The following is a 52,896-nucleotide window of genomic DNA, read 5'->3' on the forward strand; positions in this document are numbered from 1 at the left end:
AGTGCTCGGACCGAACGCGATACATTCGGAGGGGGACAAGGGAACTCAGTCGCCGGAGAATCCGGCCGATCACACGTCGCATGAGCAACACCACGCCGACCACGAGGACTACGCCTATACCGGCGGCGCGATTCGGCCGCGGGACGAGGGCATGGCGTTCGAATGGGCCGAGGACGCGTACGACGCGTTCCGCGGTAGTGATCGCGATGTCGATGACATCGCGGGCGTCCTCGCCGAGCATCCGCGCGAGGATGGGACGTACTTCTCCCGCGATGACATCGAGCAGATCAAGAACCATCTGTTCCGTGAGGAACATCCGATCCGCGACTACGACGGTGAGATCGTCCAGAGACGTTACGACGCCGACCCCGATATCGCGGAGGCATGGATCCGGATGCGGTCCGGTGAGCCGCGTCCCGCCGACCTCGTACTGCTCGAGCACGAGTTGGCAGAATCGAACTTCTACCGCGACAATCCTGGAGCGATCTACCAGGATGCGCACGCCCACGCCAACGAGAGTCACAATTGGGCGAAAGTCGCGGAGCCACGCACGGGCGAACGTTACGACACTCTTTGGGGACGAGACGATGGCGCTACTGATCTACTACAACCAGACCCGCAACGACCCGAACGAAGTGGAGTACCAGTTCGGGGAGACGAGGGAGAATCTCGATCGGGTGCTGACGATCGACAAGGCGAGCAACAGCGTCCGCACGGACCAACCGGAGGACGTGATCTTCCGGTCCGCAGCGGGTCGGATCAGGCTCCGGGCCAAGCGCGAGAAGGAGTGGCCTCAGAACGGGGTGATCGCCTCGTAGACGATCCGGACGGCACCTCGCGCGAGCCCCGCACCGGCGATCACGACGACCCCGCGTCTCGACCCGCTGATCGGAAACAGGAAGAGCCGCAACGTGATCCGGCGGAGAACGAACATCACGAAGACGGGCCGACCGACCCGCACGAGCCCGGGACCACCGAGCGTCCGAGCGTCGAGGAAGCGTTCCACGATCACGCCGAGACCACCGACGCCGGCGTCTCACTGCACGCCCAGGATCCGGAACTGAGCAGGCTCGCCGCCCGCGTCCCCGCCGACGACCGCTACTTCACCGTCGATGCTCACGTCACCGCCGACGGCCACGTCCGCATCGGCGAACACCGCTACACCCCCGAAGAATTCGGCGACATGCTGCGCGAACACGGCTGGGACGGCGAGAAACCCATCCGCATGATCGGCTGCGACGCCGCCGAGAACGGCTTCGCAGGCCGCCTGGCCAACCACCTCGACACCGACGTCCTGGCCCCCACCGCGAAAGCCTGGACCGACGAACACGGCCGCGTCTACAGCAGCACCTCCGAAAAGGACGCCAACGGCAACCCCCGCCCCCACATCCCGCCGGACGGCGAATGGCACACCACCCATCCGGACGGAACCGTCGTCATCGCGGGCGACGACGGCTTCGTCCCGGGGACACCCGCGGAAGCCAAACACGGGCTCGACCACGACCCGGGCGCCATGCGCGACGCGCCGGGGCAGAACCGCAGGACCATCGACCCGTCGGACGAGCGGCTACTCGAACCGCTCACGGAACAGACGATCGACGATCGGCCGGTCATCGTCGACGAGAACGGGGTGCCGCACAAGATCGATGGCGAGCCCGACAGCGCCGCGGTCGCCACCTCGCGGGACTTCCTCAACGACCAGTTGCGGCGCTCCGGTGAGCTGTACGACGAGAAGACCGGGAACGGCTCCCGGTTCTACGTGCAGGACGACTCGAATCCGGCTGTGCCCAAGGCGATCATCGATGGCACCGATTCCATCACCGGCACCACCGCCGACCTGGTCAAGGTCACCTGGCGCGACGGTCGGGTGGCCGGGGTCGAGACGTTCGACGCGACGACCTCGACGCGTGTGGTGGACGATCCGGCGTCGGCGCTGGGCACCCTGCGGAACAAATTGCCGGACGGCACCAAGTATCAGGCCGACAACAGCGTCTTCGTCGCGCCGACGGAGGCGTCGGCGCGGGCTGTCACCGAGGCGGTCGGCGGGGATTCCAGGATTCGGGTGATCCATCCGGAGTCCGGGTTCGATTCGGCGGCGAGTGCGGGTGAATCGGGTGCGCGTTCGCGGTCGGGTTCGGAGGACGAGGGTGCTGGTTCGGCGCACGAGGGGCATCCGACGCGCACCGGTGAGGATTCGACCGACGGGCGGCCGATGGCTCGTGGCGATGATGATCCCGGTGTGCCCGACGGGGAGAAAAAGACGCAGCAGGAGGCGATGCGGGAGCAGGTCGAGCGGGCGAACAAAGATCCAGAATATTTCAAGCGATATTATCAGGATCGCGGCAATTACACGGTCCGGCACAGTAAAGGGGTGGCGGACGAAACCGGATACGTGCCCCCGCACCTGGTCAAGGACCCGGCAACCAGTAAATGGATCGCCGAGAACGACGCGCCCGCTCCATTGCAGCCGGATTATGCGACGGTGCATGATCCGGTCGGACCCGAAGGGCTCGCCGAAGAAAAGCTCGAGACGCTCAATTCCAGCGCTGCCGAAAGACATGATGCGATTTCGGAGGACATTCAGGCGGAGCGTGATCTTAAGAGCGCTCGGGAGGCGCTGAAAAGCGAGGATACGCCCGAAAATCGTACGGCTGTTCAAAAGGCCGAAGAAGAGCATTCTCCGTTGCATCGGGAGATGTCGGAGAAGTCCGAGAAATTCGGTGAGACGGTAGCCGCCGAGCACGCCATTCCGGATCATTACGAGGGCGCGGTGCCGGAGCGGTTGGAGGGGCCGGCCAACGGTAACGACCAGTTCGATCAGGTCTACAAGCTGCCGGACGGCAAGTACGTGGTCGTTGAGTGCAAGAGTTCGGTGGACACCGATCTCGGCGCTCGGTGGACCCGTGACGGCCTGCGGGTCTCGCAGGGGCGTCGCGAATACTTCCTCGATATTCTCGAAGAAATGCGGGAGCGTGGTGAGGAGTATCCGCACGAACTCGAGTTGGCCGACGCGCTGGAAGATGCCTTGAACGACGGCGATGTCGACTATATCCTGGTGCAGGGTCAGAAGAACAACGGTGAGTATGCTGGGTATGTCATGAAAATATTCGATATCAGTGGTCGGAGGACTACGTGACACGTACTGTTGAAACGCATTGGACTGCTGGTCCGAACGCTGAGCAGTATGCTGTCTCGATGGGGGCGAGTGTTGCCAAGTCGATCAATAGACTGGAGACCTCGCCGGAAATGATCGATTCCGCGTTCTCCAAAACAATGCAGTACATGCAAGCGCAGTGCACTGTCGACCCGGCTGCGGTACTGGGTAAGACCTGGGAATCGGTGGTTACCGCCATGCAGGTCGGATCGGCGATGTTCGCCATCACCAGTCGCACCGAGGGCACCGTCGAATGCCGTATCGACCACGAGATTCGGCAGCTCCCAGCGATCGGACCGCGAACCTTCCCCAATGTCGGGCAGTGGCTCAACGCGTTCTGGTTGGCGATCGTCTGCCGCGATCAGGACCGGATGACCCAGCTCTGCAACTTTCCGGTGGAGCGGCTGCGCGAGGCCGAGGGTGAGACCGATGAGTTCGTCTATCTCTGGGCGGACACCCTGCAGACGTACTGGCTTCGTCGTCCCGGGGTGGTGGAGAAGCTGACCGCCACGATCAACGCGTCCTATCCCGATGTCGCGACGCTCATGCCGAAGGATCGCCTGGAGAAACTCGTCTATCAGCCGATCAATCTCTTCCACCGATTTCTCACCGAGGATCGCGCCGGTTTCGACGACGCCCTGGTGGAGGCGTTGGAGCTGCACAAGATGTACTGGACCGCCGACGAGGATCGGGCGAAGAAGACCGCCGGGCGTATTGCCTTGGGCCCGTTGGCGATCACCTGCTTCGCCTACGACGGAGAATTCCCGATCGACGTCGAATCCGGTTATATTCCGAAGGAGCTCGTACAGCGCGGCTGGCTCGGCGAATTCCCGGTGTGAGCATACGGTTTCCAGTGCAAGGGGCACTTTCATGTCGAACAAGGTGAGGCAACGGTGAGCAGGTTCGCGGAGGTGATCGTGCTGGCTCGGAATGCCGAGCAGGTGATGGCGCCGTTGACCCGGCCCGATCCGGCCCGCGAGTGGCAGCAGTGCTTCACTCCGGTCGATGATTCCGTGTTCTCGGGTTCCGGTACGGGAGCGGGCGAATGCTATACGTGGGTCGTGCAGTTCCACCGGCTGAACTGGGGCGGGCTGCTACCGCTTCTCGAGTCCCTGGCCTGGCCGAATCCCGAATCCGTCCAGGTGCTCGTGCGGGACGAGGAGGACGACTGCTTCGGCCTGTGGATGTTGTTCGACGGCAAGCTGGTCGAGGTTCAGCTGCCGCGAACCAGGCGTGATCCGCTGCCCGGCGACTCGGTGACCGGTGTCCTGACCAGAACCGATCGCGAATGACGCGGTAGCGACCGATTTCAAGAGCCGGTTATCACCGAGACCGCGCGATCCTTCGTGGTTTCGTCGACCGGACCGAGTTCGAAACCGCGCGCCTGGATATGCCGCACCAGCTTCGGTTCCGGGGCCAGCCCGTGTTTGCGGAGGTAGTGCGGGACCGAACCGGCCCAGATCCAGGTGCCATCGGTGCGGTAGTTCAGGGGGACGTCGCGGTCGGCGGGGGCGAATTCGTCGACGTCGAAACTGCGGGCGGCCAGCACGATGGGGGCGGACTCGAGGTAGGTCAGCAGGGCGTCGGTCAGTGTGGGATCGATGGGGTCGCGGTCGATGATGGGGCGACCGTCCAGGTCGCGGCCCTCGTAGACGCGGGCCAGGCGCGGCGGCGATGCGGGCGCGTCGTTGGTCGGCTCGCTCATCTGGATGCCATTCCTTCCGAAGGGTTTTCGAGTCTGCGGCCCGATCGTAACCGGGCGGGGCGGCGCGATCCGTCGATGGAGATCTGCCGCCCTGCCCAGGTGTGCGACCTCAGAGGCTGACGCGCTGGTCCTTGGCGAGGAAGAGTTTGTCGGTCTCCTTGATGCCGAAGGTCTGGTAGAACTCCGGCAGGTTGCGGACGACCTGGTTGCAGCGGAATTCGCTGGGGGAGTGGACGTCGTTGGCGAGGAGTTGTTCGGTGTACTGGGGGGTCTGTTTGGCGCGCCAGTTGCGGCCCCAGGACAGGAACATATCGGTGTAGTTGGGGGTGTCGGTCTTGAGATCGATGCGGAAGGCGGACAGCGAGATCATCAGGCCGCGCAGGTCGGCGAGGTTCTCCCCGACGGTGAGCGCGCCGTTGACGTGGTCGGTCGGTGGCAGGCCCTCGGGGACCAGTGCGTCGTACTGGGTGATGAGCTGCTTGGTCTTGGCTTCGAAGGCCGCGCGGTCCTGCGGGCTCCACCAGTCCTTGCGGTTGCCGTCGCCGTCGTATTTGGATCCCTGGTCGTCGAAGCCGTGGCCGATCTCGTGGCCGATGACCGCGCCGATCGCGCCGTAGTTCACCGCGGCCTCGGCATTCTTGTCGAAGAACGGGGCCTGCAGGATGGCGGCGGGGAAGTTGATCGAGTTGGAGGTCACGTCGTAGTAGGCATTGACGGTCTGCGGGGTCATACCCCATTCGGTCTTGTCGACCGGGGTGCCGAGCTTGTTCATCGCGCGATCGGACTCGAAAGCCGTGATGGCGAGCAGGGATTCGACGAGTTTGCCGCGGGTGACCTTCACCTTCGAGTAGTCGACCCACTTGTCGGGGTAGCCGATCTTGACGGTGATCTTGCCCAGTTTGGCGATGGCGGCATCGCGTGTGGGCGGTGACATCCAGCTCGAATTCTGGAAATTCTGCCGGTAGGCGGCGAGCAGATTGTCCACCAGTTGCTTCGCGCGGTCCTTGGCCTCGGCGGGGAAGTACTTGGCCACGTACAGCTTTCCGAGCATCTCGCCCAGGTTGGCGTCGACCACGCCGACCGCGGATTTCCACAGTTCGGGACGCTGCTGCACACCCGCGGTGACCTTCACGTACTCGAAATTGGCATCCGAGAGCGCCTTGGTCAGGTACTTGGCGTAGCTGCGCAGCAGGGCCAGCTTCAGATAGTCGCGCCAGATCGCGATATCGGTGGCCGCCCAGAGCTGCCCGGCCGCGGTGACATAGGACGGTTCGGCCACCACGATCTTCGCGAACAGCGTCTTCGGGCGGCTGGTGCTGCCGGAAAGCCAAGGCTCCCAATCGAATTCGGGAGCCAGCGCCTTGACCTCGTCCCAGGATTTCAGGTTGTAGGTGGCATCGCTGTCGCGGGTCTGCACGTTGTTCCAGAAGGCCGCGGCGATCTGCTTCTCCAGATCGACCACCCGCTGCGCCGCGCCGTTCGGATCGGCCAGACCGCCGCCGGTGGCCAGCTTCTGCATCAGCGTCGAATAGGCCGCGAGATACTGCGCGAACTGGGGCTTGCTGTAGTACTGCTCGCTCATGCCCAGGCCGGACTGGCCGATCGAGGGCAGGTAGGCGGTGGAATGCTTCTGATCGACCGAGATGCCGAGCCCGATCAGCCCGCCCAGCGGCAGCGCGCCCATCACCTTGGCCAGATCGGGTTTGGTCGCCGCGCCGTCGATCTTGGCGAACAAGCCGGCCAGCGGGGTCAGGCCCAGCTTGTCGAGGGTGGCCTCGTCCATCCGCGCGTCGTACAGATCGCGGATCTGCTGCTCGGGTGTGCCGTCCTTCGGATCCTTGATCCCGGCGATGACCTCTTTCAGCTGCCCCTCGACCCGGTCGGACACCTCGGTGAAGGTGCCGAACTCCGACTTGTCCGGCGGCAGCTGATAGGTGCGCAACCAGGTGCCGTTGACGTGCCGGAACAGATCGTCCTGCGGGCGCACGGCCTGATCCACGCCCGACAGATCCGGCCCGGCGGGCGGCTTCGAGACCGAATCGTCGGCATTGCACGAGGCCAGCGTCGCCGCGACCGGCACGGCTCCGAGCGCGACCAGGAACGAACGGCGATCCAGCTGAACTGGACGACGCGACGAACTCACAGGAAAATCCTTCCCCGACTGCTTGTGGTGTGGCGGACGTGGGTCGTAGCGCGACCGAGGCTACTGGAGCCTGCTGAGAACGGCTGAAGAACGACGACGCCCCTGATCAGTGGCCGCTTGACGGTTGCCCATCGAATCCCCCTTCGATCGTGATTACTGCCAGCGTACCCAGGGGTACCGACAAGTTCAGAGGTCGTATTTTCCAGCGGGCCCGGATTTGGGCTCTACCTGCGGCTTGGCTACACTGGTCCGGTTGCTTGCGGGACAGCTGTGCCCGCACTTCGGCCGCGAACCCACAGTGGTTGATCCTCGGATCCTCGATAACCGCTGGCAGGCGCTGCCCCGCGTAGCTTGCGGAGCGGGCCACAAGGCTCAGCTGAGGGGCAACTGACCATGCCCGTCGGGTCGGCAATCCGGCGTGCATTTCGTCCAGGTCTAGGAGGAGCTGAAGTGATTCAGCAGGAGTCGCGACTGCGCGTCGCCGACAACACGGGTGCCAAGGAGATCTTGTGCATCCGCGTGCTCGGCGGTTCGTCGCGTCGCTATGCCGGTATCGGCGACGTGATCGTCGCCACCGTGAAGGACGCCATCCCCGGCGGCAACGTCAAGAAGGGTGAGGTCGTCAAGGCCGTCATCGTGCGCACCGTCAAGGAGCGTCGTCGTCCGGATGGCTCGTACATCCGTTTCGACGAGAACGCCGCGGTGCTGATCAAGGCGGACAACGATCCGCGCGGCACCCGCATCTTCGGCCCCGTCGGCCGCGAGCTGCGTGAGAAGAAGTTCATGAAGATCGTCTCGTTGGCCCCGGAGGTGCTCTGACATGAAGGTGCACAAGGGCGACACCGTGATCGTCGTCTCGGGTAAGGACAAGGGCGCCAAGGGCAAGGTCATCCAGGCCTTCCCGGCGACCGAGAAGGTCCTGGTCGAGGGCGTGAACCGGATCAAGAAGCACGTCGCGAACTCCGCGAACCAGCGTGGCGCCAGCTCCGGCGGCATCGTTACCCAGGAAGCGCCCATCCACGTCTCGAACGTGATGGTCGTCGACTCCGACGGCAAGCCGACCCGCGTGGGCTACCGCACCGACGAGAACGGCAAGCGGGTGCGCATCTCCCGTCGCAACGGGAAGGACATCTGAAAATGACGACCACCACCGACACAGCATCTTCGGGGGGCTCCGCAAGCTCCGCCCCCAAGATTCAGCCCCGCCTCAAGGTCAGGTACCGCGAGGAGATCCGGGACGAGCTGAACAAGGAATTCGGCTACGCCAACGTCATGCAGATCCCCGGCGTGGTCAAGGTCGTGGTGAACATGGGTGTCGGTGACGCCGCCCGTGACGCGAAGCTGATCAACGGCGCGGTCGCCGACTTGACTCTGATCACCGGTCAGAAGCCCGAGATCCGCAAGGCCACCAAGTCGATCGCGCAGTTCAAGCTGCGTGAGGGCATGCCGATCGGCGCGAAGGTCACCCTGCGCGGCGACCGGATGTGGGAGTTCCTGGACCGGCTGGTCTCGATCGCGCTGCCCCGTATCCGGGACTTCCGCGGTCTGTCGCCGAAGCAGTTCGACGGCCACGGCAACTACACCTTCGGCCTCAGCGAGCAGTCGATGTTCCACGAGATCGACGTGGACAGCATCGATCGGCCCCGTGGTATGGACATCACCGTGGTGACCACCGCGACCAACAACGACGAGGGTCGCGCGCTGCTCAAGCACCTCGGCTTCCCGTTCAAGGAGAACTGAGCACATGGCTAAGAAAGCTCTGAAGATCAAGGCGGCCGCGAAGCCGAAGTTCGCCGTGCGTGCCTACACCCGCTGCCAGCGTTGCGGTCGTCCGCACGCGGTCTACCGCAAGTTCGGCCTGTGCCGCGTGTGCCTGCGCGAGATGGCGCACCGGGGTGAGCTGCCGGGCGTGCACAAGTCCAGCTGGTAAGTAGCTGCACCGCGAGAAGCCCGCGGGCGTCCTGAAAGATGGACTGCCCGCGGGCTTTTCGTGTCTGCGGTCGGATGGATCGGTGCGGGTCACACCGGGAAGCTCACTCCGGTCAGTTCCTCGGAGACGGTCCACAGGCGCTGCTGGGTTTCGAGGTCGTGGGATTGGGGGCTGGAGGCGACGAGGCGGGGGTGGCCCTGGTTTTGGAAGAGGCCCTCGGGGCCGTAGTACTGGCCGCCGAGTACTCCGGGGTCGGTGGCGGCGCGGAGGGTGGGGAGGGCGCCCATCGCGGCGCTCTGGGTGATCAGGGGGACCACGATGGGCGTGAGGAAGCGCAGGGGTGCGGGGAGGTTGCGCATGAGGTCGGTGTTGGCGCCGCCGGGATGTGCTGCGGCAGCGATGGTTTCGCCGTTTCGGGCGAGGCGGCGCTGGAGTTCGTAGGTGAACATCAGGTTGGCGAGTTTGGCCTGGCCGTACGCCTCGATGCGGCTGTAGGAACGCTCCCACTGCAGATCGTCGAAGTGGATCGCGGCACGGATGCGGTGGCCGTTGCTGCTGACCGTCACGACGCGCGAGCCGGGTGTCGGCAGCATCATGTCCAGGAGTCGGCCGGTCAGGGCGAAATGGCCGAGGTGGTTGGTGCCGAATTGCAGCTCGAATCCGTCCTTCGTGGTCTGGTGCGGTGTGTGCATGACGCCGGCGTTGTTGATCAGCAGATCGATCTTCGGATGCGTGGCGTGCAGTTCCTTCGCCGCGGTGCTGATGGATTCCAGCGATGTCAGGTCCAGTTGCTGCACGCTCACCCGCGCGCCGGGCGCGACGTCGGCGATGCGGGCGGCGGCCTGCTTGCCCTTCTCCACATCTCGCACGGCCAGCACCACGGACGCGCCGTGGGCGGCCAAGGCGCGCGCGGTCTCGAAACCCAGGCCGGTATTCGCGCCGGTGACGACCGCGATCCGGTCGTTCTGCGCGGGAATGTCGCTCTCGGACCACTTGTTCATGGGATCTCCATTCGTGATTCGTCCGGCATTACAGACCGCCGGTCTCTTGTTGTCTCGACCGTAAGAGACCGATGGTCTGTTGTCAATAGACCGTCGGTCTGTAATATGACGACGTGGTATTCCAGAGGGCACGCAGCGCCGAGCAGCGAGAGGTGCGCCGTCGCGCGATCCTGGACGGTGCCGCCGAGATGCTCGACCAGATGCCCGTCGCCGATCTGAGCCTGAACGAACTCAGTCGCCGTGTCTGTCTCGCGAAGTCGAATGTGTTGCGCTACTTCGAATCTCGTGAGGAGATCCTGCTGGAGCTGCTGGATCGCGGATTCCGCGAATGCGCGGACGAGATATCGGACCGGGTATCCGCGATTGATCCGCACCTGCCCGTCACCGAGCGGGGCGACCGGTTGGCCGCCGCCTTCGCGCACGCCTTACGGGACCGCCCGATCCTGTGCGACCTGATCGCGGCCCAACCGGGAGTGCTCGAACGCAACGTATCTCCCGAGGTCGTCCTGCACTACAAGCGCTCCGCTCACGCCATCCTCGGCCCCCTGGTCGCCACCGTCCGCACCGTGGTCCCCGAGCTCGGCGAAAACGCCTGGTCCGTATGCATGATGTCGGCCCTCATGGCCGCCGCCTTGAGTGTGCACTCCCGCCCTTCCCCCGTAGTCCTCGCCGCCCTCCAAGCCGACCCCGCCCTCGCCCCCCTGTTCCCCGACCCCGCCACCTACCTCGAAACAACCCTCGCCACCCTGGTCGCGGGCACCCTCGTCCGATCAGGCGCCCAGCTCTGATCCCTGACCTGAGTTGCCGGTGTCGCCATTACGGCCAATTCCGGAAGGTGAGTGTGGTGCGCCCGATTTCGAGCATGCGCGGCTGGAAATCCGGCGACTTTTCGGATATCGACCCGACCGTGTGAGCTGCCCGTACTCGGATCGAGATCAACGTCAGAAGGTTTTCGGTCCCTTCGAAGTCGTCCGGGTTGCGGGTGTGGAGCGGTAGATCGTTGACCGATGCTGCGATCATCAGATCGGCCTTGCCACGCTATGTGGATGAGAGATGCTGCCCAGCAATGGATTTCGGAGTCAGGGGCGTAGGCCGATCAGGTCTGCCATGGTTTCGATGGAGTAGTCGAAGAATGCTTCCGTGGGGTCCACGCTGCCGACGTATTGGCCGGTCAGTTCGAAGCTGAGGACGCCGAACAGTTGGGTCCAGGCGATGACCGCTCGCGCCAGGATCGGTGCGGGCACGCCGGGGGCGAGTTGTTCGGCGATCGCGGCGAGTTGTGTGCTCAGTTGCGGGGCGAGTTCGTCTCGGGGGGCTGCGAGAGTGTCGCTTTCCCAGGCTCTTTCGACGATGCCGAGTACTGCGACGGGAATTCGTGAACCGGGGGCGATGGTGGTCTGCGGGGCCTTGTAGCCGGGGACCGGTGAGCCGTAGAGCAGTGCGTACTCGTGTGGGTGTGCGATGGCCCAGTGCCGTATCGCCGTGGCCGCGGCGCGCCATTGCGCACGCGGGGTCGCGGCCGCCTCGACGGCCTGGTCGACTTTGTCGCCCAGTGCGGTGTATGCCTCGATGATCAGCGTGGTGAGCAGGTCGTCGCGGCTCGGGAAGTAGCGGTAGAGCGCCGAGGAGACCATGCCGAGTTCCCGGGCGATGGCGCGCAGGGACAAGGCCGCGGCGCCGGACTCGGCGAGTTGGCGGCGCGCGGCATCGGTGATCTCGCGGGTGATCTCGGCTCGGGCTCGCGCTCGGGCGGTTCTGGGCACACTCATTCGGACAGTGTGCCACGTTTCGGAGCGCTGGAATATTTCGAGAGCACTGCTCTTGACTCGTTGCGGTGAGGCGCGCACACTGTTCTCAGATCGAGAGCACCGCTCTCGAATTGAACTCTCGGAGGAACCCCCATGGACGCCACCACCCGCTACATCGGCCCGTCCGGTATGGACTCGATCATGAATCGCGTCGTCAACCTGCTGCCGAAGCTGGGCGTCAGCGTCGCCGGTTCCCGCCTGCTGGCCGTGCGCGGCCGCAAGAGCGGCGAATGGCGCACCACCCTGGTCAACGTCCTCACCACCGACGGCCGTCGCTACCTGGTGGCTCCGCGCGGCCACACCCAGTGGGTCCGCAACCTGCGAGTCTCCGGCGCCGGCGAACTCCGTCTGGGCCGCAAGTCCGAAGCCTTCACCGCCATCGAACTCTCCGACGCCGACAAGATTCCGGTACTGCGCGCATACCTCGATCGCTGGGGCTGGGAGGTCGGCCGCTTCTTCGAGGGCGTCACCAAACACGCCACCGACGCCGAATTGGCCGAGATCGCACCGGGTTTCCCCGTCTTCGCACTTTCCTGAGTCCGCAGCGGCCGCCCGGCGTGGCCGACATCGGGCGCTACGTGGGAACTTCCTTTCCCCGGCTCGAAGTGGATTGTCCGGAGTGGAAAGTTCCATCTGGCTTTGATCCAATCTGATGCGAATCAATATGTGTCCGTGAGGATTTCGGCTTTGGATCCGGTCGATGGGCTCAGGTAGTCTTCGGGCATGCCCTCCGTTCTGCACGAGGCGGTGGCCGACTTGTTTCGGCAACGTCCACGACTGGCGGCCGATCTCTTGGCGCTCTCCGATGCGTGCGTCGTACCCGAGTTCGACCATGCGCGACTGGAATCCGGCGATTTTCCGGATATCGACCCGACCGAGTATCGCGCCGATGCGGTCGTCGCGCTGACCAGCGGCAACAGTCCGGTATTGGCCGCGGTGATCGAGGTTCAACTACGGCCGGACCCGGAGAAGGAGTGGAGCTGGCCCGTCTACCTCACCACGCTGCGCGCCCGATTACGTTGTCCCACAGTGTTGTTGGTGTTGTGCGCCGACGATCGCACCGCCGCCCGCTGTCGTCGGCCGCTCCTGCTCGCCCCCGGCTGCACCCTCGTCCCCGTCGTATTCGGCCCTGCGGACGTGCCGGTGATCACCGACCCCGCCCAGGTCGGCGAGAACCCCGAACTGGCGGTGCTGTCGGCAGTCGCCCACCGCAATCATCCCGACCGAGAGCAGATCCTCACGGTCTTCGCCGCCGAGATGGTCGACGTCGCGAACGGTCAAATGTACATTGACCTGGTACTCGCGATACTGCCGCGGGCGGCCCGGAAACTCCTGGAGACTCTTATGGCAACCGGTACCTACCAGTACAAGAGTGAGTTCGCGCGGCGGTATTACGCCGAGGGGGAAGCCAAGGGTGAGGCCAAGGGTGAAGCCTCGGCTCTGCTGACGATCCTTCGCGCCCGGCAGTTGCCTGTTCCCGAGGAGGTCGAGCATGAGGTGCTGTCCTGCTCGGATGTCGACCTGTTGAACTCGTGGGTGAAGCGCGCCGCCACCGCCGCCACGATCGCGGAGGTCTTCGAGAAGTAGTTGCATGGGAGACGTGGGATCTCGGATGAGCTGTGTCGATCGGGCGGTTGTGGTGTCCGAGCTGCTGATCGGGGTTGATGAGGCGCTTGCCGTGGCGCGGCGGGTGCTTGGGATTGCTGTGAAGAAGGACACGGTCGACACGATCCTTGATCGAGGTCGTGCGGCGTTTCAGACGCGCCGAGGCGTTGACTGGTTTGGTTGGGATGGCCGAGCGCGGTGACTTCGATGATCTGCTCGACAAACGCCGATGCTGGCTGTGAATGCTCAACCTGCGTAATGGGTTTCGATATTCAACGGTGACGTAGGGCTGTCATCGCGCAACGGCGGTGGGCATGGGTGTAGGAACAATGTCTCGCACGGTAGGCGGGGGAGGTGGCGTCGGGATTCTGGGGTGTCGGTGATTATTTCGATTATCTCGCAATGGGTTCGCCGCCAGTCGGTGATGAAGTTGTGGGCGGCGGTTGCGGTGGTGCGGTAGTCCAGGAGTAGGTCGCCCAAGGGGATTCGCAGGTGGACGTCCGTGTCGGGTGGGTCCGGTTCGGGCATGTGTCACCGGCGGGTGAATCGGCGATGCCGGGCGTTGGCGTATTCGAGTAGTGCTGCGAAATCTGCTGCGGTGCAGGGGTGTTCGTTATCAATGATGGGCAATGGGTGTGTGTCGTACCGCGGAGTGTGGGGCAGTTCGCGGTACCAGGGTGTGCCGAGCTCGGAGGCGGGTGGCGCGGCGGGGAGTCGCCATCCGAGCAGCCCTGCCGAGAGTGTGCACAGTGCCGGGAATGTCAGTGCCGCAATCGAATAGATGACAATGCTGGTGCTGATCATCGTGGTTCGGTCTTTCGTCGTGCAGTTCTACTGCGTCATGGGATTGGTGTCGAATACGGGTGAGCGGCGGGCCGTGGCCAAGGTGGTTGCAGGACAACGAGTCCCACGGCTTCCAGTGCGGTGAGGCCGACATCCGGCGCCAGCCGTAAGGCAACCGCCGCGCTGTCCGCGATCAGAATCGCCGACAGCGCTTGAACTTTGGTCAGCGTGCGGCCGGGTAGGAACGACACCACCCAGCCCCTCTCGCCGACGAACCTGGCTTGATGAGCTGTCTGATCACTGCTGATCCACGCCTTGTCCACCTGTACGGACATCGGTCCTCGATCCCCCTTCGGATCGTCTGAAGCGCTCATGCTGCGATGGGCGAGCAGTCAGGACACTACGCTGGTTGTATCAACCAGACAAGTAATCAAATGCTTTCGATGTCGATATCCAGTGGCGTGTTGTGCGATACCGTATGGGCGGCCTCATCCGCACGAAAGGTTCGAGATGACAAGGACTTCGCCGACAGTTGCCGGCTGGGAACTGATGCTGCGTATCCTCAACCGCGCCACCGATCGGGGTGTGAAGGCGGGGGCAATCGCCAAGGCGTTGGATGTGAGCCAGCAGTACTGGTCGAAGGTCAGTCATGGTCGCGGCATGCTGAGCGAGGACAAGCTTGCGATCCTGCTGCGGCTACTCGAGTTCGAGCCCGCTGATCAGGGCGAGTTGCGAGCTCTTCGTGAGGTTGCCAAGGGGCAGAATCCGTATGCGGAGTACTCGGCGCTGTTCTACGAGTCCCTCATGCGTTTCTTCGGGCTCGAAGCCGGCGCACAGTGCATCCGGAGCTTCGAAAATGGTGTTGTCCCAGGGCTTTTGCAGACCGAGGACTACATGCGGGCACTGATGAAGGGGAGCGTCGCCACCGGGCGGCCGCACGAAGTCGAGCAGCGCGTCAAAGCGCGGCGGCAGCGGCAACAGTTGCTCGATGATCCCGAACCGCTTCAGTTGTCGGTGATCATGGGCGAGGCGGCATTGATGTACCAGGTCGGCGGTCCGGAGGTGCATCGCGAACAGCTACGCCATCTGCTCACCCTCATCGATGGGCGGCCGGAAACGCTCGACATCCGTCTCATTTCGTTCGAGGCGGGAGGGGCGATCGCAGCTTTGAACTCCGCAACCTTTCATCTCCTGGATTTCGAGAGTGGGCGACTGCCGACCTTGGGATGGGTCGAGGCCGCTGCCTATGGCGAGATCGCGGAGGATCGGAAGTGGGTGAACGAGATGGGCTACCTGTACAGCCAGGTGCAGTCGATCGCGCTCGGCCGGGAGGATTCGATCAACCTGATCGACCGGATTGCGAGTCGGAATATAGGCTAGCCAGTGTGAGTTCGCATTACTTCAAGTCGACATTCAGCGGTGCCGACAGGACCTGCGTGGAGGTCGCACTTGGGGTCGACCACGTTCGCATCCGCGACAGCAAGTACGACGGCGATCCGGCGGCCCAGCCGATCGTGTCGGTGGCTTCCGCCGATTGGCAGGCCGTGCTCGACCTGGTGTTGAGCGGCAATTCAGGTGAAGTCGACGGGGTGTGCATCACCCTCGCGTCGGCGGGCGGCGCGTCGATCACCGCGACAGGTGTTGCGCTGGAGTACAACGCGGCCGAGTGGGATGCGTTCGCGAAGGGTGTCGCCGACGGGCAGTTCGATCCTCACGGATAATTTACCGGCATGCCGTGAGTCACGGAAATTCCTGCTGGACTTGGGAATTCGTGATCCCGTGACACCTCAGCCGGTGGATCTTTGTTGCCGGTACGGAGCCTGTCGACGAGGCTCACCGGTCTGCTCGTCGGTCGCGGTGACCGTCCAGCTTCAGGCTCTGGGGCGCATTTGGTGGTCTCGGTACCCGTCGGCTCGGATGCGGCGTGAACGATCTTGTCGTAATGGGTATTTCGCGCAACGATCGTGATGCGCCGTCCGCGCGGACCCACCGGATCGGCGTGACCACCGAATGTGAACCAGAGCCCAGCTTCCTGCCTCGCTCGGCAGCTCGCCTCGGTAATCCGTCGCCCGCTGGGTTTGCCCCGGTCGAGGCCGGATTGTCCTGGTATTGGGCTCGTTTGCGCTGGGCAGTCGCCTGGGCGTGGTTGGGCCACGTTCGTACCGACGGAGTGGGTGGTGTTCCGTCCCGTGGCAGGCGGTGTTGTCCCTGGCGTCAGGCGGCGATGCCCCGGGGCAAGTGCTGATGCCCCGGGGGTAGGCGGCGACGTCCCGGGGGGTAGGCGGCGATGTCCCAGGGTAGGCGGTGTTGTCCCGGGGCAGGTGGTGATGTCCCGGGGGTCAGGCGGCGAGGTCGCCGGGTTTTCGTTCTCGTAGCCAGCGTTGGTGGGCCGCGTGTTCTCGTTCCCGGCGGGTGTGGATGTGGGTGACGATCTGCGCGAGGAGTTCTCCGGCGTGGTGCAGGCGGTGATGTCCTGGGGTAGTCGGTGATGTCCCCGGGGCAGGCGGTGATGTCTCCGGGGCAGGCGGCGATGCCTCGGGGCAAGTGGTGATGCCCCGGGGTCAGGCGGCGAGGTCGCCGGGTTTTCGTTCCCGTAGCCAACGCTGGTGGGCCGCGCGGTCTCGTTCCCGCCGGGTATGGATTCGCGCGACGATCTGGGCGAGGAGTTCGCCCGCGTGGTGGCGGTGGTTGACGCGTGGGGTGCCGGTCGGGTCGATATGAGCGGGCGCGATCCACGCGGTCCGGCCCGGGAACTGTGAATCCTCGTCCAGGACAACAGTTTTCCAACCGGTATCGGTGTCGTTGATCAGGGCGTGGCAGTGGTCGCACGCCAGAACCAGGTTCTCGATGTCGGTGGGTCCGCCCTTGCTGTGATCACGCACATGATGCACCGCGCACAAGGACGCGGGTGCGTCGCAGCCCGGGCGGGAGCAGCCACCGAGTGCGGCGATCAACGCGAGTCGTTGCGCGGGGGACGCCAGCCGCCGTGTCCGCCCCAGATGCAGGGGTAGCCCGGCGTGGTCGAACACCGCCAGATACGGGCGCGAACGCTCCGCCAGGCGTAGTGCGTCACCGATCGGGACGGTGCCTCCGGTGGCGGTGGTCGCCACCCCCGCACCTTGTTCCACGTCTTCCACGCGCAGGGTGAGCACGGTGGTGACCGGCATCCCCCGATGCGCGCCGAGGGCATCCGGATCGATCAACGTTCCCAGTAGGAGGGTGAACGCGTCGTGGGTGCGTTGCGCGGCGGTGCGGGTATCACGCTGCGCGGCAGCGGTGATCACTGCCGGATCGGTGCGATCCAGATCGGTACCGGGACTGGTCGGGTCGTCCGGGTTCGCCACACCGGGGCGTGCGTATTTGGCCAGGACCGGGTCCAGCAGTGCCCGCAGGACCGGGTCGATGTCGCCGCTGATGGGGGACATCCCGTCCGCGCGTTGGCGGCCGATGCGGATCCCGCGCATGCGGGCGCGATCGGTCGAATCGGTGAGTTTCCCGTCGGGGTCCAGGTGTGCCAGGATGCTGTCCCCGATTGTGCCGATATCGTCGGGGGAGCCGGTGACCGCGAACTCGGCCAGGATCTGTTCGGCCGCGACCCGGTCATCGGTGGCGGTGGTGCGGGGGACCCGGGTCATCACCGCCCCGATCCCGCGAGCGTGCTCGGCCGAGATGTCCCCGCGTCGTAACGCTGCTGCCGTGCACGGTAATTCGGGTTCGCGTTCGTCCCCGGCAAGGTTGCGGAACGTGCCCACACGAGTGGCGGCGCGGACTCGTGCACCGGCTTCGGCGTGGGACAGGCGCAGGGTTTGCATCAGGAACCGTTTGATCGTCTTCGCGCCCGTGTTCGCGGGGATGGATCGGGAATCGATATCGATCAACACCTGGTGTTGGACCGCGGTGAGTATGCGTGCCGCGCGTTCGATCCCGCGCAGCAGTTCCACCACCGCACTATCGGACAGCGGGGTCAATGGCCGGCCGACCAGGTCACCGACCGCGGCCAGCAGCACATCAGCGGTGAGCTCGCCTGCGAACTCCCCGGCATCCACGCTGTTCGAATCCATGTTCGAATTCTATCCCGAAAATCACCCCCGGAACACCGCCACAGCGATGTGAAATCAGAATCTTCACCCTGGACAGCTGACCGAATAATGCTCGCACACAACACTTTTAACCGAACCTGTCTGTGCTGTGCTGTGCTGTGCTGTGCTGTGCTGTGCTGTGCTGTGCTGTGCTGTGCTGTGCTGTGCTGTGCTGTGACGTTTCGGTTCGGCGAAACCGATGCGGTGGATACCGGTGATCGGTTACCCAGGCAGTAATTCACTGATGTGCTGTGACATTTGGAAATTATTGCTGGACTTGGTGATTCGTAGCTCTGCGATCTCCGGCCGGTGGATTCTGTTCATCAGTGACCTTTTTCGGACACCAGAAGCCGTCGATCGTTGCTGCGGAACGCAACTCGTGACAGCCGATCTCCCGCGCGTGTGTCTGCGGCGGTGACCATCTCGATGGGCTGCCGGTGCGTTTCACGTCCCGAGGGCGTCTGCATGTGGCCAGGTCAGCGAACTTGCTTTCTCGTATATGCTGACCACAGTAGTTCCGTGTACTCGGCAATTCGGCGATGGAAGGGGCGACTGTGAGTGTGGCAGTCGATTTCGGCTCGTCCTTCGGCGCTGGACCGTACACGGCGCGGGATCTGCACAACGGTCCGGAGGAGGGGAAGGGCTTCGAGCTGTGGAACGGATGGCTGGTCGAGAAGATGTCGCCGTCGCTGCGTCATAACCGGATGGGGCGGGGGCTGCGCAGTGTGTTCATCGAGGCGGCGCGGCGGGCCGGGGCGGACGTACTTATCGATGGGGGTGAATACGAGTTCGCGTTTCCCGGTGCGGTTCGCAAGCCCGATGTTTTCATCATCGATGCCAAGGCGGAGGAGGCCGGGTTCCTGGAGGGGGAGCTCTACCTCGATCCATCGGACCTGTTGCTGGTCGCCGAGGTGGTTTCGCCTCGAAGCGGTAGTGAGGCACACGATCGGAAGATCAAGCGGGACGAGTATGCGCGGGCCGGGATTCCGCATTACTGGATCGTCGATTTCGCTCCGGTCGCTCGGATCGAGGCGCTCGATCTGGAGCGGGGGCGATACGTTCGTAAGGCCCTGGTCACCGGTGACGACGTGCTGGTGGTCGAGCAGCCGTTCGAGATCAGCGTTTCGCCGAACGTCCTGTTCGAGCTCGGGCGGCGTGACTTCGCCTGATTCGGCGGTGAGTGCGTGATGGGCGAATCGCGGGTCGGCCCGATTTCGCCCGGGTGGCGCGGTCAATCGATGGGGCGGAGTCTGCCTCGGGAGCGGACTATGGGGAGGTCGTGTTGCATTTGCCAGTTCTCCATGATCATGGCGAAGGTTCGGTTGCCTACGCGCAGTTGGGCTTCGGAGCTGACGGGGCGGGTGTAGGTGACTTCCTTGGATTCCCAGAGGCGGCGGAATTCGGGGTGTTGCCAGAGTTGGCGGTGGGCGCGACGGGCCCATTCGGTGTGGCCGTAGCGGCCCATCGTGCCGCGATGCACCGCGACACCCTGGCGGACCTGGTCGTCCCAGTTGATCATGATGTGCCGGGCCTCGTCGGTGAACGACCATTCGAGCATGTACATGCCGGGCGTGTGGGAGGGGAAGGTATCCAGGTACGCCTGGTTGGCCGCGAGTAGTTGGCGCTGCGGGGCGTAGAAGGACACCAGGTCGTCGGTGGTCTCGTCCATTTCGGTGCGCATCATCGGGGAGACCGCGTCCAGGAAAGTTTGCAGCGGCGGCATTTCCATCGCGGTGTCCAGGCCGACCAGGCCGGGATAGGGCGAGGCGTAGCCGGCCAGATCGCAGACGTAACGCCATTCGTCCTCGTCGGCGCGATAAGCGGTGGTCAGCAGGCGCAGGATGCCGACGTCGACCTGGCCGACCTCGTCCCGTTCGACCTTGGTCAGGTAGCTGGCGGTGATGTGCACCTGCGCCGCCGCCTTCTCCCGGCTCAGTTTCCGGTTCGTCGGAAGCGTGCCCTCGGCGTGTCTGCGCTCGGCCTCACGCTGACGCAGAAAGCTCAGGAATTGTCCCAACGTCGGGTTCTCCGGCTCGCGCATCGCTGCGGACATCCTCCCGTGATCTTGTATGCACCGGCAGTGTATACAGCGGTCCGGATGGTCTCGAACCGGTCGAAAGTTGGTGTGCCCTGCTAGGTTTCGGCGCATGGCGGACGAGACCACTGCTGTTGTGGGTGAATCAGCGATCGAGGCGGTCGAGTTGGGGGAGGACTTCTTTCGCGAACCGCACGCCGTGTACGAGCGGTTACGTCGTCGTGGACCGGTGCATTTCGTGCGATTCCCCGATGCGAGCACCGGGTGGTTGGTCACCGGGTACGAGGCGGCCAAGGCGGCGTTCACCGATCCCGGCATCAGCAAGGTCCTCGGTGCGCCCGACGCGCTGGACGCCGTGGCCGCGAGCGGCGGGGACCACACGATACGCAGCGGGTTGTTCAAGGACATGATGGTGTTCTACGACCCGCCCGAGCACACCCGGCTGCGCGCGCTGGTCAACCGGGCGTTCGGCAGCCGTGCGATCCGCGATCTGGAACCCCGCGTGGTCGAGATCGCCGACGCGTTGCTCGCGGACATGGCGACGCGGGCCGACGAGACGCAGGATCTGTTGCAGGAGTACGCGAGTCCGCTGTCGATGCTGGTCATCTGCGAGCTGCTCGGCGTGCCGCCCACCGACCGCGGGCGGTTCCGGGAGTGGTCGGCGATCGTGGTCTCCAGCGAACCGACCCGCGATGCCCGCACGACCGCGGTCCAGGAATTCGTCGGATACATCGATGCGCTGATCCGCGCGAAAATGGCTGCGCCGCAAGAGGATCTGCTGTCCGAACTCATCGCCGCCGGGGAAGGCGGGAACCGGCTCAGTCACCGTGAGCTGATCAGCATGGTGTTCCTGCTCCTGGTCGCCGGATACGAGACCAGTGCCAACCTCATCGGCAACGCCGTTGCGTTGTTGTTGTCCGGCAACGGTTCTCGTGCGTCGCTACGGGAGGATCCCGATCGGATTCCGGCGTTCGTGGAGGAGGTGCTGCGGTACGAGTCGCCGACCCGCGAGACCACTTTCCGGTACACCAGGGAGCCGGTCAGGTTGGGTGGTGTCGAGATTCCGGCGGGGCAGGTCGTCGTGCTGTCGGTCGCCGCCGCCGGCCGCGATCCGGAACGTTTCACCGAGCCGGACGAGTTCGACCCGGATCGCCCCGCCAACCAGCACCTTGCCTTCGGCCACGGCATCCACCGCTGCGTCGGCGCCCAGTTGTCCCGCACCGAGGGCATCGTCGCCCTCACCCGCCTGCTCGCCACCCACCCCGACCTCCAACTCGCCCCCGACGCCGACCTGACCTGGCGCAAAAGCCTCATCGTGCGCGGCCTGACCACCGTCCCGGTCCGCCTACATCCCTGATCAGGCATCCGCGAGCCGCCGGTACCGAGTCCGTCGAGGAGGGGAGGACTCGGTGCCGGTGCGCGGTCGTGCGGGGTGCCATCGCATCCGATCACGCCCGGCAGTGGTCGGTCGGCCGAGTTCGCGGTGGGGGTGTCGTCGAGCCCAGCGCATCTGCGCAACGGTCGGGGGAAGGCTCGGGAGTTGCTCGGAGATCGGCGGTTACACCGGGACCATGGTCAGGAGGTTCTCGGTGCCTCTGAAGTCGTCCGGGTTGCGTGTGTAGAGCGGCAGATCGTTGACCGACGCGATGGCTGCGATCATCAGGTCGACCTTGCGCGGCTTGGGGTTTCGGCCTGCTGCCACGACCAGTTTTGCCAAGGAGGTGAACCGACGGGCGGCGGTGGGGCAGAAGGGGAGCGGATCAAAAGCGTGTTCCAGCTCCAGCATTCGCTCGGTTCGCAGGGCCAGCGTCTCCGGTGTCTTGGCGCTGGCGATGCCCAATCCCAGCTCGGCCAGGGTGAGGGTGCAGATCTTCGGTTCGATCGGCAGGTCTGCTTGGTCCAGTAGTTCGAGATCGATCAGAACGCAGGTGTCCAGCAGCCCAGCCGGAAATCGGGTGTTCGACACCGGCTCAGTCATCGAGGCGATCCTCGCCGAACATCTCGTCGACCTCCGCGCGCTCCTCTGCGCTGCTGGGAAGACCGGCGAATCGGGCCAGCCGTGCTCGGAGCTCAGCAGTGGTGATGCTCCGGCGCGGCGCGATGGGGCGTAACTCGCCGACCGGTCGGCCATTGCGGGTGATGATGTAGTCGTCGCCGGCTTCGAGTCCGTCCATCACGCCCGCGCTGCCATTGCGCAACTCGGCCTGGGTGATCGTCTTCGTCATAACACGACGATAGCAACGGTTGCTATGTCTCGCTATGTCGCGTCGCCCAACTTGTTGCGGTGGATCGGCGATCGGCCGGAGCGGTCCGCTGGAGCTTCGGTGCGGGTGTCGCGTTGTGTCGTGGCGGATATGCCGCACACCACGGAAATTATTACGAGACTTGGTGATTCGTAATTCCGTCGAACTTCGGCCGTTGGATTCGTTCATCGCTTGTCGATTGTCGCTGCGGAACGCCACTCGCGTCAGATGACGTTCCGCGTTCACGTTCCGCGCTTCATCTCTAATTCGCTTATAATTATGATATTTACTTGCAGTTCTCTGATTTACCTCCTATACTACCTGTAGTCAACAGGCCTATGGAGGGGCGATGAAGCATACGATCGAGGTGGGGAGAGACACCTACGAGAAGCTCGTACTCGTTGCGCGACTTACGGGTTCGACCCCTGGGGCGGTGGTCGAGAAGATGGTTGCGGATGCGAGTGCGGAACGGGAGCCTGCCGCGCCGGTGGCAGAGTCATCCGGCGGTGACAGGCTGGTCGGCGTCTATGTGACGTACGACGGTTATCGAATTACCGGGAGCTACGACGTCGCTACGAAGCGTATCGATATCACGTCCGGAAGGCTCGGGGGCAGAAGTTACAAGACTCCGAGTGCGGCTGCGAGAGCGGTCGTCGAGGACCTCAATCCGCGGGTGAACTCGAATCGTAACGGGTGGACCTTCTGGCTGCTCGAAGACGGTCGTGGTCCGCTGCAGGCGATCCGGGGAGACTGACTCGACTCTTGTTTGCTCTATTTACTCTAAATTCTTGATATTCCTGCATGGTGTTTCAGTGGACCGGGTCGTGGATGGGGAAGCCGAGTTGTTCGGCGACGTGGGTCATGTTCTTGTCGTGGGTGACGATGACGAGTTCGTCCAGGCCGCAACGGAGTGCGGACGCGAGGTGGATGGCGTCGAGTGTGCGAATGTGCGAGATGATCGCTTCCGCCTCGTTCAGGACCGCGTGGTCGACCGCGACCAGGTGGACGTAGTCGATGATCTGGTCGCGGGCGGCAACCGGAAGTCCTTCGCGGCGAAGGACTCTGGTGATCTCGGTGCGCAGGAGCCGGGAGGAGATCACTCGGTCGGATCGGCTGGCGGTGGCGTTGTCGAACCAGGTTGCGGCCTCGGGTGAATGTCCGAGGATGATCCTGACGGCGACCGAGGTGTCGAGGTAGTAATCGGTCACCAATCGCCCTTTTCGGACTCCAGCAACTCGTCGACGCTCGCGGCGGATCGAAGCTCGTGCCGGGCGATGTCCCGGGTGTGCGCTCCACCCTCGGTTGCCCGTGGCGCGATGAGGTGCGATGACGTGGTTGCCGGAACGATGAAGCCGACCCGTTGATTGTGTCTGGTCAACTCGTAGACCTCGCCGGATTCCACGTCGGCGACCATTTCGGCAGGGTTCTGGCGTAGCTCACCCACGGAAATCGTCTTCATACGGCCAGGTTATCGAGCATTGTCTACGTATGTCTACATTTGCCTCGGTGGGGTACTTCGTACGGTGAGCCCGAGTGGGGTCGGTCACAGGGCTGGAGTCCGGTCGGGCCCGATTTTGTCCTGGTAGTGGGCTTGTCTACACTGGTCCAGTTGCCTGGGTAGGTCTGTGTGCGTTGTGGCGTGCGCGGGGCTCGGGGGACATGCACTTCATTCGGTCGACAGAAGGTCGGCCGGACCAGCCGAATTGTCATAGGCCCACTACTCGCGTGTGCGGGTGCTGTATGGGAACCGTGGCGAGAAAGGTTAGCGGTCACGTATGACCATGACAGATCCGATCGCAGACTTCCTGACCCGTCTGCGCAACGCCAACTCGGCGTACCACGACCAGGTGAAGGCTCCGCACTCGAAGCTCAAGGCGAACATCGCCGAGATTCTCAAGCGTGAGGGTTACATCTCCGATTACCGGACCGAGGACGCGAACGTGGGCAAGACCCTCATCGTGGACCTCAAGTACGGCCCCAGCCGTGAGCGCAGCCTGCAGGGCGTGCGCCGCGTGTCCAAGCCGGGTCTGCGTGTGTACGCGAAGTCCACCAACTTGCCCAAGGTCCTGGGCGGCCTCGGCGTGGCCATCATCTCCACGTCGACCGGCCTGCTGACCGACCGTCAGGCCAAGCAGCAGGGCGTGGGCGGCGAAGTCCTCGCCTACGTCTGGTAAGGGAGGTCAGGACAATGTCGCGTATCGGTAAGAAGCCGATCACCGTTCCCGCCGGCGTCGAGGTCACCATCGAGGGCCAGAACGTCGCGGTCAAGGGGCCCAAGGGCACCCTGTCGCACGTCGTCGCCGAGCCCATCAGCATCAGCAAGGCCGAGAGTGGCGAGCTCGAGGTCGTCCGTCCGGACGACGAGCGCCGCAACCGCTCCCTGCACGGCCTGACCCGCACCCTGGTCTCGAACATGATCGAGGGCGTGACCAAGGGCTACGAGAAGAAGATGGAAATCTTCGGCGTCGGTTACCGCGTGCAGGCCAAGGGCTCGAACCTCGAGTTCGCCCTGGGCTACAGCCACCCGGTGCCGATCGAGGCCCCCGAGGGCATCACCTTCGCGGTGGAGTCGCCCACCAAGTTCTCGGTCGCGGGTATCGACAAGCAGAAGGTCGGCCAGATCGCCGCGGTGATCCACGGCCTGCGCAAGCCCGACCCGTACAAGGGCAAGGGCATCCGCTACGCCGGTGAGGTCGTTCGCCGCAAGGTCGGAAAGACGGGTAAGTAAGCCATGGCACAAACAGAAGCTCAGAAGTCCGCGCGCAAGCCACTCGGCAAGGACGCGTCGACTCGTCGGCGTAACGCCAAGGTCCGTCGCCACTTCCGGCTGCGCAAGAAGGTCGCCGGCACCACCGAGCGTCCGCGCCTGGTGGTCAACCGCTCCTCGCGGCACCTGCACGCCCAGCTCATCGACGACTCGGCCGGCAAGACCATCGCCGCCGCCTCCTCGATCGAGGCCGACGTGCGTGCGCTCGAGGGCGACAAGACCGCCAAGGGCCGCAAGGTCGGCGAGCTGCTCGCCGCCCGCGCCAAGGCCGCCGGTGTCGAGGCCGCGGTGTTCGACCGCGGTGGCCACGACTACCACGGCCGCATCGCCGCACTGGCCGATGCCGCGCGCGAAGGCGGGTTGAAGTTCTGATGCAGACTCAGCTCGTGAACCGAATGACCCTGAACGGAAGGAACGTCTGATGCCGGGACGTCAGCGGCGTGACGGCGGCAACGGACCCGCCGGACAGAACAGCGGCCCCGAGGGCGGCCGTCAGGAACGTGGCGGCGGTCGTGACCGTCGCGGTGATCGCGGTGGGCGTGACAACGCCGCCGAGAAGAACCAGCTCGAGCGCGTAGTCGCGATCAACCGCGTCTCCAAGGTCGTGAAGGGTGGTCGTCGCTTCAGCTTCACCGCCCTGGTGATCGTGGGCGACGGCAACGGTCTGGTCGGCGTCGGCTACGGCAAGGCCAAGGAAGTTCCCGCGGCCATCCAGAAGGGTGTCGAGGAGGCTCGCAAGGGCTTCTTCCGCGTCCCGATGATCGGCTCCACCATCACCCACCCCGTGCAGGGTGAGGCGGCCGCCGGTGTGGTCATGCTGCGTCCGGCCTCGCCCGGTACCGGTGTGATCGCGGGTGGCGCGGCTCGCGCGGTGCTGGAATGCGCCGGTATCCACGACATTCTGGCCAAGTCGCTGGGTAGCGACAACGCCATCAACGTCGTGCACGCCACCGTTGCGGCCCTGAAGATGCTCCAGCGTCCCGAAGAGGTCGCCGCCCGCCGCGGTCTGCCGATCGAGGACGTGGCTCCCGCGGGCATGCTGCGTGCACGTGCCGGACAGGGAGTCTAGACATGGCACAGCTGAAGATCACCCAGATCAAGAGCACAATCGGCGCGAAGGCGAACCAGCGTGATTCGCTGCGCACCCTCGGCCTGCGCAAGATCCGGCAGAGCGTCGTCCGTGAGGACAACGCCCAGAACCGTGGTCTGGTCAACGTCGTGCGCCACCTCGTTACCGTTGAGGAGGTAAACGCATGACCCCGATCAAGCTCCACCACCTGCGCCCGGCAGCGGGCTCGAAGAAGGACAAGATCCGCGTCGGTCGCGGTGAGGGTTCCAAGGGCAAGACCGCGGGCCGCGGTACCAAGGGTACGAAGGCTCGCAAGAACGTCCCCGCCCGCTTCGAGGGTGGCCAGATGCCGCTGCACATGCGGCTGCCGAAGCTCAAGGGCTTCACCAACCCGTTCCGCGTCGAGTACCAGGTGGTGAACGTCGGCGATATCGCCCGGCTGTTCCCGCAGGGTGGCGAGATCGGCAAGGCCGAACTGGTCGCCGCCGGCGCCGTGCGCAAGAACGAACTGGTGAAGGTCCTCGGCGAGGGCGAGATCGGCGTGGCCGTTCAGGTCAGCGTCGACAAGTTCTCCGGCTCGGCCAAGGAGAAGATCACCGCGGCCGGTGGCACCGCCACCGAGCTGGGCTGACAGTAACCGGTGCGGCGGGGCGGTAACGTGGCGAAAGGCCACGTGAACGCCTCGCGTACGTCGCAGTACTACACAGGTCGCCGGACGGGTGAGAGCCCGTCCGGCGTCGCTGTTAGAGTTCAAGTGTTGTCTGCCAAGACCTGTCGAAACCCGGGCATGACCCAACATGTCGTTAGCCAGGAGGATCTGTGCTTTCCGCCTTCGTGTCGGCTTTCCGGACCCCGGACCTACGGCGGAAGATTCTCTTCACGCTGGGCCTGATCGCGCTGTACCGCATCGGTGCGGCGCTGCCGTCGCCCGGTGTCGACTACAAGGCTGTCAAGCACTGCGTCGACGTCGTCAACGGTGGTGGTGACGCTGGTATCTACCAGCTCATCAATATGTTCTCCGGTGGTGCGCTACTGCAACTCTCGGTGTTCGCGATCGGCATCATGCCGTACATCACCGCGAGCATCATCATCCAGTTGTTGCGTGTGGTCATTCCGCGCTTCGAGGAACTGCACAAAGAAGGCCAGGCCGGCCAGAACAAGATGACGCAGTACACCCGCTACCTGTCGGTGGCGCTGGCGATTCTGCAGGCCACCGGTCTGGTGGCGCTGGCCTCCCGCAAGCTGCTGCTGCGCGGCTGCGATCAGGACATCCTCACCGACAAGGGCATTTTCGGCATGATCATCATCGTGCTGGTGATGACCGCCGGTGCGGCCCTGGTGATGTGGCTGGGCGAGTTGATCACCGAGCGCGGTATCGGAAACGGTATGTCGCTGTTGATCTTCGCCGGTATCGCCGCGCGACTGCCCGCGCAGGGCAAGGGCATCCTGGACAGCCGCGGTGGACTGATCTTCGGGACGGTCATCGTGGCGGCGCTGGTGGTGGTCGTCGGTGTCATCTTCGTCGAGCAGGGCCAGCGCCGGATTCCGGTGCAGTACGCCAAACGTGTTGTCGGGCGCAAGATGTACGGCGGCTCGTCGACCTATCTGCCGTTGAAGGTCAACCAGGCCGGTGTGATCCCGGTGATCTTCGCGTCCTCGCTGCTGTATCTGCCGAACCTGGTGGCGCAGCTCACCCAGGGGCATTCGGGCGGTACGGGCAGCTGGTGGCAGAAGATCATTCAGGAATACCTGGTCAATCCGGGTAATCCTGTTTATGTCGCGATCTATTTCATATTGATCGTGTTCTTCACCTACTTCTACGTCGCGATCACCTTCAGTCCGGAGGAACGCGCGGACGAGATGAAGAAGTTCGGTGGTTTCATTCCCGGATATCGCCCGGGTAAGCCGACCGCGGACTATCTGACTCGGGTACTGAGCCGAATCACCCTGCCCGGTTCCATCTATCTGGGCGCTGTGGCAGTACTGCCGAACCTGTTCCTGGACATCGGCGGGTCCGGTGGGGCCGGGAGTCAGCTGCCGTTCGGTGGTACATCGATCCTGATCGTCGTGAGTGTGGGCCTCGATACGGTGAAACAGATCGAGAGCCAGCTGATGAACAGAAATTACGAAGGGTTCCTCAAGTGAGACTCGTACTCCTAGGTCCGCCGGGCGCCGGCAAGGGCACGCAAGCCGAACTACTGTCGGACAAGCTGGGTGTCCCGCACATCTCCACCGGGAACCTGTTCCGTGCGAACATCTCGCAGCAGACCCCGCTCGGTCGCGAGGCGCAGCGGTACATCGACGCGGGCAATCTGGTGCCCAGCGACGTCACCAACCGCATGGTGGAATCCCGCATCGCCGAACCGGACGCGGTGAAGGGTTTCGTCCTGGACGGCTATCCGCGCACGGTCGATCAGGCCGAGGCCCTGGAGCAGATGCTCAAGGAGGCCGGGCACGAGCTCACCGCCGTGATCAGCATCGAGGTCGCCGAGGACGTCGTGGTCGGGCGCATGCTGGGTCGTGGTCGTTCGGACGACACCGAGGACGTCATCCGGAACCGGATGCACGTGTACCAGTCGGAGACCGCGCCGTTGCTCGAGCACTACGACGGGCTGGTCGTCACCGTGGACGGTGTCGGTGAGGTCGACGAGGTCAACGGTCGCGTGCTGCGGGCGCTGGGTCGCTGACGCGAATGGTCTTCGGCCGCAAGAACAAGAAGGTGGTGCCGTTCCGCACCTCCGGCGAGCTGGACGCGATGGCGGCGGCGGGTGCGGTCGTGGGCCGGGCCCTGGTCGCGGTGCGTGCCGCGGCGAAGCCGGGCGTCTCCACGCTGGAGTTGGACGAGGTCGCCGAGCAGGTCATCCGGGATGCCGGTGCGGTGCCCTCGTTCAAGGGGTACCACGGCTTTCCGGGGTCGATCTGCTCCTCGGTCAATGATCGTGTGGTGCACGGGATTCCGGTTGCGGACGAGGTGCTCGCCGAGGGCGATCTGGTATCCATCGACTGCGGCGCCATTCTCGAGGGCTGGCACGGTGATTCGGCGTGGACGTTCGGCGTCGGCGAGATCATCGAGGCCGATCGGCTGCTGAGCGACGCGACCCGGTTGTCCATGGACGCCGGGATCGCCGCGATGGTGCCGGGGAATCGGCTCACCGATATCTCGCATGCGATCGAGTTGGGGACGCGCGCGGCCGAACAGGAGCACGGGCGGTCCTACGGCATCGTCGACGGGTACGGCGGGCACGCCATCGGCCGGGAGATGCACATGGATCCGTTCCTGGCGAACGAGGGCGCGCCGGGGCGCGGGCCTCGGCTGGTCGTCGGGTCGGTGCTGGCGATCGAGCCGATGCTGACGTTGGGGACCACACAGACCAAGGTGCTCGGTGACGACTGGACCGTGGTGACCACCGATGGGACTCGGGCGGCGCACTGGGAACACACCGTGGCGGTGACCGAGGACGGTCCGCGGATTCTGACACCGCGGCCGGAGTAGGCACTGCGGGAAGCTGCGTCCGATTGGCGGTGACCGAGGACGGTCCGCGGATTCTGACACCGCGGCCGGAGTAGGCACTGCGGGAGGCTGCGTCCGGGACAGCTCGCGAATCCCGTCGCCACCTGCGGAACAACCACATATCGAGTTCGACTGGGCACCCACTTCACAGGTTGGAGTGGGTGCCTTGTTCGTACCGGATATTTTCCGATGTGAATTGCGCGATGAACAGGTGTGGATCGGGTGTGCGCTGGGCACCCCTTCGTGGTGACATCGGGCGGTGACTCGGGGGTGACCCAGGCGATCGGCGAGGCGGCCGAGCGCGAGCAGCTCGGGCGGTATCGGCGGACGTATCGGCCGGGGCCCGCGGATGTGCGGCGGCCACTGGCCGAGGCCGTGGTGCTCGCGGCCGCGATCATGGTCGCGGCGATCGGTTTCGTCGTCGGGGTTCCCGCGATGGGCGTGGTCGGGGTGGTGGCGCTGCTGGCGGGCGGGGCCTGGTCGCTGTGGGATCTGAGCCGGTCCGGGGCGGTGCATCGGCGTGAGAGTCGGCTGGATCTGTACGAGCACGGGGTGGTCGCCTCGGGCGAGGGGCAGGTCCGGGTGGTCCGGTACGACAGCACGACGGTGCGTCGCAAGATCGTGCATGCCACGAAAGACGCTGCCGCGGACGGGGATTCGTACCGGTACACGATCGTGGACACCGATGGCGCACCCGTGGTGCTGCGGCACGGGATCGAATGTCCGCGGCAGTGGGGCGTGGAGATCGAACAGGGCATTCTGCAGGCTCAGTTGCCGACCGCGCAGGCGGCGCTGGATGCCGGGAAGCGACTGGACTTCGCCCCGATGTGGTTGACCGCGAGGGAACTCGGCACGGGATCGGAATCGGTGCCGTGGTCGCAGATCGGCGATCTGGCCGTGGTCGGCGGCTGGTTGAGCGTGCGGGTGCGGGGGCGGGCGCAGCCGCTGGAATCGCTGCCGCTGTGCCTGATGCCGAACTATGTGGTGTTCCGGGCGTTGGCCGAGCGATTGCACGCCACGTCCGTCAGCGGCGCCGCCGGCTGAGCCGCGCCGGAACCCGCGCGCCGCACCGTCATTCGCACGTCGGGCATCGTCGCAGGTAGGTCCTGTTCCCAGGATTGGTTGTGCCGATTTGCATTTCGTCTACTCCTCGTTCATGTGGGCGCAATGGGGGATTAGCCGACGGCTGTCATCGTCGATGATGCGTCAATGTGACAGCGCGTCGGGGTGATGTGCCCGCGCGCCGGTGCGAGGAGAGGGGAGCGACGATGACGACGGTCAAGGTCGATCCGGAGCAGTTGCGCAGGGCGGCGGTCAAAACCGGTGAGGTGCGGGACCGGATCGGGGATGTCATCACCACCCTGCAATCGGCGCTGGCCGGTCGCGGTCAGCCGTGGGGTGACGATTCGCTGGGCCACCAGTTCGCCGATGGTGAGAAGGGGTATCTCACCGCGAAGCAGAACATGATCACCGGCGCCGGGCAGTTCGAGAAGACCTTCGACAGCTACTCGAGCGGGCAGTCCCAGAGCGCGGACAAGATCGAGACCACCGAGCACGGCACCGCCGCGGTGTATGTCACGTTCAACGAGTGATGTCGGTTCGGTGAGCAATGGCATACGAGTTCGACAGGGCCGAGCTGGAATCGATCGTCTCCGACGCGCAGGAACAGTTGCGCACCGTGGCTCGCATTCAGCATGAGCGTGCCCAATTGGTCGGCACCGCAACGGTTTCCAACAAGCGCGTGACCGTCAGCGTGAATGCCGACGGGGTGGTGGTGGAGACCAAATTCGGGCCGGGCATCGAGAATCTCGGGTATTCGGCGATCGCCAAGGCGGTCACCGAGGCCGCGCAACTGGCGGCCCAGGATCTGGCCGCGAAGAACCGGGATCTGATGTCGCCGTTGCGAAGTCAGCAATCCCGCTTGCCGAAACTCACCGATCTGATCGAGGGCATGCCCGATCTGCGCGGTGAGCTGCCCACACCGCCGGAACCCTCACTGAAATCGCCGAATTCGGCCGAGCGCAACCCGCTACCCGGCGCGGACGAGATGCAGTTCACCGACGTGGAGTCGTACGACCACGATCACGAAGTGCAGCATCGGACCACGGAAGCCGGTTGGTGATCCCGGGGTAGCCGCGTGGCGCTGGAATTCCCGTCCTGGCTGGAGTGGCTTGGCTTCGCCGTCGGCATGGAATGGCCGGACGGCAACGAAGACGACATGTGGGCCATGGCGGGCGATTGGCACACTGCCGCAACGAGTTTGCGCGATATCGTGCAGGACGTCCAGGCGGCCAAGACCGCGTCGCTGGCCGCCTACTCCGACGGTGACGGATCCAGTTCGATGGGTAAGGCCTTCGACGCGATCCTGCACGATTCGGGGGAGTCCAAGAATTCGCTGCCCGACCTGGCCGACTTCTTCGATCAGGTCGGCGATTCGGTGTATGCCGGTGGTACGCAGATCGAATACACCAAGCTGATGTTCTACACCACGTTGGTGGTGACGGCCGCGGAGATCGCGTCGGTGTGGCTCTTCCCGCCGACCGCGCCGGCCGAAGAGGCCGGGATCATCGTGACCACCCGGGTCGGGGTACGGATCATGTTGCGGCGCGCGGTGGCCGCGATGGAGGAGAAGCTCGCGGGGCTGATCGGTGCGCGGCTGGCGAAATTCCTGCTACGGCATGTGGCGATCGGCGGACTGCTGGGGGCGTTGCAGGACTACGCGATTCAGCAGTATCAGGAGTTGGAGGGGCATCGCACGGGGATCGACTGGGGGCAGACGATCGTCTCGGGGGTGGCCGGGGCGGCGGGTGGGGCGGTCGGTGGTCCCACGGCCGAGGCCCTGAACCGGGCGTTGGCGAATTCGATGGGGGAGCGGGCGGCCCGGATCGTGGCCGGAACCATTTCGGGCACAGTCAATTCCGTGGGCGCGTTCGCGGCGTCGGTGCCCACGCAGTTCGTGGTGGATCTGGCGACCAAGGGGTGGGATACCGCGGTCGAGGATCTGAAGAACACGCACGCGGATTGGCGGATGTTCACCGCGGGGGCGGCCGGGGGGATGCTGTCCGGCGCAAATCATGCTCTGGCGGACCGGTATTACACGAACAGTAGCTTCTGGAAGACGCCCTCGACGGCGCCGGAGATGTACATCGGGTCCAGCCGGGATATGACCCTGGTGCACGACGGTAGTTCGCCGCTGGTGGATTCCGGTGCGCACGGGGATCACGTGGTGACGCCGGTGCCGGAGGGTGAGCAGTACGGGGGTCGGCAGGAGACGCCGAATGGTCGTGCGGGAGTGGTGGATTCGCCCGGGGGGACAGGAGTGCGCGCGGGTGCTGGTGTGGATTCTGTTGGGGGAGAGCATCAGTCGGGTGGGGATGGCACTACCGCGACTACTCGTTCGGCGCCGTCGGGGGACAGTGTCGAAACGCCGCGTGCCGGTGTGCATTCCGATGTGAACGGGGTGCGGTCGCCCGGTGATGTTCCCCAGGCCGGTGTGCGGGGCGGTGGGGATACGGTCTCGCACAGCGACTCGGGGATCGTGTCCGGTGCGCGGGCCGAATCGGATGGGATCGTCGGTGCGCGAACCGAATCCGATGCGGCGGTCGCTCCGGTTGTTCGGCCGGAGGACAGTGCGACGGCTCCCGTGGTGGCGGATAGCTCGGGTACGTCGGCGGCGGGGGCTCCGGTGCGGGCGGATGCTCCGGTGGGTGGGGACGGGGTGCGGTCGGGTGCGCCCGGTGAGGTGCGGTCCACGCCGACGCAGTCCTCGCCGGTGGGGGATGGGCGTACGCCTGTCGCGGAGGCGTCGCGGGCGGGGACGACGCCGGGTGCCGAGGGGGCGAACCGGGGCGGTGGGGCGGAGGTGCGGAATGCCGGCAAGATCGGTGATTCGCCCTCGCGTGCGCAGGCGGGGGGTTCGTCGCCGGTGCGGGCCGGGGTGGATGGTGGGCGTTCGGGTGGGGAGACCGGCGTGCGCGCGGGGCGGGCTGCCGAGGGGGTGCCCGAGGCGCGGTCGTCGGAGGTTAGGGCCGGGAAAGATGGTGTGGCGCAACCTGTTTCCGATCCAGCCCGCGCCGGGGTTGGTGGGCGTGCACGTACGGGCAGGTCGGGTGCGGGTGATGCCGAGGCCGGGAACCACGAGCCGGCGGTGCGGGAGGGCACCGGTGACGCACGTGACGGCGCTCGGGCGTTGGACGGTCGGGATGGGCCGGCGCAGGGTGAGCGTGACGGCCACGTCCAGGGTGATCGTGAGGGGCGGGGGTTGGATGCTCGTGAGTCGCGGGGGGAGCGGGATGCCCACGCGCAGAGCGAACGAGACGGCCGAGCTCAGGATGATGTTCGGGCGCGGGATGATTCGGCTTCCGGGCGGGATGATGCCGGGCAGGGGCGGTCGTCGCGGGAGGTTGCCGAGGCTCAGGAGCGGGCTGCGGGGGAGCGGCAGCGGCAGGAAGCGCGGATTGCGGAGTCGCAGCGGCGGGTCGATGAGGCGCGGGAGGCGATGCGGCGGGCGCAGCAGGAGCCCGGGCGGGCCGAGGACGAGTCCGGTGCGCGGCCGCACGGTGATCCGGAGGTCGCGCGGGAGGAGTATCGGGCCGCGCTCGCCGAGCATGCCGAGGTGCTGCACGAGGCGACCGACGAGTTGGTGGCGGCGGCGAAGACCGCGCATGCCGAAGGGGTTCGCGGTGAGCATCTGACCGAGGCGTATCGGGCGGCGGGGAAGACGGCGCTGGAGTACTACCACGCCAGGACCAGCGAAGATACGCCCGAGCATCTGCAATTGCAGGATGCCGGGCCGGACGCGTTGCGTCATGAACTCGAATCCGGTTCGGAGGCAGACAAACTCGCGGCGGTGATCGAGGCGATCCGGCAGTCCGAGGATGGCAAGATCCTGCGTGAGACACAGGTCATGGCGACGCTGGCGATCCGGGACGGCGCGATCAATATGGATGCGGGCGAGGGCAAGTCGCTGGTGTTCCTGGCGGGCGCCTCGATCGACGCCATCGAACACGGTGCGGTTCAGGTGCTCACCACGCGCGACAACCTGGCCAATCGCGAGGTCGAGCGGTACCTGAAGACGTTGGGCAACATGGGTTTCGACATCGTGCGGATGGATGCGGACCACGCCTACACCGAACCCGTCGAGGGCAGGCCGACGATCTACATCGGCACCATGGAGGACGTCGGATTCGGTCATCTGCGCGGCAATATTCCGCCCGGTAAACATGTCGCCATCGATGAGATCGACGAGGCGCTGGTTCATGCCAACACCACCTACATCCTCTCGGAGGGGGCCGGTGAGAGTGCGCCGCCACCCGTGGTGGAGGAGGTGCTCGGCGCGCGCGAGATGCTCAATGACAGTCTCGCGCAGGATGATTCGGGCCACAGTGTGTTGACCGAGGTCGATTACGGTCGGCAGCCCGGACAGGACGGCGGGCCCGCCGCGCTCACCGAACAGGGGCGGGCCAAGCTGGAGGAGTCGCTGGGGCGGGAGCTGACCGAGCAGGAGATCCGCCGGTTGAACATGGCCGCGGCGGCCAAGTGGGAATACAAGAACAAGGACCACTTCATCATCGACGACGGGCGGGTGCTGATCATCGATCAGACCACGCACAAGGTGATGTTCGATCCGGAGACCTCGACCGAGAGCCGGTGGAACGGCGGTCTGGCCCAGGCCATCGAGGCCGAGCACGGGCTGCGGATCCGCGACGATCCGGGCAGCACCAACGAACTCGGCGCGAAGGAGCTGATCAACGAGCACTACGAGAGCAAGACCGGCGCGTCGGGCACGGCGACCGGCGTGTCCGGGCGGTTGCACGAGGACTACGGCATCGGCGTCACGGAGATTCCGCGGCACGAGATGTCCAAGCTGATCCACGGCAGCGACGACGTCTCGCCGGACGAGAACACCAAGTTGGACCGGATCGCCGCGGATATCGTGAGCAACCACGAGAACGGCCGACCGCAGCTGGTGCTGGCGCATCGCAACAGCCTGGTCGGCGAATTGTCCGCTCGCGTAGCGGAACTCACGAAGGACACCTCGGTCGAGCACGTCGCGGTGGATGCCAACTGGGTGGCCGAACAGGGTGTGCACGCAGAGGCGCGGTTGCAGGAGATCTTCGACCAGGCCGGTAAAGAGGGCAAGATCCTCATCATCAACATGCAGGGCGCGCGCGGCGTGGACATCCCGATCGGGAAGGACATCAACGCCAAGGGCGGCCTGCACGTCATCGTGACCGGGCACTCCAGCACCTCGCACGATATCGATATCCAGGCCGAGAATCGAGCCGCGCGCGCCGGTCAGCGCGGCAGCGTGCAGTACTACACGTCCCCCGAGGACGCCCTGTACCGGTTGAGCGCGAATCCGGACGTGCAGCATGTGGTGGTCCGGTACTCGCAGTCGCTGGGCGCTCCCGACGGGGAAGGTGCGGCCACCCCTGCACACGATGTGCGCATCGCCAGCGAACAGCAGCTCCGGGACCTGGTCGAGCCGCTACAGGACGCCGCCGCGGCACGCCTGGGCTTGACCCGCGCCCCGCCGGGCGACGGCAGCGCCGTACCCACACACGACGGCACGGACAGCGGCACTCCCGCACGAGCCCCCGCAGAACGCCCACCCGCAACCGGTTCCGGACGTTCGTCGACGAGCAACCCTGAGCGTTCGGGCGGTGCGGCCGCTGAAAAGTCTTCTGGCACAACGGATGGGCAGTCGGCCGTCGGGTCGCACCCTCCGTCGGACGCCGACGCCGCAACGCCGGGAGTGACGGGCGATCGGGCCGGTGCCGACCGAGTCGCGGACGACTCCGGTACGGCGGGTGATTCGACTGCTGCTGATTCTGGGGTGCAGAGTGGCCGGGGTCGTGGTGATGGTGCTGGTGTGGAGGGGAGGGGGCGGGCCGGGGCGGATGTTGCGGGGCAGGGGGTGCGTCCGCGGGGGGTTGTTTCGGGTGATGATATGGAGTTGGAGGTTGGTGGGGAGCGGGATGGGGGCTTGGAAGGGGTTGTGCCGCATGTGGATACGGTTGGTGATGCGGATGGGGTGGTAGATCCTTCGCGGGCTCAGGATCCGGGTGCGAAGGGGGGTGTGGATTCTGGGGCTCGGGCGGGGCGGGGGGTGGAGGCTGGTGGTCGGGCGGAGCGGCTTGCTGATCCCGGTGCGCGGTCGGATCGCGTCGTTGAGCCTGGTGCGCGGTCTGGTCGTGTTGCTGAGCCGGGGGCTGGGGTAGGTCGTGTTGTTGAGCCCGGTGTTCGGGCGGAGCGTACGGCTGAACCTGTTCGGGCGGAGAGCGGTGCTGCGCCCAAGGCCGGGGAGCGTGCTGCGGATTCGGAGGCCACGCCGGAGTCGCGGCGGGGTGGTGCCGATGCGGTGACGGAGGTTGCGCGGAAATCGGTTGATACGGACGGGGATGCGTCCGTTGCTGAGCGTGGACGGGGTTCGGGACTTTCGGATTCGGTTGTTGGAGACGGGCGTTCGTCTGATCGTGCTGGTGAACCGGTGCATCGGAACGGGGAGAAGGATTCGGCGGGAGCGGAATCCGATGCGGGGGCGGTTGTGCCGGTGGTGGCGGAGCAGGCGGCTGTGGGGGAGGAGCGGCCGCGGCGGGTGCCGAATTCGGATGGGTCGAGTGCGCCGGTGCGGCGCGGTGTGGGGGTTGGGGCTGCTGCGGAAGTGGTTGGGGAGCAGCGGAAGTCGAACGAGGGGCAGTGTGCTCCGCTGGCTTTGCAGTTGATTCGGAGGTTGACCGGTAGTCGGCACATTCGGGCGTTCGAGCGGGAGGTCGGGCCCGAGGGGGTGACCAGGCGGGAGCTGCAGGCGGCCGCGGGTGGGCGGTTGCGGAAGTTCCCCGGTGGGCACGAAGCGATCGCGAATCGGTTGCGTAAGAAGGGGAATGGTGCGATCGCGCTGGTCGTGGACGAGTACGCGGATACGCCGACGCCGCGGGCCGGGCGCACGGGCGTGCGGGCGGGGGCGCACGCGTATGTGATGGTGAACGAGCACGGCAGGATCGTCGTGCGGGATCCGTCCACCGGTGCGGTGCAGGACTATCCGCCGACGGTGCCGGTCGAACTGCGCGACACCCATGCGGTGCTGTTCGACCGGAAGGGGCGGCCGCTGCATCCGATGCGGTGGATCTTCCGGTACGTCGCGGCGGCGTCGGAATCGCGGGTGGGGCAGGCGAATTCGGCGAGCGAGGTGGAGCGGCTGGTCGGTGTGCGCGATGCCGCCGAACGTTCGCGGGTCGCCGCGCATGCCGCCGTCGAGGCCGCCCGGCAGCGGGTGAACCGGCTCGGTCTCGGGCGGGAGGGTCCGGCGCGCGACGGCACGGTCGGCATCAGCCGAGAAGGGTTGCGGCCGCGCAGGCTGCCGGGTGAGCCGACCGATCCGAACCATCCCGAGTACGTCAGGACGCTGGAGGAAACCCTCGACTACCTGCGCGGACGCACCAAACGTGCCGATCTGGCCGACGCCTGGCATCGCGCGGTCGACGAACTCGAAGACGCCGCGCACCAGCAGACCCAGGCCGATGCCGTGGCCGCGCGGGCCGGCCGCGACCTCGCCGACGCCATCCGCGCCGACCTCGACGTGCGCCCCGACGGCATGCGGGCTCGGCAGGCGGTGGTCGATCAGCTGGAACACGATCACGCACAGGCGATTACGCGACAGCGCATCGCCGCGGAGAACCTGACCCGGGCCCGCGACCGCATCGATCGCGCCGGACCGGGCCGCGTCCCGCCGAGCGCTCCCACCGGCATCCACCTGTCCGATGCAGAGTTGCGGCCGCGTCGCGCGCCGGGTGAGCCGACCGATCCGCGCGATCCGGCATTCGTGCGGACGCTGGATCAGACCATCGATTTTCTGCGCGGTCGCACCAAGCGCGCGGATCTCGCGGCGGGCTGGTTGCGCGATGTCGACGCGTTGGAGCATGCGGCGCGCGAATTCCACACTGCCCGAACGGAAGCCGATCGACTCGGTGACGCGCTGGAGGTGGCCCGGGGCCGGGTGCCGAACCGGTCGCAGCATCCGGTGACCGATCCGGCCACGGCGGTGCAGCGGGTGATGAACGCCTTCCCGGAGGTGTTCGACCGCCCGCGGACCCTGGCCGAACTCCATCGCGGATTGCCCTCGGGGACACCGTTCGACGTGCTGCTGGCGGTGCGGGAGCTGTCGTATCGGCGGAACGGGCAGGCGCCGCCGTCGTTGTCGCGGGAGAGTCTGGACCGGTTCCTGCGGGACGTCTGGGATCGGCGCGAGTCGATGCATTCGTTCAACGACGTCTATCGGCTGTACGCGGGGCGCGTCGCGGGGACGGCCGCGGATCCGCACGCCTACCTGGGCGGATTGGTGCAGATCCTGAGCGATCGCGCTCCGGACGCGCAACTGGCGATGTTGCAGGGCGTCGGCGTGCTGATGCCCGAGACCGCCGATGTCTGGACGCCCGAGCAGGTCACCTTCGCGCACTACTACCGGCACGTCGAGCCGCTGGAACTCGCCGATGTCGGCTATCGCGTCTACGTGAACGCCACCGACGCGGCTCCGGATCTGGCCGCGGGCATCGTGCACGAGATCGTCGACGATCCGGGCAGTTTCCCGGGCATCCACTCGATGAAGGTGGCCGGGCCGCACCAGCTGCGGAACGACGCCATCGTCATCTACGTCCGCGATCTGGCGTCGGCGCAGCGAGTTGTGGAGTGGCTGAAGACATTCCAGGACGCGCGTCCGGAGGCGTTCGGCTGGGACGTGCCCGCGATGACCGATCAGGTGCTGCCCGGGGTGGGTATCGGCGCGGAACCGCCCCTCGACGCCTTCGGCAACGACCAGAGTTTCGGTCAGGTGCGCAGCGCCATCGCGATGGCACAGCTCGATGTGTATCGGCACGGCGAGTTCGCGGATTTCCGTGTGGCCGTGCTGAATCGGCTCGCGGCGGCGAATGTGGATCCGGATCACCCGTACCGGCATCTCGACGATACGGACGGTGATGACACCGGTTCGGGCGGCATCACCCCGGCGCGACAGCCGGGTGGCGGTCCGGTGGGGGGTGCGCCCGAACTCGAGCGAGCTCCGGCCGATCATGGGCAGCCGAGCCTGGCGGAACGAACCGCCTATCTCACCCCGGAGCAGCTCGAACAGCACGGCCGCCTGCTCGCCGAACGGACCGAAGCCGTTGCGCGCCTTGCCGAATTGCGCGAGCAACGCAACCAACTGGCGGCGCGGTTGCTCGTCGATCCGAGCCATGGCTGGTCGGCGTTGCGGCCGGAGAATCTGGACCGGACGCTCGCGGAACTGCGCGCCCGCACGGTATCTCCCGGCGAGCAGGCTCGATATGCCGCGGAAAGCGTTGCGTTGGAACGATTGTCGTTGGATCACCAGGGTGCGTTCGACGACATCGCCCGACTCGACGCCGAATTGGCTGCTATGGAGGTCACACCGGAGCCGAATGCGTTGCGTCCCAAGGGCTGGACCGATCAGAAGCTACCGCAGGAACACCGCCCGCTCACCGGACGTACCCGGCGGGCACTGCGCGCCCTGGCCCGTGCCGTCGACGTCCGCGATCGAGCCTGGGAACGCGCGCTAGCCCAGGTCCGAGAGCTCGGCATCGATCCCGGTCAGGTGCGTCGGGACGTGCTCAGGGGCCAACTCGGCGCGAAGGCGGACCGGGCCGAGCAGGACCATCGCCACGATCAGGGCCAGCCGGATCCGCGCACGCAGAGTCTGGCCGAATTGCGGGTGCGCGCAGCGGGATTGGATCTGGTCCCGGGTTCGATGTCGGCTGCCGAATTGCGTCGGCGCATTCTGGTCGCCGAGGCGGAACGAGCGGCAGCCGCGGCGGCGGTACCGGCGTTGCGCGCGCTCGTGACAGACAGCGTGCCGCTCGCCGAACTCGAACAGCGGGCGCGTGAATTGGGGGTACAGGTCACCGAATTCGCGATCGAGCAGGCGGTGCGCGATCGGATCGGCGCGATCGAGGAACGCGGCGGGCAGGCGGTGCGGGAACTGTCCGGCACGCATCGCGACAGCCGCAGCGGGATCAATTTCCGCAGCCGGGATTCGGGCACGCCGGTCGGCACCGAGCGGCTGCACGAGTTGGCGCGCGAATACGGGATCGATCCGGCGGGCCGGGCCGATACCGAGGTCGAGCGGGCGCTGCGCACCGAGATCGGGCGGCGGACGGCGGCCGCGCGGGAACGGGGCGTTCCGGCGCTCGCGGAACTCGACCGGTTCCGGGTGGCCATGGCCAACGAGTCGATGCGGCGGTCCGAGGCGCAGGCCGCGGCCGAGCACGAGATCCTGCATCATCGGACCGGACAGTCCGATCGGGGTGCGCGGGTGATCGGCACCGCCACCGTGCATCCCCGGCACGGGGCCGGGCACACGCTCACGATTCCGGGTACGGGCGGCCGGCGCGGTCGGTACGTCGGGGTGGGCGCGGCCGCGGATCCGGAGATATATCTGCCCGCTCTGCAACGTCGACGCCGGGCCGCCCAGGGATTCGAAGATGTTGTGTACTACCGGGTTTCGATCGATGAGAACGGTGTCGTGCGGGTCGCCGAGCATCGCCCGCCGCCCGCGCCGGTCGAACGCCTCGGCCCCGGTGCGCGGCGCGGCGACTGGACCCCGCACGGTGAGGAACGCCAGTTCTCGCCCGGTCGCGGCAAGTTCCGGCGGAATCTGCGTCAGCTCGCCTACGACATCCGGCGGCTCAGCAGCGCGGCGGACCGGAACTACGCCGAACTGGTGGATCTGGCCGAATCGCTGGACATCGATACCGCCTGGGCGCTGAGCCCGCGCGAACTCGAGGCCGCGGTGCGGGCCCGGGTCGCCGAACTCCGCATCCGCGCCGAGCAGGCGTGGGACCGGGTCGACGAGGTGTCGCCCGCGGAACGGTCGGCGCTGGTGGCCGAGCGCAATCGGCTCGAGGACGAGGCGCAGTCGGCCCAGGAACTCGGCGACGAACTGCTGCTGCGACTGGCCGATCACGACAACAACTACGTTCGCCCGCGCGATCTGAAGGCCGCCGATACCGCGGTGCTGGCCGCGCGGCGGGTGCTGGCCGCGCACGGTGGGGAGCCGATCGGCGCGGACGGGCGGGCGGCGGAGCCGGGGCGGGAGGTGGCCCGGCTGATCACCGCGCCGGACGGTTCCAAGCGGCTGATCGTGGTGGCACCGGCGGCGCATCCGGATCACATCCTGGATCCGGCGATGCGGCGGGCGCTGGTGGGCGACGGGGAGTTCGTCTTCGAGCAGGTGCGGGTCGATGCCGAGGGGCGGGTGTGGACCCAGGAGTTGCGGGAACCGCAGGAAGGTGCGGTCGCTCCGGAAGTGCCCGCGCGCAAGGCGATTGCCGAGAGTTCCGAGGCGACGGTCCCGGGGGAGAAGGCGGGCGATGCGCCGGTATTGTCCGATGACGGTCAGGGGTCGCCCGAGCAGCTGTCCCCCGAGGACGCGCAGCGGCGACTCGATCAACTGGCCCGTCGGCGCGCGGGAAAGGTTGCGGCACAGGAACGTTGGCGGAACAAGCTGGAGGGTCGGGCGGCGAAGTTCCCGGGCGCGGACATCTCCCGCAGCGCGTGGGCCGAGACGGTACGTCGGCTGGGCGGCGAGACGACCGGCTACACCGCGGAATACCAAGGGCTGGACTATGTTTCGCCCGGCGAGCGAGAAGACCTCGGGCCCGCGGAACTGGCCCGCCGCCGCGATCCGGTGGACAAGCTGGCCCAGGCCGCGCGCAACTACTACGAGCTGACCGACGAGATCCAGCAGCTCGACGACGATATCGCCGCGCTGGTCCGTCAGGGTGCGACCTACGACCGGAAGAACATCGCGGCGTTCGACGGCTTGCAGGGCGAGCTCGCCAACCGGCACAAGGCCGCCGTCGACGCCGCCAAACCGCTGCGCCTGTGGCGTGACGAACTCGAGGCCCGCAGCACCCAGGCCCGGCAGGACGGCGATCCGGCCGCCGACGCACTGGATCAGGAACTCGCCGAGGCGCAGCGGGCGGTCGACCGCGCCGACACCGAGATCGATCGGCTCAACGATCAGCACGCCGCCGCGATCGGCGCGTGGGCCGATGTGGCACAGGCACATTGGCGTTCGGTGTCCATCGATCAGGGTGCCGAACCCGAGCGGCTGCGGCGGATCAGTGCCAATGTGTGGCTCGATCGCGGGGTGCCCGGTGAGCACGGTGAGTTCGTGGGCGGCCGGATCATCGTCGTCGCCGGTCGCGCCGAGTACGGCAGGCCCGATGCCACCGCGCACGACACCGCCCTGGCCGATGCGCTGGCCCAGCACCACTATCTGGCCCGGCTGCTGGAGCGGGGCGACACCACCGTCGACTACCTGCGTGTGATCGCGGACGCCCAGCTGCACACCACGAGTTCCCGGCTGCAGTCACCGCTGGTGCAGCGCGCCACCATGGGTGCGCGCAGCCCACACGAGCGGGCACTGCCGGTGACCGATCCGGTGGCGTGGCGGCGAATCATCCGGGAGATCACCGGAATTCCGACCGGTTCGGAGACGCGGCGGCGGTATCCGCAGGAGGATCGGCAGGCCGCCGAGCTGGAGGCGTTCACCCGGCACGTGATGCCGCCGGAGACCCTCGTGCAGTGGCGCGACGCCGAGGGCAACTGGCACAGCAGCCGCGCGGGGGAGGCCCGCGGCTATCGCGCCTACCAGCCGCGAATCCAGCCGGGCACCAAGCTCAACAAGATCTGGCAGAAGGAGTTGGACGGCTGGCGCTTGCCGCCCAAGGGCTGGGCGCCGTTCGGCGGCGAGGACAAATCGCATCTGCGGGCGCGGCAGTACGACGAGAAGATGCCCGACGGGTTCAGTGGCGCGGTCGCGGTCGAACCGTTCCAGAACATGGTGGAGCCGTGGCTGATTCACGAAATCTACGGTTACTGGCCGCAGATGAGTTACGAGGAATTGGCGAGCCTGGGCCCGGACGGTCGCGCCGAAGCGTTCTGGTTGCAGGGCCCGGGGCCGGGCATGGAGGCGCCGCACGGCTGGAACGAGGAGGAACACCACGATCTGCCGCTGCACGACGCGCTCTACAACGTCGGCAAGCGGTGGATCCAGATCGGCGAGGGTGTGCGCAAGCTGCCCTGGATCATCAAGCACTTCCAGAAGAATCCGGAACTCGGCAGTCGTAGGCGCAACCGGTACTGGCTGCCGGACGGGCCGTTCGATCCGGATCATCCTGTGCTGCGCAAGATTCCGATCGTCCGGAGTTATCGGGGGTATCGCGGGTGGAAGGCGCCGCGCCTGGATCTGCAACCGCCGCACCAGAGTTGGAGCGAGGCCGAGCACGGGCCGCACAGCGAACTCGATCCGGTGCGGGGGCGGTTCTGGGCGCGCGATGTCGAGCGCTGGGCGCGGGTGCAGGCGTGGGCGGATCGGGTCATCGGTGAATTCGCCGGGGACACAGGGCATTCGGATGTGCGCCGGATCGTGGAGCAGCTGACCGCGCCGCGTGATCCGCTGTTGCGTCGCGGTGACGGTGGTGCGGTGTTCGCCGAATTGCTCGGTTTCGCACGGCATTCCGACGGTACGCCGCTCACGCATGCCGAGCTCGCCGATGAGATCCTGCTGATCAAGCGGCATCTGATGATCAACGAGATGCGGGTGCAGGATCCGGCCAGTCCGGAGGGCAGGCTGATCGAGAAGCCGTACGATCGGCTGCCGCACGTGGCCGACGCCTGGCTGCGGTTGACCGGGGTCGGGGATCGGGACGGTCGCACCCGGCCGTATCCGGAGGATCTGCTGCTGCTCGAGGACGCCCACGCCGAGGCGGACTATCTGCGCACCCATCCCAAGGCCACCTGGCACGAGGCCGACGAGCACGCCGCGAGCCTGGGGCACGACTGGGATACCAACCGCCGCAGGCTGAGTGGGCAGCTGGTGCGGCGGCGCGGGCAGGTGTTCTATCCGGAGGATCTGCCCGGGAATCGGCCGATGCGGCGGCGGACGTTCTGGTTCACCGACCGGCGGATTCCGCTGTTCAGCGATCGCACCCTGCCGGTGGCGGCGTTGCCGTACGCGGTGGAACCGCTTGCGGCCCACGATGATCGGCTGCCGCCGGAACCTCGGCGGGCGGCCCGGATCGTCGCCGAAACCGGTGTGCGGGAACGGTTCCCGGATCTGCCGCAGGATCCGGCGGCGGCGTTGCGGGAGCTGGCGTTGCGGGTGGTCGCGGGTGAGTTGTCCGCCCACGAGGTGAGCAACGATCCCGCGCTGCGGCTGGCGGTGCTGGCCGGTGCGGTCGAGAACTATGCCGCGGCACCGAATTCCGAGGAGCGGCAGCGGTGGGCGGCCATGCTGGGGCAGGCCGATACCACTGTCGCACCGAAGCGGCTCGCCGAGCGGATGCGGGCCGAGGTGGCGCGGCAGCTGGACGAATTCGTCGATCCGGAAGGGGCGGCGCGGGCCGCGTTGCAGGCCGCGCACGAGCAGGCCGTGGCGGTGCACGAGCGGGCGCTGTTGGACTGGGAGGCCGCCGAGCGGGCGCGGGCGGATGCGTTGCGGGAGGTGTTGGACAAGGCGCGCGGGGTGCCGGTCAACGTCGAGGAACTGCTGTCGGATGAGATGAAACATCCGATGGCGCTGGAGGAATTGCTCGCCGAGGCGCGCAACCATCGGCGGGTTGTCGGGCCGGAGACCGACGCGTATCAGGCTCGGGTGACCGAGTTGCACGAGGCTGTCGAGGAATATCACCGTCGCGATGGCGCGGTCACCGAACTGGCCGAGCGGATTCGGGCGATCCGTGCTGCCGCCGTTGTGGGTGACGAGGTGTCCAGCCCGGTCGCTCGTCGGGCCGAGATCAACTGGTTGACAACCGAATTGCAGCGGGCGGCCTCGGAACGTGCGGATGCGCGGGCCGAGGTGCTCGCGCGTCAGGTCGGTGTGCGGGTGAACGTCGAGCAGGTGCTGCACGACGATATGAAGCAGGAATCGTTGCGGCAGCGTCTGTTCGAGGAGCTGATGTCGCGCACGATGCTCATCTCCGAGGTGGACGCATACGCCGAATTGGTGGCGCGGCTGGAGGACGCCGTGACGGCGTTCCACCTGGCCGATACCCGCGTCGGCGAGCTGACCGAGGAATTGCAGCGGGCGAAGACGCGCGACGCGGAGTTGACGGACGCCGAGCGGGTGCGGGACGACGAATCCGACTCCGGCGCTGTGGAATCCGCTACCTCGCCGGTGCGCAGGAGTGCGTCGCCGGAGGTGTTGAACTCCGTGGGTCCGGCGGCGGATCGGGTGCGGTCGGCGCATCGGGTGTGGGACGCGGTGCTGGACGGGCTGACCTCCGAGGAACGTCGGATACTCGGAGAGTTCTTGGCGGGCAAGGGGTCCGGGCTGACGCCGGAGGTCGCGCCGACCCTGGACGAGGTGCTGAGCCGGGTGGCGCTGCCCGAGTCGGTGCTGTTCAGTTTCGAGGGTGAGCACGGGTTGTTCGGGGATGCCGCAGCCGGATCCGTCTTCGAGGTGCCCGGATATCTCCAGGGCTTCCTGGGCAGGGTCTCCGCGCGGCTGGAGTCGGGGTACCACCTCGAGCTGACGGTGCCCGAGGGGACCGCGGCGCTGTTCGTCGGCGGTACCGAGCTGTCCCCGGGCGGGCGGCTGGAGACGGCGCGGTTGTTGCTGGGGCGCGGACTGCACGTCCGGGTGGACGCGGTGCACGAGGAGGACGGCCAGGTCCGGGTGCGCGCCACGGTGGTGCCGGGGGCCGAGGATGCCGGGCCGCGGCCGGTCGCGGAGCCCGCCGAACCGGTGGAGGTCTACCGCGGCGAACTCGACGCGGCGCGGGATGCCCAGCGCGACGCCCTCGAGAAGTTGCGGAGTATCGCCCCGAATATCGGTGTCGATGCCGAGCTGACCGGGAACGATCTGGCGCGCGCGGCCGTCCGTACGGTCGGTGTGGATCGGGAGCGGCTGCGGGCGGAGATCAAGGCGGCGCGGGAGATCGGCGACGACCAACTGTATCTGGAGTTGCGTGCGCAGCTGGCGGCGAATGCCCCGATCACCGAGGCCGTGGTCAAGACCGCCCATGATTATTGGGAGGCGGTCTCGGCGCAGGAGCGGTTGCGGGCGGAGATGCAGGCGTTGGGGTTGGATCCGTCGGGGGCGGAAGGTGTTGGGGCGCCGGGTGATCCGGTGTCGGGGCCGGATTCCGGTGGTGGGGACGGTGTGGGGAAGAAGAGTATGCGGGCGGGGGAGGCGGATGGTCCGGACGGTGGTTTGTCGACCGATGGTGACGGTGATTCGGGATCGACGCCGTTGGAAGGCGGTGACGATGGTTCGGGTACGTCCACGCTGTTGGCGGATGACGGTGACGGTGGTTCGGGTGGCTCCGGCACGCCCACGCCTCTGACCGGTGACGGTTCGGGCGGTTCGGATTCGTCCGAGCCGCCGCCGACGGGCAGCGGTGACGACGGCGATTCCGGGGGCTCGGGCAACGGGCCGACGCCGCCCGTCAAATGGGAAGGTGCGCAACCGGATCCGGCGCCGCGTCGTCGCGATGGCTGGACCGCGGAGGCCGAGCAGCGGCACGTCCCCACGACGCGGCCGCTGAAGAAGGCGTTGCGTGATCTGGTCAAGGCCGCGACTCGCCGGGAACAAGCCTGGGATCGGGCGATGGGGGCGGCACGGGATGCCGATCTCGACCCGGTCAAGGCTGGTCGGGAAGTGTTGCAGGGCAAGGTTTCCGATGCGGCGCTGATCGCTGCGGAGGATTACGGGCAGCGGCCCGCGGTGTGGCGGATGAACGCCGAACGGCTGCGCGAATACGCGGAAGAACGCGGCATCGAGCATGCGGGACTCACCGAAGGTGAACTGCGCCAGCTGATTCGGTCCGACCAGCTGCGGCAGCGTCGTGCGGTCGCCGACCTGGTCGAGCTGCGGGACAACGGAAATGCCCTTACCGACGACGAATACCACACCCGCGCACGAGAACTGGGCGTCGGCGAACCCACCCGCCATCAGCTGGACGAGACCCTGCGCGAGCACGCCGAACAGAACTCCCGCGCGGCGGTCCGGGAACGTGCGCGGGTGCAGCGCGAACTCACCGACCCCCGCACCCGCCTGACGCGGCTGCGGGAACTGGCGCGCGAGTACGGCATCGATCCGACGCTGGATCGAAAACCGTTGGTGCGCAGGATCGACAAGGTCTCCGAGGCCCGGACGAACCGCGACGCGGAGCGGGCCCGCACGCTGATCGAACAGCTCAACGCCTTCCGGATCGCGCAGGCCAACGAGCGGATGCGCGAGTCCGAGGCGCAGACCGAGGCTGAACGCGAGATCATGGATCTGGCGGCCGGTGCGCTGGAGAAGGGCCCCCGGGTCTACGGCGACGGCGTGCGGAAGGTGCGGCTGAAGTACGGCGTCGCGCACACCCGGGAGGTCGCGGACGCGGACGGGCGGCCCACCCGCCTGGTCGGCGTCGGCAGGACCGACGATCCGAACATCCACATCGAGGACGATCGCCGTCGCACCCTGGCCGAGCAGGGGGCTGGGGCGGTCTACTACCGGATCCGGGTCGACGCGGACGGTGCCGTGCACTGCACCCGGTACACCCCCGACGACGTGCCCGCTCCGCGTCCGGAGGTCCCGCCCGCGCCGCGTCCGGGCGACTGGGATGCGGGCGCGGAGACGGAACATGTGCCCGCCGCCCGGTCCGACCGGAAAGCCTTGCGCAAGTTGGCCGTTCAGGTCGCTGATATGGACAAGGCGGTGGCGAAGAACTATCGCAGCATCCTGCGGGACGTCGGCTGGCTGGATATCGATCCGGCCGGAATGAGCCGCTACGAGCTGGCCGGCGCCATACGGGAGTTGATCGCCGAACATCGTGCGCGGGCCGACGAATTCTTCGACCGCACCGCCATTCCGGCCGATCGGATGGAGGAGTTCTTCGACGAGCGCCGTGCCGTGGAGGCGCGGGCGGCGGAGATCACCTCGCGCGGCAACGCTCTGCTGCAACGGCTCGGCATCCACGAACTCGGTGTGGTGATGCGGGACCGCAAGGCGGCCGAGTTGACGACGCTCGCGACGCGGGATGTGTTGCGGCACATCGGCGGCACCGCGATCGGCCGGGACGGTATGCCGGTCGCCGCCGAGGAGGCGAATGCCGAGGTGGCCCGGTGGCGGCAGGCCGGTGCGGGGCAGCCGGTCCGGCTGGATCTCGTTGTGCCGAACGCGAATCCGGATCAGGTGCTGTCCCGTCCGGTGCGCGAACAGTTGCTCGGTGCCGATGGTGAGCTGCGGGTGCGGCAGATTCGGGTGGACGACGAGGGCCGGGTGTGGTTGTCCGATCTCACCGAACCTCGGCGGGCGTTGGGAGCCGGAGCTGCGGAGGGCGTTCCCGCGATCGAGCCGACGCGACCGGGCTCGGCTGAGAAGTCCGGCGCGGCAGAGAAATCCGGGGCGGCTTCGAAGCCCGGCGTGGCTGAGGAATCCGGCGTGGCCGGGAAGTCCGGCGTGGCTGAGGAATCCGGCGTGGCCGGGAAGTCCGGCGTGGCTGAGGAATCCGGCGTGGCCGGGAAGTCCGGCGTGGCTGAGGAATCCGGCGTGGCCGGGAAGTCCAGCGTGGCTGAGGAATCCGGCGTGGCCGAGATGCCCGGCGTGGCTGAGGAATCCGGCGTGGCCGAGAAGCCCGGCGTGGCCGAGAAGTCCAGCGTGGCCGAGAAGTCCAGCGTGGCCGGGAAATCCAGCGGGGGCGTGAAGTCCGGAACCATTGAAAAGGTCGGCAGCGCAGTCGAATCTGGCACGAAGGACCCCGACGCAGGCGAATCGCCCGACCCGACAGCCGGTCCGGCGTGGAAGTTCGCTCCCGACCCGAAGCAGGTCGAGCTCGACGATCTGGTGAACCAGCGCGCCCGCGTTGCCTCGGCGTACGAATTCTGGCGCACCAAGCTGGAGGCCAGGCTCACCCGGGTGCAGGGCGTCGCGCCGGACGATCTGAGCCGGGATGCCTGGTCCGCCACCATCGCGCGGCTGACCGGGGAGCGGGTCGGCTACACCCGTGAGGATGTGGGGCTGGATACGCCGGGGATGTCCGTACCCGAGCGGGTCAGCGAGGAGGAGTTGACCCGGCGGCAGGATCCGATCGACAAACTTGCCGAGGCCGCCGAGGAGTATCACGCGCTGCGCGATCGGCTCGACGACCTCGATCTGCGGATCCAGCAGCTCGAGCAGCTCGGCGCGAAACACGATGTCTCCGAGACGGATCGGGCGCATCGGTCGATCGGTCGGCTCGCCGAGGCGTACAAGGCGGCGGTCGAGCGGGCCAAGCCGCTGCGGCGGCGGTTCTTCGCGCTGCGGGAACAGCACGCCGACGATCCGAGCGCCGCGACACCCGAGCAGTTGCGCGCGCTCGCCGACGCGCAGGACGCTCTCGCCTTGGCGGACAACGAGATCGACCGGATCAACGATCGCCGGGTCGGGCTGGGCGGTGGGTGGCGCGCGGCCGCGGAGGGTGTGGTGGAGCCGCGAAATCTGCGGCGGGTCACCGACAACGTGTGGATCGATCACGGGCAGGTCGCCGACGAGAACGGCGCGGGCGCCCGGCCCGCGCGGATCGTCGTGACCGCGGGACGCTCGGAGTACCGGCTCGCCGCCGGAGTGGCGCACGATCGGGCGCTGGCCGAGGCGCTGAGCAGGCATCACGTCGTGGCGCGGCTGCTGGAGCAGCCGGACACCGTGCTGCACTATCTGGAGGTCGTCGCGGAGAAGAGCGGCAACGGTCACGAGGTGACCGCGCTCGAGCCGCCGCGGATCGAATATCAGGGCATGCCGGTCGAATTCGACGAGGACGGGAATCCGGTCGAGTCGCTGGGCATCATCCAACGTGGTGAGCGGCCGGTGACCATCTCCGGCGCGGTGCGCTGGCGGCAGATGCTTTATGAGGCAACGGGAATCAAGGTTCCCGGTACCGGCGATCGGCGGGCGCTGCCCAGCCGGGATCGGGAGGCGGCCGAGGTCGGGAGCCGGCAGCGCGAACCCACGATGCCGCTGAAAATCGTGCTGTGGGAACGACGTTCGGAGAAACCGGGCGGCGAACCGACCTGGCACGACGTCCGCGAGGGCGAAGCGTACGGATTCCGGGCGCACAAACCGGAACTGCCGCTGGGCACCGGCCTCGACAAGTACGGCCAGAAGGAGGTCGACGGCTGGCGGCTGCCGCCCAAGGGCTGGGCGCCGTACGGCGGCGAGGACAAATCGCATCTGCCCGCGCGCTCCTACGAGGAGAAGATGCCGGACGGATTCAGCGGTGCGATGGCCGCCGAACCGTTCCAGAACATGGTCGAACCGGCGCTGTTGCGGCTGCTCACCGGGCATTGGCCGGAGATGAGTTACGAGGAGATCCTGAGCCTGTCCGAGGAGGGGCGGGCGATGCTGTGGGCGACGCAGGGGCCCGGCCCCAAACCCGAGGCGCCGATCGGCTGGGACGAGGACGCGCATCACGAGATGCCGCTCGACGGTGCGCTGTACACGGTCGGCAAGCGGTGGTTCCAGCTCTACAACCTCGCGCGCAAACATCCGTGGGTGCTCAACCGGTTCTACAACCATCCCGAGATCGGGCGGTGGGTGCTCGAGCACACCCGGGGGTTGCCGGACGGGCCGTTCGATATGAATCATCCTGTGCTGCGGTTCATTCCGGGGCTGCGCAGTATCCGGACGTTCCGCGGGTTCCATCCGCCGATCGATCTCGAGGTGCAGCCGCCGCATCCCCGGTACCACGTCGCGGAGTTCGCGCCGCCGGGCAATCGGGTGGATTACATCTCGCCGAAGTGGGAGCGGATGGTCTACCGCTACTCGAAGGTGCGGGAGTGGGCGCGGGGCCGCTACGACGAGTTCGCGCCCGATCGGACCATCCGGGATCTGCCCGACGAGCCGACGCCCGAGCATCCGAATGCTGTGCAGCAGCAGCGGATCGACGCGCGGGCCGCCGAGCAGGCGGCGCGTGAGGCGGCCAGGCGGGCCGCGCACGACGATATCGAGCATGAGAGCAATGTCGATGTGCGCGAGATCCTCGACGCGCTGACCCGGTCGGGCAATCCGCTGCTGCGCCCCGAGGACGGCGGGGTCACCTACGCGCACGGGATGCCGCTCGCGCATCACCTCGACGGTACGCCATTGACGAAAGATGAACTGGGACAACGTATTCTGCGGATCAAGAATCATCTGATGCGGGATACGATGTCGGTGTTCGACGCGGATACGCCGGAGAGCCGGTTGACCACGCGGCGGATGGACGAGCTGGCGCATGTGGTGGACGCCTGGAACCGGTTGACCGGTCGGGGTGACGGCGCGGGCAAGACCTCGCCGACGCGGCCGGATCTGGTTATGCTGGAACACTATTGGGCCGAGGCGCATCATCTCGACACCGTGGACAAGGTCAACTGGGACGATGCCGAGGCGCACGCGGACCGCCTGGGGTACAAGTGGATTCGCCCGCCGCTGACCGAACATTTCGTGGTCCGCGACGGGGAGTTGATCCATCCGGACGAGCTGCCCGACAACGCACCCGAGCGCGGCGGGATGCCGTTCGCGCGGGACAAGAAGCTGCCGTTCGCGCGAATCCCGTACGCGGTGGAGATGCGCCCGCTGGACGACTCCTGGAAGCATCCGACCGTCCGCCGCGCCGAGTACATCATCGAGATCACCCGCCTGCGCGACTGGTACGGAAAACTTCCGGCCGATCCGATCGAGGCCCTGCGCACCGTCGCCTTCCACGCCTGGGTCGAGTTGGGCCCCGGCGTAACCTCCCAACACCTCACCCAGGCCGACCGCGAACTCGCCCGAGTGATCCGCGCCGGCACCATCGAACTCCTCGCCGCCGCCCCCACCCACCTCGAACGCGAGGAATGGGCCCGCCGCCTGGACGAACCCACCGAAGCCGTAACCCCCGACACCTTCGACCGCACCCTCGCCAGACTCCGCCGCCACACTGCTGACCGTACGGAACGCGCTCGCTACCGAACTGGCACATCCCGATCCCACGCACGCCGCGGTCGCACCGCACGAACTACGGCAGCCGCTCGCTCTGCTGGACGAGTTGGTGGCCGTGCAGCAG

The 52,896-nt window shown here is 66.6% G+C and carries 40 protein-coding genes (1 of these 40 cut by a window edge); 29 read left to right on the plus strand and 11 right to left on the minus strand.

Annotated elements, in window-relative coordinates; translation table 11 throughout:
- The 3 genes in view from NRB20_RS30825 to NRB20_RS30835 are tightly spaced (at most 59 nt apart) and all read left to right on the plus strand, a layout consistent with a single transcriptional unit that may run on beyond the window.
- On the plus strand, positions 1-3,136 hold the 3' portion of the coding sequence (locus tag NRB20_RS30825) for a WXG100-like domain-containing protein (RefSeq protein ID WP_153414924.1). It extends 1,901 nt beyond the left edge of the window; the window shows 3,136 of its 5,037 coding nt (coding positions 1,902-5,037); the start codon falls outside the window, past its left edge; its stop codon occupies positions 3,134-3,136.
- A gap of 59 nt (positions 3,137-3,195) precedes the next feature.
- Positions 3,196-3,993 (plus strand): immunity 49 family protein, encoded by a 798-nt coding sequence (locus NRB20_RS30830; protein WP_153414925.1) that lies wholly within the window; start codon positions 3,196-3,198, stop codon positions 3,991-3,993.
- 54 nt (positions 3,994-4,047) lie between these two features.
- Positions 4,048-4,446, plus strand: coding sequence for a hypothetical protein (locus tag NRB20_RS30835; protein ID WP_227834034.1), 399 nt, complete (start codon positions 4,048-4,050; stop codon positions 4,444-4,446).
- A gap of 17 nt (positions 4,447-4,463) precedes the next feature.
- Here the strand turns inward: NRB20_RS30835 and NRB20_RS30840 are convergent, their stop codons facing one another.
- Together NRB20_RS30840 and NRB20_RS30845 are read right to left on the minus strand one after the other, a co-directional pair.
- Complete coding sequence (locus NRB20_RS30840) at positions 4,464-4,859, minus strand: hypothetical protein (protein WP_194290068.1); 396 nt, start codon at positions 4,857-4,859, stop codon at positions 4,464-4,466.
- Between the two features lie 109 nt (positions 4,860-4,968).
- Positions 4,969-7,002 (minus strand): M13 family metallopeptidase, encoded by a 2,034-nt coding sequence (locus tag NRB20_RS30845; RefSeq protein ID WP_319945610.1) that lies wholly within the window; start codon positions 7,000-7,002, stop codon positions 4,969-4,971.
- A 450-nt stretch (positions 7,003-7,452) separates the two neighbouring features.
- On the opposite strand from NRB20_RS30845, the gene rplN reads away from it, so the two are divergent.
- From rplN to NRB20_RS30865, 4 genes are read left to right on the plus strand one after another with little or no spacing between them, the layout of a single operon-like run.
- Positions 7,453-7,821, plus strand: a complete 369-nt coding sequence (gene rplN, locus NRB20_RS30850) for a 50S ribosomal protein L14 (RefSeq protein WP_067895247.1) — start codon at positions 7,453-7,455, stop codon at positions 7,819-7,821.
- Between the two features lies 1 nt (position 7,822).
- Positions 7,823-8,137, plus strand: coding sequence for a 50S ribosomal protein L24 (rplX, locus tag NRB20_RS30855; RefSeq protein ID WP_153414927.1), 315 nt, complete (start codon positions 7,823-7,825; stop codon positions 8,135-8,137).
- A gap of 2 nt (positions 8,138-8,139) precedes the next feature.
- Positions 8,140-8,742 (plus strand): 50S ribosomal protein L5, encoded by a 603-nt coding sequence (gene rplE / locus NRB20_RS30860; RefSeq protein WP_153414928.1) that lies wholly within the window; start codon positions 8,140-8,142, stop codon positions 8,740-8,742.
- 4 nt (positions 8,743-8,746) lie between these two features.
- Complete coding sequence (locus tag NRB20_RS30865) at positions 8,747-8,932, plus strand: type Z 30S ribosomal protein S14 (protein WP_153414929.1); 186 nt, start codon at positions 8,747-8,749, stop codon at positions 8,930-8,932.
- A gap of 89 nt (positions 8,933-9,021) precedes the next feature.
- On the opposite strand, the gene NRB20_RS30870 is transcribed toward NRB20_RS30865, so the two are convergent.
- Entirely contained in the window at positions 9,022-9,933 is a 912-nt protein-coding gene (locus NRB20_RS30870) for an SDR family NAD(P)-dependent oxidoreductase (protein WP_153414930.1), read from the minus strand.
- A gap of 113 nt (positions 9,934-10,046) precedes the next feature.
- Between NRB20_RS30870 and NRB20_RS30875 the strand changes: the two genes are divergently transcribed.
- Positions 10,047-10,721 (plus strand): TetR/AcrR family transcriptional regulator, encoded by a 675-nt coding sequence (locus NRB20_RS30875; protein WP_319945611.1) that lies wholly within the window; start codon positions 10,047-10,049, stop codon positions 10,719-10,721.
- A 291-nt stretch (positions 10,722-11,012) separates the two neighbouring features.
- Here NRB20_RS30875 and NRB20_RS30880 read toward each other — a convergent pair whose 3' ends face one another.
- Positions 11,013-11,702 (minus strand): TetR/AcrR family transcriptional regulator, encoded by a 690-nt coding sequence (locus NRB20_RS30880; RefSeq protein ID WP_153414931.1) that lies wholly within the window; start codon positions 11,700-11,702, stop codon positions 11,013-11,015.
- A 132-nt stretch (positions 11,703-11,834) separates the two neighbouring features.
- Here NRB20_RS30880 and NRB20_RS30885 point away from each other — a divergent pair, with 132 nt between their 5' ends.
- The 3 genes from NRB20_RS30885 (at position 11,835) to NRB20_RS30895 (ending at position 13,548) form a co-directional block, all read left to right on the plus strand.
- Entirely contained in the window at positions 11,835-12,278 is a 444-nt protein-coding gene (locus NRB20_RS30885; protein ID WP_153414932.1) for a nitroreductase family deazaflavin-dependent oxidoreductase, read from the plus strand.
- A gap of 186 nt (positions 12,279-12,464) precedes the next feature.
- Positions 12,465-13,328, plus strand: coding sequence for an RpnC/YadD family protein (locus tag NRB20_RS30890; RefSeq protein WP_153414933.1), 864 nt, complete (start codon positions 12,465-12,467; stop codon positions 13,326-13,328).
- Positions 13,329-13,353: 25 nt separating this feature from the next.
- Positions 13,354-13,548, plus strand: a complete 195-nt coding sequence (locus tag NRB20_RS30895) for a hypothetical protein (RefSeq protein WP_227834035.1) — start codon at positions 13,354-13,356, stop codon at positions 13,546-13,548.
- Between the two features lie 637 nt (positions 13,549-14,185).
- Here NRB20_RS30895 and NRB20_RS30900 read toward each other — a convergent pair.
- Positions 14,186-14,464 (minus strand): hypothetical protein, encoded by a 279-nt coding sequence (locus NRB20_RS30900; RefSeq protein WP_153414934.1) that lies wholly within the window; start codon positions 14,462-14,464, stop codon positions 14,186-14,188.
- Between the two features lie 175 nt (positions 14,465-14,639).
- Here NRB20_RS30900 and NRB20_RS37750 point away from each other — a divergent pair, with 175 nt between their 5' ends.
- Together NRB20_RS37750 and NRB20_RS30905 are read left to right on the plus strand one after the other, a co-directional pair.
- The gene (locus tag NRB20_RS37750) at positions 14,640-15,509 is read left to right on the plus strand and encodes a helix-turn-helix domain-containing protein (RefSeq protein ID WP_194290069.1); all 870 of its coding nucleotides are present in this window, start codon (positions 14,640-14,642) and stop codon (positions 15,507-15,509) included.
- A gap of 5 nt (positions 15,510-15,514) precedes the next feature.
- Positions 15,515-15,850: a DUF397 domain-containing protein gene (locus NRB20_RS30905; RefSeq protein ID WP_194290070.1), complete on the plus strand. Its 336-nt coding sequence runs from the start codon at positions 15,515-15,517 to the stop codon at positions 15,848-15,850.
- Between the two features lie 840 nt (positions 15,851-16,690).
- Here NRB20_RS30905 and NRB20_RS30910 read toward each other — a convergent pair.
- Positions 16,691-18,190, minus strand: coding sequence for an HNH endonuclease signature motif containing protein (locus tag NRB20_RS30910; RefSeq protein ID WP_153414936.1), 1,500 nt, complete (start codon positions 18,188-18,190; stop codon positions 16,691-16,693).
- A gap of 572 nt (positions 18,191-18,762) precedes the next feature.
- Between NRB20_RS30910 and NRB20_RS30920 the strand changes: the two genes are divergently transcribed.
- Entirely contained in the window at positions 18,763-19,377 is a 615-nt protein-coding gene (locus NRB20_RS30920) for a Uma2 family endonuclease (RefSeq protein WP_194290071.1), read from the plus strand.
- Positions 19,378-19,439: 62 nt separating this feature from the next.
- Here the strand turns inward: NRB20_RS30920 and NRB20_RS30925 are convergent, their stop codons facing one another.
- Positions 19,440-20,249, minus strand: a complete 810-nt coding sequence (locus NRB20_RS30925) for an MmyB family transcriptional regulator (RefSeq protein ID WP_194290072.1) — start codon at positions 20,247-20,249, stop codon at positions 19,440-19,442.
- 106 nt (positions 20,250-20,355) lie between these two features.
- On the opposite strand from NRB20_RS30925, the gene NRB20_RS30930 reads away from it, so the two are divergent.
- The gene (locus tag NRB20_RS30930) at positions 20,356-21,600 is read left to right on the plus strand and encodes a cytochrome P450 family protein (RefSeq protein ID WP_153414940.1); all 1,245 of its coding nucleotides are present in this window, start codon (positions 20,356-20,358) and stop codon (positions 21,598-21,600) included.
- A gap of 201 nt (positions 21,601-21,801) precedes the next feature.
- On the opposite strand, the gene NRB20_RS30935 is transcribed toward NRB20_RS30930, so the two are convergent.
- Together NRB20_RS30935 and NRB20_RS30940 are read right to left on the minus strand one after the other, a co-directional pair.
- Positions 21,802-22,221: a type II toxin-antitoxin system VapC family toxin gene (locus tag NRB20_RS30935; protein ID WP_153414941.1), complete on the minus strand. Its 420-nt coding sequence runs from the start codon at positions 22,219-22,221 to the stop codon at positions 21,802-21,804.
- Positions 22,214-22,468: a type II toxin-antitoxin system Phd/YefM family antitoxin gene (locus tag NRB20_RS30940; protein WP_153414942.1), complete on the minus strand. Its 255-nt coding sequence runs from the start codon at positions 22,466-22,468 to the stop codon at positions 22,214-22,216. The genes NRB20_RS30935 and NRB20_RS30940 overlap by 8 nt, the downstream gene beginning before the upstream one ends.
- 367 nt (positions 22,469-22,835) lie before the next feature.
- Between NRB20_RS30940 and NRB20_RS30945 the strand changes: the two genes are divergently transcribed.
- Positions 22,836-23,240: a hypothetical protein gene (locus NRB20_RS30945; RefSeq protein WP_153414943.1), complete on the plus strand. Its 405-nt coding sequence runs from the start codon at positions 22,836-22,838 to the stop codon at positions 23,238-23,240.
- 55 nt (positions 23,241-23,295) lie between these two features.
- Here the strand turns inward: NRB20_RS30945 and NRB20_RS30950 are convergent, their stop codons facing one another.
- Positions 23,296-23,694, minus strand: a complete 399-nt coding sequence (locus NRB20_RS30950; RefSeq protein ID WP_319945612.1) for a type II toxin-antitoxin system VapC family toxin — start codon at positions 23,692-23,694, stop codon at positions 23,296-23,298.
- Positions 23,691-23,945 (minus strand): type II toxin-antitoxin system Phd/YefM family antitoxin, encoded by a 255-nt coding sequence (locus NRB20_RS30955; protein ID WP_153414945.1) that lies wholly within the window; start codon positions 23,943-23,945, stop codon positions 23,691-23,693. The genes NRB20_RS30950 and NRB20_RS30955 overlap by 4 nt, the downstream gene beginning before the upstream one ends.
- A 316-nt stretch (positions 23,946-24,261) precedes the next feature.
- Between NRB20_RS30955 and rpsH the strand changes: the two genes are divergently transcribed.
- The 13 genes from rpsH to NRB20_RS31020 form a co-directional block, all read left to right on the plus strand.
- Entirely contained in the window at positions 24,262-24,660 is a 399-nt protein-coding gene (gene rpsH / locus NRB20_RS30960; RefSeq protein ID WP_153414946.1) for a 30S ribosomal protein S8, read from the plus strand.
- 14 nt (positions 24,661-24,674) lie between these two features.
- Positions 24,675-25,214, plus strand: coding sequence for a 50S ribosomal protein L6 (gene rplF, locus NRB20_RS30965; RefSeq protein ID WP_153414947.1), 540 nt, complete (start codon positions 24,675-24,677; stop codon positions 25,212-25,214).
- A 3-nt stretch (positions 25,215-25,217) separates the two neighbouring features.
- Complete coding sequence (gene rplR, locus NRB20_RS30970; RefSeq protein ID WP_153414948.1) at positions 25,218-25,625, plus strand: 50S ribosomal protein L18; 408 nt, start codon at positions 25,218-25,220, stop codon at positions 25,623-25,625.
- Positions 25,626-25,674: 49 nt separating this feature from the next.
- On the plus strand, positions 25,675-26,322 hold the full coding sequence (gene rpsE / locus NRB20_RS30975; protein WP_040818518.1) for a 30S ribosomal protein S5: 648 nt from the start codon (positions 25,675-25,677) through the stop codon (positions 26,320-26,322).
- A 2-nt stretch (positions 26,323-26,324) separates the two neighbouring features.
- Positions 26,325-26,510: a 50S ribosomal protein L30 gene (gene rpmD, locus NRB20_RS30980; RefSeq protein ID WP_153414949.1), complete on the plus strand. Its 186-nt coding sequence runs from the start codon at positions 26,325-26,327 to the stop codon at positions 26,508-26,510.
- Positions 26,507-26,953 carry a 50S ribosomal protein L15 gene (rplO, locus tag NRB20_RS30985; RefSeq protein WP_153414950.1) on the plus strand — a complete coding sequence of 149 codons (447 nt, stop codon included), beginning with the start codon at positions 26,507-26,509 and terminating at the stop codon, positions 26,951-26,953. Before rpmD ends, rplO begins: the two co-directional genes overlap by 4 nt.
- Before the next feature lie 188 nt (positions 26,954-27,141).
- Positions 27,142-28,467, plus strand: a complete 1,326-nt coding sequence (gene secY / locus NRB20_RS30990) for a preprotein translocase subunit SecY (RefSeq protein ID WP_319945613.1) — start codon at positions 27,142-27,144, stop codon at positions 28,465-28,467.
- Positions 28,464-29,009, plus strand: coding sequence for an adenylate kinase (locus tag NRB20_RS30995; protein ID WP_319945614.1), 546 nt, complete (start codon positions 28,464-28,466; stop codon positions 29,007-29,009). Before secY ends, NRB20_RS30995 begins: the two co-directional genes overlap by 4 nt.
- A 5-nt stretch (positions 29,010-29,014) precedes the next feature.
- Positions 29,015-29,815, plus strand: coding sequence for a type I methionyl aminopeptidase (map, locus tag NRB20_RS31000; RefSeq protein ID WP_153414951.1), 801 nt, complete (start codon positions 29,015-29,017; stop codon positions 29,813-29,815).
- 288 nt (positions 29,816-30,103) lie between these two features.
- Positions 30,104-30,877 (plus strand): DUF6585 family protein, encoded by a 774-nt coding sequence (locus NRB20_RS31005; RefSeq protein WP_153414952.1) that lies wholly within the window; start codon positions 30,104-30,106, stop codon positions 30,875-30,877.
- 224 nt (positions 30,878-31,101) lie between these two features.
- Positions 31,102-31,425, plus strand: a complete 324-nt coding sequence (locus tag NRB20_RS31010) for a WXG100 family type VII secretion target (protein WP_153414953.1) — start codon at positions 31,102-31,104, stop codon at positions 31,423-31,425.
- 17 nt (positions 31,426-31,442) lie between these two features.
- Positions 31,443-31,955, plus strand: a complete 513-nt coding sequence (locus tag NRB20_RS31015) for a YbaB/EbfC family nucleoid-associated protein (protein WP_227834036.1) — start codon at positions 31,443-31,445, stop codon at positions 31,953-31,955.
- Positions 31,956-31,970: 15 nt separating this feature from the next.
- Positions 31,971-52,896 (plus strand): WXG100-like domain-containing protein (locus NRB20_RS31020; RefSeq protein ID WP_153414954.1); only part of this gene is annotated, 20,926 nt, incomplete at its 3' end.

It is taken from the genome of Nocardia macrotermitis, from assembly GCF_009604405.1.
In the GTDB taxonomy this organism is placed as follows: domain Bacteria; phylum Actinomycetota; class Actinomycetes; order Mycobacteriales; family Mycobacteriaceae; genus Nocardia; species Nocardia macrotermitis.

Excerpts from the sequence above, each read along its gene's own strand:
- NRB20_RS30830 (WP_153414925.1), top strand. The coding sequence starts at position 3,196 with ATGGGGGCGAGTGTTGCCAAGTCGATCAATAGACTGGAGACCTCGCCG.
- NRB20_RS30840 (WP_194290068.1), bottom strand. The coding sequence starts at position 4,859 with ATGAGCGAGCCGACCAACGACGCGCCCGCATCGCCGCCGCGCCTGGCC.
- rplX (WP_153414927.1), top strand. The coding sequence starts at position 7,823 with ATGAAGGTGCACAAGGGCGACACCGTGATCGTCGTCTCGGGTAAGGAC.
- rplE (WP_153414928.1), top strand. The coding sequence starts at position 8,140 with ATGACGACCACCACCGACACAGCATCTTCGGGGGGCTCCGCAAGCTCC.
- NRB20_RS30865 (WP_153414929.1), top strand. The coding sequence starts at position 8,747 with ATGGCTAAGAAAGCTCTGAAGATCAAGGCGGCCGCGAAGCCGAAGTTC.
- NRB20_RS30870 (WP_153414930.1), bottom strand. The coding sequence starts at position 9,933 with ATGAACAAGTGGTCCGAGAGCGACATTCCCGCGCAGAACGACCGGATC.
- NRB20_RS30880 (WP_153414931.1), bottom strand. The coding sequence starts at position 11,702 with ATGAGTGTGCCCAGAACCGCCCGAGCGCGAGCCCGAGCCGAGATCACC.
- NRB20_RS30885 (WP_153414932.1), top strand. The coding sequence starts at position 11,835 with ATGGACGCCACCACCCGCTACATCGGCCCGTCCGGTATGGACTCGATC.
- NRB20_RS30890 (WP_153414933.1), top strand. The coding sequence starts at position 12,465 with ATGCCCTCCGTTCTGCACGAGGCGGTGGCCGACTTGTTTCGGCAACGT.
- NRB20_RS30895 (WP_227834035.1), top strand. The coding sequence starts at position 13,354 with ATGAGCTGTGTCGATCGGGCGGTTGTGGTGTCCGAGCTGCTGATCGGG.
- NRB20_RS30900 (WP_153414934.1), bottom strand. The coding sequence starts at position 14,464 with ATGTCCGTACAGGTGGACAAGGCGTGGATCAGCAGTGATCAGACAGCT.
- NRB20_RS37750 (WP_194290069.1), top strand. The coding sequence starts at position 14,640 with ATGACAAGGACTTCGCCGACAGTTGCCGGCTGGGAACTGATGCTGCGT.
- NRB20_RS30910 (WP_153414936.1), bottom strand. The coding sequence starts at position 18,190 with ATGGATTCGAACAGCGTGGATGCCGGGGAGTTCGCAGGCGAGCTCACC.
- NRB20_RS30925 (WP_194290072.1), bottom strand. The coding sequence starts at position 20,249 with ATGCGCGAGCCGGAGAACCCGACGTTGGGACAATTCCTGAGCTTTCTG.
- NRB20_RS30930 (WP_153414940.1), top strand. The coding sequence starts at position 20,356 with ATGGCGGACGAGACCACTGCTGTTGTGGGTGAATCAGCGATCGAGGCG.
- NRB20_RS30935 (WP_153414941.1), bottom strand. The coding sequence starts at position 22,221 with ATGACTGAGCCGGTGTCGAACACCCGATTTCCGGCTGGGCTGCTGGAC.
- NRB20_RS30940 (WP_153414942.1), bottom strand. The coding sequence starts at position 22,468 with ATGACGAAGACGATCACCCAGGCCGAGTTGCGCAATGGCAGCGCGGGC.
- NRB20_RS30945 (WP_153414943.1), top strand. The coding sequence starts at position 22,836 with ATGAAGCATACGATCGAGGTGGGGAGAGACACCTACGAGAAGCTCGTA.
- NRB20_RS30955 (WP_153414945.1), bottom strand. The coding sequence starts at position 23,945 with ATGAAGACGATTTCCGTGGGTGAGCTACGCCAGAACCCTGCCGAAATG.
- rpsH (WP_153414946.1), top strand. The coding sequence starts at position 24,262 with ATGACCATGACAGATCCGATCGCAGACTTCCTGACCCGTCTGCGCAAC.
- rplF (WP_153414947.1), top strand. The coding sequence starts at position 24,675 with ATGTCGCGTATCGGTAAGAAGCCGATCACCGTTCCCGCCGGCGTCGAG.
- rplR (WP_153414948.1), top strand. The coding sequence starts at position 25,218 with ATGGCACAAACAGAAGCTCAGAAGTCCGCGCGCAAGCCACTCGGCAAG.
- rpsE (WP_040818518.1), top strand. The coding sequence starts at position 25,675 with ATGCCGGGACGTCAGCGGCGTGACGGCGGCAACGGACCCGCCGGACAG.
- rpmD (WP_153414949.1), top strand. The coding sequence starts at position 26,325 with ATGGCACAGCTGAAGATCACCCAGATCAAGAGCACAATCGGCGCGAAG.
- rplO (WP_153414950.1), top strand. The coding sequence starts at position 26,507 with ATGACCCCGATCAAGCTCCACCACCTGCGCCCGGCAGCGGGCTCGAAG.
- map (WP_153414951.1), top strand. The coding sequence starts at position 29,015 with ATGGTCTTCGGCCGCAAGAACAAGAAGGTGGTGCCGTTCCGCACCTCC.
- NRB20_RS31010 (WP_153414953.1), top strand. The coding sequence starts at position 31,102 with ATGACGACGGTCAAGGTCGATCCGGAGCAGTTGCGCAGGGCGGCGGTC.
- NRB20_RS31015 (WP_227834036.1), top strand. The coding sequence starts at position 31,443 with ATGGCATACGAGTTCGACAGGGCCGAGCTGGAATCGATCGTCTCCGAC.